The following is a 56,146-nucleotide window of genomic DNA, read 5'->3' as shown; positions in this document are numbered from 1 at the left end:
TGGGGACTCATTCGGTGTGCTCATGCTTAGAACCCTAGTCGCGGCGCGAACGCTTGTATAGGCGAGCCAAGCGCAGCAAAATGCCGGTCCGCAAGAAGCTGCGAACCGGCATTGGGCCTGCAACAACGGCCGACCAGCCCTAATCGAGAGGTGGGCTATGCCGCTCGAGAGGTGGGCTATGCCGCCTTCACGAAGGCGACGTCGAGAGTGATGGTCACCTTGTCGGAGACCAGCACGCCGCCGGCTTCCAATGCGGCGTTCCACGTCAGCCCAAAGTCCTTGCGGCTGATGACGGTGGAGGCTTCAAATCCGGCACGGGTGGCCCCGAACGGGTCAACAGCGACGCCGTTGAACTCGCCCTTGAAGGTTACGCTCTTGGAGATGCCGCGGATGGTCAGCTCGCCCGTCATTTCAAAGCTCTCCGCGTCGCCGGCAATGGTGGAGGAGACGAAGCCCAGCGTCGGGAAGGTTTCAACGTCGAAGAAGTCGGCGCCGCGGACGTGGCCGTCGCGGTTGACATCGCCGGAATTGAAGCTGTCCGCTTGGATGGTGGCGGTGACGGAGGAATCGGCAACGGTTTCGCCCAGTGCCAGTGTTGCCTCGAGGTCGGTGAACTTTCCGCGGACCTTGGAGATGCCTGCGTGGCGGACCATGAAGCCCACTTCCGAATGGGTGGCGTCGAAGTTCCACGTCCCTTGGGCAAGTCCGGCGGATTCGGTGGTGGTTGCTGACATGTGGTGCTCCTTGCAAGCTCTGTGTTGGTGATTGTGTGGTGTTGGTGGATGCTCGGGCCAGCCCCTGTGGTTGACCTTCACCACCTATAAACATACGTTTGCATGTAATATTCCCGCATAACCAAAATTGCTTGCCGGGTACGGATTAACCCCTTGCTGGCCAACTTTGAGAAACTGGGAGCATGTCCCAAGTAACAGTGCATCTTCTACGCCACGGCGAGGTATTCAACCCCGATGGCGTGCTTTATGGCCGACTCCCCGAGTTTCATCTCTCCGAGCGCGGCCGTGCCATGGCCGTGCTGGTGGCCGAGCACTTCGCAACCCTTGCCACGCGGGGTGCGGCCCCGGTCTACCTGGTCGCCTCGCCGCTGACCCGCGCCCAGGAGACGGCGCAGCCCACCGCGGAGGCGCTGGGTCTGGACATTGTGACCGATCCGCGCATCATTGAGGCCGAAAACCATTTTGAAGGTCTCGTCATGAGCCCCGCCGAACTGCGCAAGCCCAAGCACTGGCCCTACTTCGTGAACCCGTTCAAGCCCTCCTGGGGCGAAGCCTACTCGGCCCAGGCCGAACGCATGCTGGCAGCGGCACGCGACGCACGCCGTCGTGCCTTCGAGCTCGGCGGGGACGGGGCCCAGGCCATCATGGTCAGCCACCAGCTGCCCATCTGGTCCACGCGGCGAAGCGCCGAAGGGCAGCGCCTGTGGCACGACCCCCGCAATCGCGAATGCACGCTGGCTTCGCTCACGTCATTGACGTTCGACGGCGACGACGTCATCGATGTGGTGTACAGCGAACCGGCGGCCGAATTGCTGCCCGGCGCGGCCACCACCCCCGGGGCATAAGCACCACGGCATACAGCTGACAATCAGCTATTCGACGTAGCGTAGAACATAATGCCATTTCTGTGCGTGCACGATGGCTCCCACAAGATGAAAGGCAGCATCGTGACGTTCTCGATGAGCCGCAGGGCACTGCTGGCTGCAGGCGGTGCCGCACTGACGGTGGCCCTGGCAGCCTGCTCCGGCACCGACCAGCTCGCTGAGCAGGCAAACGCCGGGGACAACAAGAACTACATCGCCGGCGACGGTTCCGTGACCGAATACGGGGCCGCGGACCGGAAGCCTCCGGTGGAGTTCACGGCCACCACGTTCGACGGCAAAACGGTCGATGCCGCCGACTTCCCCGGCCGGGTCACAGTGCTGAATTTTTGGTACGCAGCCTGCGCCCCTTGCCGTGCCGAGGCCCCCGACCTGCAGACGCTCTCGAGCGACTTTGCCTCCCAGGGCGTTGATTTCATGGGTGTGAACGTGCGTGATGAGAAAGCCACGGCGGAAGCCTTTGAACGCAACTTCGGGCTGGAGTACCCCAGCATCGCGGACAAGGACGGCGGCGTTTTATTGGCCTTGACCAAGTTTGTGCCGCCGTCGGCCGTCCCCACCACCTTGGTGCTGGATAAAAAAGGCCGCGTGTCGGCACGCATCCTCGGCATTGCCGACAAGGGCACCCTGAAGGCCCTGATCACCGGCGCACTGGCAGAAAATTAGCGGCCGCCCACCTCCATGAACAATCCCTTCGCCGAGACAGTGCTGAGCGGCTCCATGCTGCTGGCCATGCCTGTTGCGCTCTTGGCCGGCCTGGTCTCCTTCCTTTCACCCTGCGTCCTGCCCCTTGTGCCCGGCTACCTGGGCTATGTGAGCGGACTGAGCGGGGCCGATCTGCAGGAGGAGCGCCGCGGACGCATGCTGGCCGGGATCGGGCTGTTCGTGTTGGGGTTTTCCGTGGTGTTTGTGCTCATCGGAGCCATTTTCGGCCAGCTGGGGGCGTGGCTCATGGGGCCCGACGCCGCCTGGGTCACCCAAGCGCTTGGCGTGGTCGTGATCCTGATGGGCGTGGTGTTCCTGGGCGGCATGGGCTGGTTCCAGGGGGAAGCGAAAATTCATGCGAAGCCGCCGGCCGGACTGTGGGGTGCACCGATTTTGGGCGTAACCTTTGGACTGGGCTGGGCACCGTGCATCGGACCAACTTTTGCTGCGGTGCAGACGCTGGCGTTTTCGGATGGATCCAGTGCCGTCAAGGGTGCCTTCTTGACATTTGTGTATTGCTTGGGACTTGGCTTGCCGTTCCTGTTGATCGCCTTGGGCGCCCGCCGCGGGCTGGGGGCCCTGTCGTTCTTCCGCACGCACCGCCGCGGACTGCAGTACTTTGGCGGCGGCATGCTGGTGGTGCTGGGCCTGCTCATGGTCACGGGTGTGTGGGGCAACTGGATCAATGAGCTGCAGTTTTGGTTTGCCAATGAAGTGAGATTGCCAATCTAATGAAAGAGACAGTGGTGGAAGATCCCGTGGGCCAGGAGCCGAAGGACAAAGCGTCCAAAGGCAAGGCGGCCAAAGGCACAGCGCCGAAGGGCGGTGGCAGTGATGCTGTCCTGCCCCAGCTCGGCGTTCTGGGCATGTTCCGCTGGGCCTGGCGGCAACTGACAAGCATGCGCACCGCCTTGTTCCTGCTGCTGATGCTGGCCGTGGCAGCAGTGCCCGGTTCCTTGTTCCCGCAGCGCCCCTCGGCACCGTCCGAGGTCACCCAGTATTTGAAGGACAACCCCGTCTCGGGACCCGTCATGGACTGGTTCAAGCTCTTCGACGTGTATTCCTCGCCGTGGTTTGCCGCCATTTACCTGCTGTTGTTCACCTCCTTGGTTGGCTGTGTCCTGCCGCGCGCCAAGATCCATGCCAAGGCCATGCGTTCGGCCCCGCCGCGGACGCCCAAGCGGCTTTCGCGCCTGGCCGAGTACGGCACCGTCACCATCCCGGCCGGCAGCGGCGTTGACGCCGAAACCGCGGTCAGGGATGCCGCCGTCGTCTTGAAGTCCCGCCGTTACCGCGTGGATATTCGCGACCTGGACACCGAGCGCCCGTCGGTGGGCGCCGAGATCGGCTTCCTGAAGGAAGTGGGCAACCTCATCTTCCACACCGCCATGATTGGCGTCCTGGCAGCCATCGCCTTCAGCGGGCTCTTTGGCTACAGCGGCCAGCGCGTGCTCGTGGAGGGCGAAACTTTTGTCAACACCTTGGCCAGCTATGACAAGTTCACCCCCGGTGCCAACTTCGCCGGCAACAACCTGGAGCCGTACTCGGTGCAGCTTGACCGGCTTGTGGTGAAGTACGACCGTTCCACGGAGGCCCACTACGGGCAGCCACTGGACTTCACTGCCACGTTGACCACCAAGGACGGACCCGAGGCTGAGGCAAAAGCCCAGACGCTGAAGGTCAACGACCCGGTGGGCATTGGCGGCACCAACGTCTACCTTGTGGGCAACGGCTATGCACCTGTCATCACCGTCAAGGACGGTGCAGGAAAAGTTGCGTTCCAGGGGCCTGTGGTCACCATCCCGACCGATGGCGCCTACACCTCGCTGGTGGTGATCAAGGTTCCCGACGCGAAACCGGAACAGTTGGGATTTGTGGGCTTCTTCCTCCCCACGGCCCTCGTTGACGAGAAGGGCGTGGCTTTTGGCTCCGACCCCGACCCGTTCAACCCGCAGCTCAACCTGAACGCCTTCACGGGCGACCTTGGCCTCGACGGCGGCATCCCGCGGAACGTGTACACACTGGATACCTCCAAGATGACCGAAATCAACTCCCGCAACCTGGACGCAGGCGGCATTGTGCTGGGGCCCGACCAGAGCTACACCCTGCCCGGGAACAACGGAAGCATCAGCTTCGACGGCATCAAGCGGTTTGCCGCACTGGATATCCGGCACGACCCCGGCCAGGTGTACGTTCTGGTGTTTGCGCTGTTGGCCCTCGCCGGGCTCATGGCGTCCCTGTTCATGAGCCGACGACGGGTGTGGGTCCGCACGGGCAACCACCCCGACGGACGCACCATGGTGGAGTTCGGCCTGCTGGCGCGCGGCGAAGACCACCGCCTGGCCGGCGAATACGTTGCCATCAACAAAGCTCTGCACGCCAAATGGCTGGTGCCCATGGACACTGCGGGGCAAAATGGTGAGCAGGGACAATCAACAACCAACGACTCCGCCCAAGGCGTCGCCGCGGCAAGTAAGGACCACTAATGCCAGAGATCAATGAGGGCTTTGCCCAGCTCAGCGAGCAGCTTATGCTGGTGGCCGGCTTGGCCTACGCTGTAGCTTTTTGCGCCTACGCTTGGGACCTTGTGACCTTCAACCAAGCGGTCAAGAAGGGGCTGGCGGATCAAACAGCCAGCCAAACGGCCGTTCAGCACAGCGAGTCGGCCGTGCTCGCCGGTGTAGGCGCCCGCGGCACCGCAGGGCAGGACCTCGGCTCCGGTCCGCAAGGCCGGGGTGTGCGTCCCAGCAGCAAGACCCACGGAGGGCCCGACGGAATCACCGCCGGGGACTCCATGCGCTATGGCAAGGAACGCCGCGTTGTGGCCCGGGTGGCCGTGGCACTGACTGTGGTGGCCGCCGTCGTCCAAGGCTTCGCCGTGCTGTTCCGCGGTTTAGCGGCAGGACGCGTGCCGTGGGGCAACATGTACGAATTCTGCACCACAGGCTCCTTTGTGGTGGCAGTGGTGTTCCTGATCGTTTTGACCCGCCGCGACCTGCGCTTCCTGGGCACCTTCGTCATTGGGCTGGTGCTGCTCATGGTGGTGGCCGCCTCGGTGTCGTTTTGGACGCCTGTGGGGCATCTGGTGCCTGCACTGCAAAGCTACTGGCTGATCATCCACGTCTCGATTGCCGTGATGTCTTCGGCCTTCTTCACCATCACGTTTGCCATGTCCGTGCTGCAACTGCTCCAAGCCCGCCGTGAAGTCTCCATCGCTTCGGGCAAGAAGGACAAGGCACTCGTGATGCGGCTGGTTCCGAACGCCTTGAGCCTTGAAAATCTGTCCTACCGAATCAACGGCATCGCTTTTGTCGGTTGGACACTGACGCTGATGTTTGGTGCCATCTGGGCGGAAAAGGCGTGGGGGCGCTTCTGGGGCTGGGACACGAAGGAAGTGTGGACCTTTGTCATCTGGGTGGTTTACGCCGGCTACCTGCACGCCCGCGCCACCAAGGGCTGGACCGGCACCCGCGCCGCGTGGCTGTCCATTGTGGGTTACCTGTGCGTGGTCTTCAACTTCACCATCGTGAACATGTACTTCTCAGGTCTGCACTCTTACGCCGGCGTAGGCAGCTAGTTCGCGCCGGAACCGGGTGGCCCTCAACGGCCTCGAGGAAACCGCCCAGGGATGATTTCCCAAGCGGGCGGTTTCCTGTGCGGAGCCGGGTTGCAGCATTCATAGGGTTGCAAGGGCTGGAAGATTGCTCGACGGCTATTTGTGGCTCTTGCGAAAACCCGGGATGGTGTAGCTTCGGGCCAGCAGTCCCAGTGCCACTGCGGCCACCAGCAAGCCAAAGTCACGCAATGCCACGTCGTAGAAACCCGAGTACGTCAACAAGTTGACGATGATGCCTGCCAACCACAGGGCCACCACCCAGGCGGCGTATCGGGGTCGCAGGATCATGGCGACAGCAGCAATGATCTCCACGACGCCAATGGCCATCATGGTCCCGTGGGCGCTGAAGGGGGAAATGTTCTCGATCCACGGGGCCAAGTAGTTTTCCCACGTGGTCAGCACGTTGAAGAACTTGTCCAGGCCCATGATGAGCGGGATGGCGATGAAACCAAGCCACAACAACACGAACGCGCCGTAAGCGGGTTCGGTCTTGGCGCGCGCCAGCGCATGGGAGCTCCAACCGGTGGACGGGGCGGGGATTGAATGGGTTGCCATGACTCCTCCATCTAAAAACATGATTGATGTTTTTAGAATGCGCCTGAAGTTGTCAGGTGTCAATACCCGGTTTCAAATGAACCAAGAAGCACAAAAATGTGGGCCGGGGCAACTGCCCCAGCCCACGCCGTCGAACGTGAAAAATGGCCTACTTGCTGTGGACCTGGTCCAGCCCTGTCAGCGCAGCCAAGGTGCCGGTGTCAACATCCTGCGAAGGGGCGTTAAGGCAGCGCTGCAGGGAGTCGTCCATGGCGTTGATCCAGCGCGTGTGGTGATGCGTGGCCATGGTTCCCGTGATTACTGAACGGTGGGCCATGTCGCGGTAGCCCAGGATGTTGGTTTCCTTGTGGTGCATCCAGTCCTTGAACAGCGCCGACACTGCGTCCAGGTCAAACGGCGGGTAATCGGTGGCGGCAATGAGCTCGCCCAGGGAGTCGGACTGGAAATCCGCCTCGGCATTGTGGTCGGGGTCGCCTTGGGTGCCGTCGCTGAAGTGCGCGGTGGTTCCTTCGAATCGGGTGACGAGAGGTCGCTCCACCGTGTTTTCAGGCCAGTCGAAGCCCATGGGTGCGCGGCGGTAGCTGAAGGTGAGGGACGCCGCGCCCATTTGGTGCGCCTGCATGCCGATGTCCTCGGCGGAGTAGCTGCTGCCGATCATGAGCATGTTCTTGCCGGAAAAACGCTCGGCTCCACGGAAGTCGTGTGCGTGCAGAACCTCGCCGGGGAAGGTGTTGACGCCCCCGAATTCCGGAACTGCCGGAGTGGAGAAGTGCCCGTTGAAAACCACCAGTTTGTCAAAGACGTGGTCGGCGGTGGTGCCTGTGGTCAGGTCCTCGACGGTGAGCGTGAACTCTTCCGTGGCCGGGTTGTAGCTGGTGTGGCGGGCCACGGTGTTGAACTGGACGTATTTGCGGACATCGGATTTCTCGACGCGACCCTTGATGTAGTCAAAGAGCACCTCGCGCGGAGGGAAGGAAGAAATGGCGCGGCCGAAGTGTTCGGCAAAGGAGTAGTCCGAGAATTCCAGGCATTCCTTGGGGCCGTTGGACCACAGGTGTCGGTACATGCCGGAGTGGACGGGCTCGCCGTGTCCGTCCAGACCAGTGTGCCAGCTGCTGTTCCACTGTCCGCCCCAGTCTGCCTGCTTTTCAAAGCACATGATTTCGGGAATTTGTGCACCGTTTTTGCGCGCTGACTCAAATGCGCGCAATTGTGCCATGCCACTGGGGCCTGCACCAATGATTCCGACTCGTAATGACATGCTGCTCCCCTCATCACTTGGATTTCCTGTGTCGACAAATTTGCGACGCTTCGAATCCATGCCCGCCGAGAGGAGCGGACCAAAAAGGCGCAGCCGTGGCGGAGCGTCGGGGCGCGGTGTGCGCGGCGGCAGACGTGGCTGCGGCAAAAAATTCGGTGGATGGCCACCGGTCTTTCCAGGGCACTTTCGCCGATATCGGCGGGCCGGAACCGTTCGTGGTGCAAGCGTGCACCAGGAGTCGACTAGCGGCTTGCCGCAGATCCAAGAAGCAGCAAACCTGTTACCTATGGCAACATTTTAGTTTTCTTAATTCAAAATTGATAGATTGATAATTTTTTCTAATGGGTTTCCCTCGAGCGCGTGCTGGGCCGGCGGGTCGCGAAGCGATCGGAACCGGGTGTGCTGACGGCGGCTAAAGCTCGCTCAGCTGCCCGGCAGCGACGGACCAGTACGTGTCAAGGCGAACATTTTCCAACAACCGCCGGTCATGGGTGACGAGGAGCAGCGTTCCTTCGTAGCTGTCAAGGGCCTCCTCCAGCTGTTCGATGGCAATGAGATCAAGGTGGTTGGTGGGTTCGTCCAATACGAGCACGTTGACGCCGCGTGCCTGCAGCAGTGCCAGCGACGCACGGGTGCGTTCGCCGGGGGAGAGCGCACCCACGGTGCTGGTGACCTGGTCCGCCTTGAGGCCAAACTTGGCCAGCAGCGTGCGCACCTGCCCTTGGTTCAGCTCGGGGACCAATTCTTCAAAGGCCGCGCCCAGCGGAACCTGCTGCGGGAATTGGCTGCGGGCCTGGTCAATTTCGCCGATGGCCACATTGGCTCCCAGGGAGGCGGTGCCGGCGTCGGGCAAGGTGCGGCCCAGCAAAAGCCGCAACAACGTTGACTTGCCGGCGCCGTTGGGGCCGGTGATGCCAATCCGTTCCCCGGCGTTGACCTGTACGGAGACAGGCCCTAGGCTGAAATCGCCTTGCTGCAGCACGGCGGCGTTCAACGTGGAAACCACCGTGCTGGAACGCGGCGCGGCACCGATGCTGAACTGCAGCGCCCACTCCTTGCGTGGCTCATCGACTTCATCCAGCCGTGCGATCCGGGACTCCATCTGCCGAACCTTTTGGGCCTGCTTTTCGCTGGACTCGGCGCTGGCGCGGCGGCGGATCTTGTCATTGTCGGGATTCTTCTTTAGCGCGTTGCGCACACCTTGAGAGCTCCATTCGCGTTGCGTCCGGGCGCGTCCCACCAAATCCGCCTTCTTATCCGCGAACTCGTCGTACGCTTCGCGGGCGTGGCGTTTGGCGATGGCGCGCTCCTCCAGGAAGGAATCGTAGCCGCCGTCGTAAACAGCCACCTTGTTTTGGGCCAGGTCGAGCTCCACCACGGACGTAATGCAGCGGGCCAGGAACTCCCTGTCGTGGGAGACGAGCACCACTCCGCCGCGCAGGCCCGTGACGAATGCCTCCAGCCGCGCCAGCCCGGCCAAGTCGAGATCGTTGGTGGGCTCGTCCAGCAGCACAATGTCGAAGCGGCTCAGCAGCAGTGCCGCCAGTGCAACCCTTGCTGCTTGGCCGCCGGACAAGCCGGTCATGGCCGCTTCGGGACTCACCTCCAGCCCTAGTTCGGCCAGTGTGGCGGGGATGCGCTCGTCAAGGTCGGCTGCGCCGCACGCCAGCCAGTGGTCGAGGGCGTCGGCGTACCTGTCGTCGTCTGCGGAGTTGCCTGAACCCAAGGCATCGGCGGCCGATTCCATGGTCGCGGTGGCCAGTGTGCATCCGGTGCGCCGGCCAATGTAAGCGGCCACGGTTTCACCCTCAAGGCGCTCGTGCTCCTGCGGGAGCCAGCCCACAAAGGCATCCTGCGGCGTTGTGCCGACGGACCCGGCCTGCGGCGTGCCCGCACCGGCGAGCAGTCCAAGCAGGGTCGACTTCCCGGCGCCGTTGGCACCCACAACTCCAATCACGTCTCCCGGTGCCACCGTGAAGGACAGCTTGCTGAACAAGGTGCGGTGCGCGTGGCCCCCGGAAAGGTCCTTCACGACAAGTGTTGCGTTCATGTCTCCAGCTTAAGTTGCTTCCGGGGATGGGCCTGACTGCAACGAGGTGTGCCCGGTCACCCCTTCCCCTGAATCTATGCTGCACTTGTTGGACGGAATAGGCCCATTTTCGTCGTTTTTCGTCCAACAAGTGCAGCATAGATTCCGCGGGGCGGGTGACGCCGTCGTGCGTGGAAGAACTGTTGCTCCGTGTGACGGAGAGGTTGAAGCGGGGAGCCCGGGTTGGCAGACTGATGGACAGAATCAAGAGTTTCGACCACGGGCCCTGGCCGGTCGAACGGCAACCCTCGCCACCATAGTGGGGTGCCCCAGGTGAGGATTCGACGCTCTCGGCACCAGCCGCCGGCGTAAGTATGGCGCACCATGCGCCTTCCCGAACGAAGGAACACCATGACTGAAACAATCGCCCGCACCGACATTCCCAGCGGCACAGGCAGCACCAGTGACGCCGCGGCGCAGCGCTCGGCCCGCCTGGGCGAAGCAGGGACCGCGTGGGCGAAGCGAATCGGCGCCAAGGCCGACAACGCGAAGCTGAGCTACAACGTGACAGGAGTCGGGGTCGGTTCGGTGGCCACCCGCATCAGCGCCGGCAAGCATCAGTTCATTGTGGATGAGCCGGCCGCACTGGCAGGCGACGACGACGCTGCGAGCCCCGTTGAGTATGCACTGGGTGCCGTCATCGCGTGCCAGGTGGTGGTGTACCGCCTCTACGCGGAGCAATTGGGCATCCAGATAGATGACATCACCATCAACGCCGTGGGCGACTTGGATGTGCGCGGCTTGTTCGGGCTGGACGAGGGCGTCCGCCCGGGGTTCAGTGACATCCGGTTGGCAGTGAGCATTTCAGGCCCGGAATCCCAGGAACGCTACGAGGAACTGGGCCGGACAGTTGAGGCCCGCTGCCCCGTGCAAGACCTCTTTAGCAACATCACGCCCGTCAGCGCCGTGGTCGCGAAGGTCTAGTCCTGTAAAAAAGTTCAGCCCGGCTTGCTGTCCGCAGCAGGGGGCTTGCCGAGCCGGAATCTACTCTTGCCTCGCCGCAGCTTCTTGGGTGGCGCCCAACGAGAGCCAATTTATCCGGGTGGTCAAGGAGGCGCCGTCTGCATCCCCTGCGGCGGCCAGCGCGATGATTTTGGCATGGGCCGTTACGGAGTGGCGTGCGGCGTGCGAGCTGAATCGTTGGCGCTCCACACGCCGCACCACGGGTAGCGCGGAATCCAGCACCGTGGGAATCATGTCGTTGCCGCTGGCGTCAATGAAGACGGCGTGAAACTCGTCGTCGGCAGCCAAGGCGGCGTCGACGTCGTCGTTCTTCAGGGCCGCGGCAAACTTGGAATTGGCCTCCGCCATGGCTTCCAACCCGGCGTTCGTCAGCGTCGGCACGGCCAAGCGTGCGGCGAGCTCATGCATGGCGGCCACCACCTGCTGGGCGCCGAGTGTTGACTCCGGGTTGCAGGGCGCCACCGTGGTTGCCCGGCCTGGCTGGGCAATGATCAATCCGGCCCGTTCGAGTCGCAGCAGTGCCTCGCGGATGGGTGTCCGGCTGACGCCGAGCCATGCCTCAAGTTCGGGGTCCCGCAACCTCTCGCCAGGGGCAAAGGTGCCGTCGACAATGGCGTCGCGAATGGATTCGTACACGTCGTTGCGCAACAGGGAGCGTTTGTGGATCCCTTGGGGCTGGGGAGTGGGCATGCAATATAGGATATCGCTGCCTGCAATAAAACAGTCCCTGACTGACGATCCTCGGCAGCCCGGGCTCGTTCATTCTGCAGCTCCTGCGGGTCAGCGTCCCTGTCGCCCGTTCATTCTGCAGCACCTGTGGGTCGCCGACCCCGGTACCCGCAGGAGCTGCAGAATGAACCCGGGTCCCTGCCGGCCACTCGCAGGAGCTGCAGAATGAACCCGGGTCCCTGCCGGCCACTCGCAGGTGCTGCAGAATGAACCCGGGCCCCTGCCTGCCACCCGCAGGTGCTGCGGAATGAACCCGGGTCCCTGCCGGCCAGCCATTGACAGGGCAGGCATTTGCGTATGCAATATATTGCAACGCAGGGTACGGATTCGCTGTGGGCCGTGCAGCTCACAGGCCGCGAGGATTCCCTGCGCTTGTTCCAGCTCTGCGCAGTTCAAAGCCGGCCCGACCCGCAAAGGATTTCCCATGGCAATCACTGATTTTGAGCGTTACCCGTTGACTTTCGGTCCCAGCCCCATCCATGACCTGCCGCGGCTGAGCGAGCACCTTGGCGGGGCGAAGGTCTGGGCCAAGCGCGAGGACGTGAACTCCGGCCTGGCGTTCGGCGGGAACAAGACCCGCAAACTCGAATACATCATCCCGGACGCCATCGCCCAAGGCGCGGACACGCTGGTCTCCATCGGCGGATACCAGTCCAACCACACACGCCAAGTCGCGGCCGTGGCAGCAAAGATCGGCATGAAGGCCCGCCTCGTGCAGGAAAACTGGGTGGACTGGCCGGACCCGCTCTCGGATCGCGTCGGCAACATCATGCTCTCGCGCATCATGGGCGCCGACGTGCAGCTGGACGCTGCCGGCTTCGACATCGGCATCCGCAGCAGCTGGGAACAAGCCATCAAGGACGTCGAAGACGCCGGCGGCAAGCCCTACCCCATCCCCGCCGGAGCCTCCGAACACCACCTGGGCGGACTCGGCTTCGCAAACTGGGCCGATGAAGTCCAGGCACAGGAGCAAGAACTCGGCGTCTTCTTCGACACCATCGTGGTCTGCACCGTCACCGGCTCCACCCATGCCGGAATGATTGCCGGATTCGCCGGCCAGGACCGCCCACGCAGGGTCATCGGCATCGACGCCTCCGCCACCATCGAAAAAACCCGCGCCCAAGTCGAACGCATCGCCCGCCACACAGCACAACTCATTGGACTGGAACGGGAACTGCGCGAGGACGAGATCACCGTCCTGGAAGGCTGGGCCGGGGACTACTACGGCATCCCCGTCGAATCCACCCTCGAAGCCATCCGCCTCTCCGGCTCCCTGGAAGGAATGATCATCGACCCCGTCTACGAAGGCAAATCCATGGCCGGACTCATCGACCTCGTCCGCAGCCACGACATCCCCGCCACCAGCAATGTCCTCTACGCCCACCTCGGAGGCCAACTTGCCCTCAACGCCTACAGCGGACTCTTCCGCTAGGCGGCATCAGGCGACGTTCTCCGATTGGGGGCCGACCCGCCCGAAATTGCCCGCTCACCTCTCGACTTTTCCGGCCCCGGAAAGTTCCCCTGTTGGGCTTGCAGGAATGGGCGTAACGTTTATGTGAGGGGCAGTTTGGACCGCACGGCCTGAACCGGTTTTACTGCTGAAGGAGCGTTGGAGAACATGCCTGACAAACAGCCGCACCACCACGAACACAAGAAGCTGGACAAGGGCCATGCCATCAAGGCCAAGCGTGCGGAGAAGAAGGCGCGCGGGGCAGTCGACGAGTCGGCCGATCCCGTGGCGCACATGACCAAAAAACACTAGTCGGGCGCTGGCGCCCGTGCCGTTTTGTGCATGAGTCCGCATCGCCCGGCACCCAAGCCGATCCGCATCGCCCGGCACCCAAGCCGACCTGGCCGCCGTCGTTCATTGACAAACGACGGCGGCACCTTGGTTTTGTCTGTCCAAGGGAGGTCCGCGGGACTTGAAACAGCCCGCCGTGGCAGCTCTTTGCCGCGCGTCCGGGGCAAGCGGGAATTGGTTGTGCCGTTGGGTGGTAAAATCGGCTGAAGCTGTCCCAAAACTTTTCGTGATGCCGTGCCGGCACTTGGCCGAAGGCGTCACGCCAGAAAGCGGCGAGTCATCGCCGGTCCATTACCGTCCACGCCACAGAGTCTGGAATCCATGAGAAGAACACCACGCCGGACCCCGCCCGCCCTCGAGGATGGCGCAATGCGCGTCGTCGCCCTTGGCGGACTGGGGGAGATCGGCCGCAACATGACCGTCTTCGAATTTGCAGGAAAACTGCTGATTGTTGACTGCGGAGTACTGTTTCCCGAAGAGCACCACCCAGGCGTCGACCTGATCCTGCCCGACTTTTCCTATTTGAAGGACAGGTGGCAGGACGTTGTTGGCCTAGTCCTGACCCACGGTCACGAAGACCACATTGGCGGCGTGCCGTACCTGCTCAAGGAACGCGGGGACATCCCCGTGATCTCCGCCAAGCTGACCTTGGCCTTCGTCAAGACCAAGCTTGACGAACACCGGATCAAAGCCAAAATGATCCAGGTCAAGGAAGGGGACCGCCGCAAGTTTGGTCCCTTTGACGTCGAATTCCTGGCAGTGAACCACTCCATCCCGGACGGCTTGGCCGTTGCCATCCGTACGCCGGCCGGCCTGGTGCTAGAAACTGGCGACTTCAAGATGGACCAGTTCCCGCTGGACAAGCGCATTACCGACCTCGCCGGCTTTGCGCGTCTGGGCGAGGAGGGCGTGGACTTGTTCCTGCCCGACTCCACCAATGCCGAGGTTCCGGGCTTCCTGGCGGCTGAAGCCGATTTGATCCCGGCCATCGATGGCGTCATGCGCACCGCGCCGCGTCGCGTGGTGGTCTCCAGCTTCGCCAGCCACGTCCACCGCATCCAGCAGATCATCGACTCTGCCCATAAGTACAACCGCAAGATCGCCTTTGTGGGCCGATCCATGGTGCGCAACATGACCACTGCGCGCGAACTGGGCTACCTGAAGATTCCGCGCGGCATGCTCGTTGAAGCCAAGGAACTGGAGAAGATGGCCCCCAACAAGGCCGTCCTCATCTGCACCGGTTCCCAAGGTGAGCCCATGGCGGCGCTGGCGCGCATGGCCAATGGCGACCACCAGATCAACTTGACCGAGGGCGACACCGTCCTGCTGGCCAGCTCGCTTGTTCCCGGCAACGAGTCTTCGATTTACCGACTGATCAACGACCTCACCAAGCAGGGCGCCAATGTGATCCACAAGGGCAATGCGAAGGTCCATGTCTCCGGGCACGCCAGCGCCGGCGAGCTGGTGTACTGCTACAACCTGGTGCGCCCGCGCAACGTCATGCCGGTGCACGGTGAATACCGCCACCTCAAGGCCAACGCCGCGCTGGCAGTCCGCACCGGCGTGGATCCGAAGAACGCTTTCATTGTCGAGGACGGCACCACGATCGATCTCAAGGACGGCGTGGCGAAGGTAAGCGGCAGCGTTCCCGCCGCTTACGTGTATGTGGAGAACATGGTTGCCGGTGCGGCAACGGAGGAATCCTTGCAGGACCGCCTCCGGTTGGGCGCAGACGGCGCAGTGACACTGTTGCTGATCGTCAATCCTGACACCGGCAAGATGGAAGAAGACCCGGAATTCTTCCCGGTGGGCTTCAACTTGACGCCGAAGGACTTGGAGAAGGCCACGGGCATCGTGGAAAAGACCATCTCCGGCCTTCGGGGCGAGAAGACGGGGCCCGTCGCGGAAAAGGCCATTGCCGATGCCCTGCTGCGCTGGTCCGACAGGGCGCTGCGCCGCAAGCCGGTCTACACGGTCATCATCGTGGACGCGTAGTCCGCACCACTCGTTGAGGGCCCGGTCGGTGCCCATGTCCGTTGCGGATATGGGCACCGACCGGGCCCTTTTTCGCATCCGGCATGCCTTCGGCTTGCCACGAGTGTGCGCTAGCCGCCGCTGTCGATTTGCACCAGGACGGCATCAGCTTCCACCGGGTCAACCAGGCCGCTGTCCCGAAGCCACTGAATGGCCCGAATTTTCATGAGCGCGTCATGGAATTCATGCCATTGGGTTTGCTCTTCGGGGAATTCGTGGAGGGCATCCTTGAAGTGACGGAACGGCTTGTTGTGATCGATCGCCTGGGTGAGCCGGGCCCGGCAATCGGTGTCCGCAAGGGTGGAAATGAACTTCTCCATGTCCCTGAACCCCTCGTGGGATTCGATGGCGTCGATGCGCACGCCGTCGCGGCTGTCCACATCCCAGCCTTCGGACTCGGCTTCGTCGGCGACTCCTTCGGACCACAATTCAATGGTGCCGTTGGCAGGATCCACCCAGAAGAACGTTTCATAGTCCATGAAGTGGTTTTCCAGTGCCATGGCCAACTGCTCAAGATCGACGTCTTCCACATGCAACACGGCAGGACTCCTTACCGGTGGTGCTCGAAATGATGACATGCCTAGGACACCATGGTTCCCCGCGGCACGGAAAAAGACAAGGGGGTGGTGCGGCTCCGAGGCGCCGAAACTGGAACGCCGCACCGTCCTTTCCCTAGTGGAACGCGCGGATGCCGGTGATGTGGCTACCCAGTATGAGGGTATGGACTTCATCGGTGCCCTCATAGGTGCGCACCGACTCAAGGTTGTTGGCGTGGCGCAGCGGGGAATGCTCCAAGGTGATGCCATTGCCGCCCAGAATGGCGCGGGCATCGCGGCAGATCCGGATCGCCTCCCGGCAGTTGTTCAGCTTGCCCAGCGAGATCGCCGCGGCCTCGAGGGTCCCGGCATCCTTCATCCGCCCCGTGTGGATGGCCAGCAGCGTGCCCTTCTGGATCTCCACCAGCATGTTGACAAGTTTTTGCTGGGTGATTTGGTGGGAGGCCAGCGGTTTGTCGAACTGCATGCGCTGCAGGGAGTATGCCAAGGCAGCTTCATAGCTGTCGCGGGCGGCACCCATGGCACCCCAGATGATCCCGTACCGCGCCTCGTCCAGGCAGGAGAAAGGACCCCGCAAGCCCTTGGCGCCCGGCAGTAGGGCTTCATACGGTAAGTGCACGTCGATGAGCTCGACGTCGCACTGGATGGAGGCACGCATGGACAGCTTGCCTTCGATCGGCACCGCTGAAAAGCCGGGGGTGTCCGTGGGCACCAGGAAGCCACGCACGCCGTCGTCAGTTTGCGCCCAAATGACGGCAAGGTGGGCAATCGAGGCCATCCCGATCCACCGTTTGGCACCGTTGAGCACCCAACCCCCGCCGCTGTCGTCGCGCCGGGCAAACGTCGCCATGGACGAAGGATCGGAGCCGGCCGTGGGTTCGGTCAGTCCGAAGCACCCGATGATGGTGCCCTGCGCCATGCCGGGCAGGTAGCGGCTCTTTTGCTCATCCGTTCCCCATTTGTGGATGGCGCTCATGGCAAGGGAACCCTGCACGCTGACAAAGGTCCGCAGCCCCGAGTCACCGGCCTCCAGTTCCATGGCGGCAATGCCGTACTCGACGGCGGAGCGGCCCGGACAGCCATACCCGGAAAGGTGCATGCCGAGCAATCCTAGGGCCCCCAGCTCCGCGATGATTTCCACGGGGAAGGCGGCGTCATCGTACCAGGAAGCAATGTTGGGCCTAATCCGGCCGTCAACGAAGGCCCGCACCTTGCCCCGGAGGGCCAGTTCATCGGCGGTGAGCAGGGCATCAAGGTTGAGCACGTCGGAGCGGTTGGAAAGCGGTGCAGGAATCCGTGCGTTCATTGTTTGTCTCCGGTGTGGTTGGCGTTTCTCGAAACTGGAGCGGGGCCGTCAAGCGGCTCCGCCTCGGACCCTTCTGCCGGCAATGCCCACGGCGACGGTCCGGGTGTTCGGAGCCAACCACCGGCCCTCAATACTCAACAGGAGGGCAAGGTTGACGGCATCAGCCACTGGGCTGTCCGTTGTCTTTTCCCCGGCCATGACCACAGTCTAGCGGCGGCCTCGCATGGGGAGCGGGCGTGTCCAGCAGTGTGGGTGTGGCGGGAAACCGTACGCTTGACGGATGGACTTTGAACTTCCCGAGGTAATCGAAGGACAGAGCTCGATCAACGAACTGCTCATTGCCAAGGGCGAGCCTCCCGTGGAGAATATTCTCCTGCACAACGCCCCGGACGATGCCTCCGAACTTCTCGACGCCGCACCCATGCTGCCGGGATTCTAGGCAGGAACGCGGACACTGGCGGCCACCACAGCCGGCAGCGCAATCGAGGCAAGAGCCACTGCGGCCATCAAGGCCGGCTTCGTGCCGAGCCGGCCACAAAGGCCAGGACCCTTGCATGCCGGGTGGTGCCATAGGAAACAATGTTCTCCCGGCCCGTGATCCGCCGGACCACACTGTCCATGGTGTGGGCGTCGTCGTCGAACGCGGTGTGTGTGGTGGCGGTGCTGCGCGAATCCAACGGCCCGGACGTGGCCACGGACCAAACAGCATCCGCGATGCCGGCGGCCGGTGCAGTCTTGAACAGCGAGGCAAGCGCAGGGTCCTCGAACACCGACTCCTGCAGGCCCAAAATGGGTGTGCCGGGGGTGGGGTTCAGGGCCGCTTGGATCAGGTAAAGCAGCGACTTGCGGTACAACCCGAAGACGTTGTCTGCCAATGCCAGTTCCTCCTGCATGCCGAACAAAGTCAAGGACTTGATGCCCGTGCCCAGCAGCGGTGCCAGCCCTTCCTTGAAGGATTCCGTGCAGAGGGACGGCACCAGCAGGCTGCACGTGTTGAACGCTGCACCGCCGCCGTGCACAACTTCCGGTATGAAGTAGCGCTGGAAAACGGTCCCGGCGCTGAAACCGGCGGCATGGATGGTGGCCGGCTCGACCTCCAGATACGCCCGGAGCGCCTCGGCCACATAGCTGGCCCCGCCGCCAGCCTCCGATGCCCGGTGTGCGTTGTCCTTCATGGCTGCCCAGACTTCCGGCCCTCCGACGGACCTCAGCAGGTCTTCGATGAGCCCGTCGGTGAAATCCGTCGCAGCGGAAAGCGGGGCGACCGTCTCTGCCAGAGCGGCAGTGTCGGAGGCGGGCCCGGCCAATTCCCCGAGGTGGTCTGCCAGCAGATCCCCGAGGGTTGCCCAAAGGCCGGAATGCCACACAAAGTGGATCGGGTAGATGCCGTTTGCAAGCCACCATGGAATGTTGTGCTGGGCGTAAGCCAGCGCGGATCTTTCGCCGACCAGTCCACCATGGGCCCAAAACACCACCGGCACCGGTCCCGGGCCGCGGCTGCGGGCGAACTCCGGAAGGTGCGTGGAGAAGATGGCGTCCACGTCCGCTTCCGTGGTGTTCAGCTCCGCTGTGGTGGCAAATTTTCCGTTCTGCAGTTCCACCACATAAGGCCGCAGTGCCTCCAGCTCCTCCGCGCTCAGCTCTTGTGCGTCCAGGCGCGCGTTGCGGGCCTCCCCTTTGTCCTGTCCCATGGCGGCCTCCTTGCGGCACGGTGCTGTGTTGTTGCCATGGTTGTCGTGCTGCGGTGCGCTGTCAAGGGGACGGTGCGCGATAGCGGCACCGCCCAGCTTGCGCGAGGACGTGGCTGACAGTTGAGGAGCTGTGCGGTCAGGGGTCTCCGCGGAGCTTGTCCATGTCGCGACGGTCCTTTTTGGTGGGTCGGCCGGTGCCGCGGTCGCGCTGGGGGAGGCCAAGTGCCGGCAGCACAGGGCGCGGGGGAGTGTGGTCGGTGAAGCAGTGCGAGGCGGCCTCGGCGCCCACGCGCTTGTTGATCAGTCGGCGGACTTCCAAAATCCGGTCGTAGCCGGGCTGGCGGACACGGATCGTATCGCCCGGAACCACGGTGTGGGAGGCTTTGGCGTTGACATCGTTGAGTTTTACGTGGCCGGCGCGGCAGGCCGCAGTGGCCATTGACCGTGTCTTGTAGGCGCGGATCGACCACAACCACGCATCAATGCGGACCGAGGCCGGTGCACTTTTCGGGATGCTCATAGTGGAATCCACTCTAGCGCGGCTGCCACTGGCAAAAATGCCGCCCTTTGACGGAATCGCCAGGGTTTGTTCCATGGCAATTTCGTCAAAGGGCGGCATTTTTCACAAACGACGGCGACAAGTGGCATCCGACGTCGCTAGTCCTGGTTGCTGAAGGCGGCGTCGAAGGACAGCCCGGATGGTGCGAAATTGAACTTCTGCAACGCGGCGAGGGCTTCCGGTGCGCCCTGCAGCCTGTCCATGCCGGCGTCCTCCCACTCGATCGAGAGGGGACCGTCGTAGCCGATCGCCGTCAGGGCCCGGAACGCCGATTCCCACGGCACGTCGCCGCGGCCGGCAGAAACAAAATCCCAGCCCCGGCGCGGGTCGCCCCACGGCAGGTGGGAGCCCATGACGGTGTTGCGCCCGGTCATGCGCAGCTTCGTGTCCTTGCAGTCCACGTGGTAGATCCGGTCCTTGAAGTCCCAGATGAAAGACACCGGGTCGATGCCCTGCCACATGAAGTGCGACGGGTCCCAGTTCAGCCCAAACGCTTTTCGGTGGCCAATGACTTCCAGGGCTCGCACGGTGGTCCAGTAGTCGTAGGCGATCTCGGAAGGGTGCACCTCGTGGGCGAAGCGGACGCCGCATTCGTCAAAGACGTCCAGGATTGGGTTCCAGCGGTCGGCAAAGTCCTGGTACCCGGCGTCGATCACGGATTCCGGCACCGGCGGGAACATGGCCACATACTGCCAAATCGATGAGCCGGTGAAGCCCACCACCGTTTTCACGCCGAGGGCTTGGGCCAGCCGCGCGGTGTGCTTCATCTCCTCGGCGGCGCGTTGGCGGACACCCTCCGGGTCACCGTCGCCCCACACCCTTGACCCGACTATCGCCTCGTGGCGGAAGTCGATCGGGTCGTCGCACACGGCCTGGCCTTTGAGATGGTTGGAGATTGCCCAGACCTTCAAGTTGTATTTTGCCAGCACGGCCAGCTTGCCCTCGACATAGCCGGGCTCGTCCCAGCGCCAAGCGTCCAGGTGGTCGCCGGAACAGGCGATTTCCAGCCCGTCGTAGCCCCACCCGGAAGCGAGGCGGGCCACTTCCTCGAAGGGAAGATCGGCCCATTGGCCGGTGAACAGGGTGTAGGGGCGGGGCATGGCGTCAGTCCTTTGACGTGGGGTGGGGTGATGCGGGTTCGGCAGGTTGAACCGTTGGAACTGGCTGAGCCACGGGGACGGTGGCTCCGCCAAGTGCGTGGGACGCTTCGATGCCCGCCAGTACGTGTTGGACACCAAGACCTTCCTCGAACGACGGCGACGGATCGGTCCCGCCGTCAATGTTCAGCAGGAAGTCGCGGATCTGGTGGGTGAAGCTGTGCTCCCAGCCAAGCACATGGCCCTGCGGCCACCACCCGGAGATGTAGGGGTGCTCCGGTTCGGTGACAAGGATGCGCCGAAAGCCCTGGACTTCGATGGGCTCTGTGCCGTCGAGGAAGTGGAGCTCGTTGGGGCTCTCCAGATTGAAAGTGAGCGACCCTCCAGTGCCATAAACCTCCACGCGGAGGGCATTCTTCTGGCCCAGTGCCACGCGGGACACATCCACGCTCGCCACCGCACCGCCGGCCATGGACAGGGTGGCCCAAGCGGCGTCGTCGACAGTGACAGATTCCGGACCATCGGGGCCGGGACGCTCGGTGACAAAGGTGTGCAGCTTGCCTGACACCTCAGTGACCGTGTCGCCGAGTAGGTGCTGAACCTGATCGACGGCGTGCGAGGCGATGTCCCCCAGCGCACCGGAACCGGCGGTTTCCTTGCGCAGACGCCAGGACATGGGCGCCTCGCTGTCAGCGAGCCAGTCCTGCAGGTACGACGCGCGGACCTGGCGGATGCGGCCCAGCCGCCCGTCCGCGATGAGCTTGCGAGCCAAAGCCAGCGCCGGGATACGCCGGTAGTTGAAGCCCACCATGGAACGAACGCCGAGAAGCCGGGTGGCCTGCGCTGCGGCGACCATCGCTTCGGACTCGGCCAAGGTGTTGGCCAGTGGCTTCTCCACCAGCACGTGCTTGCCCGCGGCGAGTGCCGCCGTCGCAATTTCAGCGTGCAGCCAGCCGGGAACGCAGATGTCCACAATGTCGATGTCATCGCGGGCAATGACCTCCCGCCAATCCGTGGCCGATTCACTCCAGCCGTACTTTCGTGCAGCCGCCGCCACGGCCTCGGGGTTTCTGCCCACCAGCACTTTCTGTTCAAAGTCAGGCACGTCAAAGTGGCTGGCCACTGTGCGCCAGGCATGGGAGTGCGCCTGGACCATGAAGGCGTAGCCAGTGGCGGCCACACCCAGCGGTCTGGCCGCGAAGGGTAGCGGAGAGCTCATGACAGGGGTTCCTGGAGGGTTGCTTCGGTGGGGTTCCAGTCCACGGGCACCGGTGTTGAGGCCGGGGCTGTGCTGGCGACGTGGACAAATTCGCCGCTTTCAACAGACTCGGTGATGGACACCATGGCATCGAGGACGTGGTAGGCGAGTTCGCCCGTGGCGCGGTGCGGGACTCCAGCCCGGATGGCGCGGGCCATGTCCAGAACACCCAGTCCACGGCCGTCGGCAGGGCCTTCGCAGGGAATGCTGGTCCAGTCTTCCTCGCCGCGCTTGCACAGCAGGATGTCGCCGTCGAAGTTGTTGGGGTCCGGCAGCGAGATGGTGCCTTCGATGCCGGTGATCTCCACAAAGCCCATGCGGGCCCTGGGGGACTCGAAGCTGAACACGCTGTGCGACGAGGCGCCCGAGGAAAACGTGGCAATGGCGCTCACATGGGTGGGAACCTCGACGTCGAACACCTCGCCTTCCTTGGGACCGGAACCGATGGTGCGCGTGGGGAAGGCGGTGTTGCCGACGGCGGCCACCTTGGCGATGGGACCGAACGTCTGAACCAGCGTGGTCAGGTAATACGGGGCCATGTCAAAGAGCGGTCCGGCACCTGCTTGGAACAAGAACGCCGGGTTCGGGTGCCAGGACTCGGGGCCGGGGGACTGGAACATGGTCAGTGCCGTCTGCGGGGTTCCAATCGCACCGTCATCGATCAGCCGCCGGGCCGTCTGCAGGCCTGCGCCCAAAAATGTGTCCGGAGCGCAGCCGAGTCGAACGCCGGCAGCCTGTGCCTGTTTCAACAGTCCCAAGCCACTTTCGCGATCCAAGGAGAACGGCTTTTCCGTCCATACATGCTTGCCGGCCCGCACCGCTGTCGCGGCAACTTCAACGTGCGCGGCCGGGATGGTCAGATTAACTATGATTTCCACGTCGTGATGATCGAGTGCCGCAGCAACGCCGCCGGAAGTCTCGATGCCGTATTCGGCGGCCCGGGCGGCTGCCGCCTCTTCGAAGAGATCGGCAATGACAAGCACTTTCACGTCCGGGAAGGTGGTCAGGTGGTCCAGATACTGCTTGCTGATGTTTCCTGCGCCGATGACGGCGACGCCGACGGGTCCGTTCTTTGCCACGGGCATCAAGCCTTCCCTTGTTTCAGGTAGGCAAGGCTCTCGGCTATGCCCGCAAAGATGTCGCCGGCATAGTCGTCAAATTCCACGACGCCCACTTCCATGGACGCGGCCGCATCGATGACGTCCCGGATGGGCATTGCGCCTTGGCCGGCGGGAAGCTGGTCCACGTCGTTCGTGGTCAGTGGGCCGTCCTTGATGTGGATGAACTTGACGCGGTCGCCGAGGCGTCCGAGCAAGGCGACAGGGTCCTGCCCGCCCACGGAAACCCAGTACGTGTCCACCTCGAGCACCAGTTCAGGGTCGAGCAGCGAGTTGAGATACTCCAGGGCCGTGCTGCCGTTGATCTGCGACTCCAGCTCCCACGCGTGGTTGTGATAGCCAACGCGAACGCCGTATTCGGCGCCTTTCTTGGCGGCGGCATTCAGGACCGAGGCCGTCTTTTCAATGTCCGCGGCGCTCTGCCACTGCTCGGCGGGGATGTACGGGTCAATGACGGTTTCGATGCCCAACTTGTTGGCTGCCCTGAAGATCTCGTCTTGGTCGGCGCTCAGCAGCGGTGCGTGGCCGGACGGGGCACTGATGCCGTTGGCGGCAAAAGCCTGGGCCAGGGTTTCGGCGGTTGCCACAAAGTTGTAGGGCTCCACCTGGGTGAAACCGATTTCCGCGATGCGAGCAATGGTTCCGGGAAGATCCTTCTCGAGGTGCTTGCGAACGCTGTAAAGCTGCAGGGAATACGTCATCGGAACTCCTTCAAGGCATGAATGGTTTCATGTTCAACCTAGGGGAACTTTTGACGGCGGACAAACAACGGGCCGGCCGGATTGAACCGGCCGGTCCGTACTGGTGCACTGCATCGGCAAAGCCGCTGCGAAAACTGCTTAGATGGCACAGCCGTCGGGACCGCATGCCTCGGAGCCGTTGGCAGCAACCATGGTCAACGGGTTGGCTTCCTGCCACGCTTCCGCAAGGGCCTGGCTGAACAACTCAGCAGACTGGGCGCCGGAGATGCCGTACTTCCTGTCGATGACGAAGAACGGAACGCCGGTAACACCGAGAGCGCGGGCCTCGGCAAAGTCCTCCCGGACACCTTCCGCGTACTTGTCGGTGTCCAGCGCTTCATTGATGTCGACGGCGGACAGGCCTGCTTCGGTGCCGATGCGGACCAGAGCCTCGCGGCTTCCGATGTCCAGTCCCTGCTCAAAGCGGCCCGAGAGCAGGGCTTCCTTGACGGTGTCGGCTTGTCCGTGTGCCGCGGCCAGATGGAGCAGTTCGTGGGCCTTGAAGCTGTTGGCGACCACTACGCCGTCGAACTTGTAATGCAGCCCCTCGCCCTCGGCCGCGTCCTTGACCTGGCCCAGCATGCCCATGAGTTGGGCGCGGTCCATGCCCTTGCGCGCAACGAGGTAGTCGAGCTCGGTGCCGTCGTAGTGCTCGGGGAGGGTGGGGTCCAGCTGGTAGCTGCGCCACTGCACCTCCACCGATTCCTTGTGCGGGAAGGCGTTCAGTGCGGTTTCAAAGCGGCGCTTGCCAATGAAGCACCAGGGGCAGGCCACGTCGGACCAGATCTCAATCTTCATACTGGCGGCAACAGGCGCGGTGCCGCCGATATTCCGCAACTCATTCCAGGGCGCAAAAATCGAGACGGGAGCAGTCTGCAATGTATGCGAAGAACATTGCAGACTGCTCCCGTCTCGACGTCCGCGTGGGGACGGGGTGGGTCGGTAGGGGCGGTGAGGGTGCCGCTGTGGATGAGAGTAGTGGCTGGCTGCCGGGGCCCGACTCTCGGGCCGGCAGTGGCGGCGTGTCCGGCAAGCCAGCCAAAATTGTGGAAATTATGCCGCTGCCAGGGCCAGCTCCTTGACCGGTGCTCGCTCCGGAGTCGGATGCAGGTAGTCGGCGTAGGCCGAGAGGGTCAGGAACGTGGGGAACTCTTCGCCCAGGGCGACGTCGCTGAAGATGTCCAGGGCGTCGTCAAACCTGTCGCCGTCAAAACGGGGCAGCCTGGCGAACTCCTCTCCGAGCATCTCCACCACCCAGTCGTAGCTGATGAGCTCGCCCGTGTCGGTGATGGCCTGGCTGCGGATCCACTGCCAGATCTGTGAGCGGGAGATTTCCGCGGTGGCGGCGTCCTCCATGAGGTTGTTCAGTGCGACGGCGCCGTGGCCGCGCAGCCAGGACTCGATGTACTGGATGCCCACCCAGAGGTTGTCCCGGATGCCCTGCTCGGTGATGGTGCCCTTGGTGCCGGCAACATCCAACAGGGCCCTGCCGTCCAGCTCCACGTCCTCGCGGAGGCGGCTCATCTGGTTCGGATTCCAGCCGAGGGCTTCGTCAAAGACATCCATGGCCACGGGCACCAGATCGGGGTGGGCCACCCAAGAACCGTCGAAGCCGTCGTCGGCCTCGCGGGTCTTGTCGGCCCGGACAGCCTCCAACGCGATGGCGTTGGCTTCCGGATCGCGTCGGTTGGGCACAAAGTTGGACATGCCCCCGATGGCCATGGCCCCGCGGCGGTGGCAGGCCCGGACCAGCTGCTCCGTGTAGGCCCGCATGAACGGTGCCGTCATGGTGATCTGGTTCCGGTCCGGGAGGATGAAGCGCGGGCCGCGGGTGCGGAAATTCTTGATGACGGAGAACAGGTAGTCCCAGCGCCCGGCGTTCAGGCCGGCACCGTGGTCGCGTAGTTCGTAGAGGATCTCCTCCATCTCAAATGCCGCCGTGATGGTTTCAATCAGCACCGTGGCCCGGATGGTGCCCTGCGGGATGCCCAGCAGGTCCTGGGCCTGGATGAAGATGTCATTCCACAGGCGTGCCTCCAAGTGGTTTTCAATCTTCGGCAGGTAAAAGTACGGCCCCTTGCCCTGGGCGATCAGCCGGCGGGCATTGTGGAAGAAGAACAAACCGAAATCCACGATGCCGCCGGCCATGGGCTTGCCATTGATGAGCAGGTGCTTTTCCGGCAGATGCCAACCGCGCGGGCGGACCACAATGGTGGGCATGTCCTCCGGGTCCGCCAGGCGGTATTCCTTCCCTTCCGGTGAGGTGAAGTCGATGCGGCGTTCCAGCGCATCGATGAGATTCAACTGGCCGCGGATCACATTGCCCCACGTCGGTGTGGAGGAGTCCTCCATGTCCGCCAGCCACACCTTCGCTCCGGAATTCAAGGCGTTGATGGTCATCTTCCGATCCACCGGACCGGTGATTTCCACCCGACGGTCCTCCATCCCGGGTGCCGGGGGAGCGACGCGCCAGTGCGGGTCGTCCCGGATGTGGGCGGTTTCGCGCAGGTAGCTGGGGTCGAGGCCGCTGGAGATCCGGCTGCGGCTGGTCCGGCGGGCTGCCAGCAGGTCCTGGCGGCGCGCCGTCGTCGTGCGGTTCAGTGCGGCGATGAAATCCAAGGCCTCGGGGGTCAGGATTTCGGATTGGCGGTGGATGGGCGGAGCTGTCAGGGTGATGCCGTTGAACGTGATCCCGTTCAGGCTGTTCGTCGAGTTCATGGGTCTACTCCAAGTCTTGTTCATCTGTGCTGCAGACGTTGGACGAAAATCCGCCTTTTCCGGGCAAATCGGTCCAACATCTGCAGCACAGATTGGGAACGTGTTAGTGGAACTGCTCGGCTTCGGTGGAGCCTGCCAATGCGAGGGTGCCGCTGTTGGGGTTCAGCGCTGTCGCCACCGCGTCGAAGTAGCCTGTGCCCACTTCGCGCTGGTGCTTGGTTGCGGTGTATCCGCGGTCTTCGGAGCCAAATTCGCGCTCCTGCAGTTCGACGTAGGAGCTCATGCCGTTGCGGGCGTAGCCATGGGCAAGATCAAACATCGAGTGGTTCAGTGAGTGGAAACCTGCCAGCGTGATGAACTGGAAGGTGTATCCCATGGCGCCAAGTTCGCGTTGGAATTTAGCGATGGTGGAGTCGTCCAGGTGCTTTTTCCAGTTGAACGACGGCGAGCAGTTGTAGGCGAGCATCTGGTCGGGGAATTCGGCCTTGACTGCTTCGGCAAACTTCGCAGCGTGCGCCAGGTCCGGAGTACCTGTCTCCATCCAGATCAGGTCCGAACACGGTGCGTAGGCAAGTGCCCGCGCGATGGAGGGCTCAATACCGTTGCGGACCTTGTAGAAACCGTCCTCGGTGCGCTCCGGTTCCGATCCTGAGCGGATGAGGAACTGCTGGTCGCGTTCGTCGACGTCGGAGGTGATCAAGGTGGCCGCCTCGGCGTCCGTGCGGGCAATGATGACGGAAGGGACGCCGGCGACGTCGGCCGCGAGCCTTGCAGCGTTCAGCGTACGGACATGCGACTTGGTGGGGATCAGGACTTTCCCGCCCAAGTGGCCGCACTTCTTTTCGCTGGCCAGCTGGTCCTCCCAGTGGACCCCGGATGCGCCGGAGATGATCATGGACTTCATCAGCTCGTAGGCGTTCAGCGGTCCGCCAAAGCCGGCCTCGGCATCCGCCACGATCGGCACCAGCCAATCCTCAACGCTCTGGATCCCTTCGGAGGATTCGATCTGGTCCGCCCGCAGGAGTGCATTGTTGATGCGGCGGACCACCTTGGGCACCGAGTCCACGGGGTACAGGGACTGGTCCGGGTAGGTGTTGCCGTTGGAGTTGGCATCTGCGGCGACCTGCCAACCGGAGAGGTAGACGGCCTTCAAACCGGCCTTGACCTGCTGGACGGCCTGATTGCCGGTCAGTGCACCCAGTGCGTTGGTGTAGCCGCCTGGCTCGGCATTGCGGAGCTGGTCCCAGAGCTTTTCCGCACCGCGGCGGGCCAAGGTGTGTTCCTCTTGGACCCTGCCGCGGAGCTTAACGACATCCTCGCCCGTGTAGCTGCGCTCGATGCCGTTCCAGCGCGGGTCCGCAGCCCATTCGAGTTCGAGAGCGGCGGCAGCCTGTGCGTTGTTCTGCTCCGGCGTCGTTGCGGGGTCGAATGCTGCTGTCATGGTCTCGCTCCTTGTTGTGGGCGATCTCCCCTGCTTCCTCAATGACGCTTCGTCGCTGAAGCCGCAAAAGTTGAGAGTGGAGATCTGGATTCCTTCTTTGTGATTTCTACTATTCAGGGGTTATCAAGAAGCATCTAGGGGTAAACAGTGGAAATATTTGCACTTCTTCGCGTATTGTCAAGAAATGACTAATACGGGCTGGAATGTGGGCGAAGCGGCTGCTCCGGGCGGCAAAGTGGCAGGGGCACCTGGGGAACTGGACATCATTTCGCTGGGCCGGCGTGTGCGGCACCTGCGCAAAGGCTTGGGCATGACCCTTGACGATCTCGGCCGGAAGGTGGGGGCCGCCCCGTCCCAGCTGTCGCTAATTGAAAATGGCAAACGTGAGCCCAAGCTGACGCTCCTGCAGCAGCTGGCGGGGGCACTCGGCGTCGGGCTTGAACAACTGCTGGGAGCCGAGCCGCCCAGCAGACGGGCTGCGCTGGAAATCGAGCTCGAAAGGGCACAGCGCGGTCCGCTCTACCAATCATTGGGATTGCCCACAGTCCGCGTCGGCTCGAGGCTCTCCACGGAGGTATTGGAGTCACTGGTGGGGCTCCAGCACGAGCTGGAGCGCCGGATGGACGAGCAGTCGGCCACACCGGAGGAGGCGCGTCGGGCCAACAACGAACTGCGCCAGGAAATGCGCGAGCGCAACAACTATTACCCGGAGATCGAGCGCCAGGCCCAGGACCTGCTCAAGGCGGTGGGGCATGACCGCGGACCGCTGTCCCACCATGTGGCTGCCGACGTGGCCGAACACCTGGGTTTTGACCTGCACTATGTGGGGGATTTACCGCATTCAACCCGATCGGTGACGGATTTGAAGAACCGCCGAATTTATCTCACCCAAGGTCAGCGTTCGGACCACGACCCCCGTTCGGTGCTGTTGCAGGCACTGGGGCACTATGTTTTGGGGCATGAGACCCCGCACAACTACGCTGAATTTTTGCGCCAGCGCGTATACACCAACTACTTTGCGGCCTCGCTGTTGATGCCCGAGCGGGCCACCGTGGATTTCCTCAAGGAGGCAAAGGCGGCCAAGGAGCTGGCCATCGAAGACATCCGCGACGCCTTTTCCGTCTCCTATGAAACCGCGGCACACCGCTTCACCAATCTGGCCACCGAGCACTTGGGCATCACCACGCACTTCCAAAAGGTGCACGAGTCCGGAATCTTCCACAAGGCCTACGAGAACGACGGCGTGAACTTCCCCGCCGATCACACCGGAGCCATCGAGGGGCAGTCGGCATGCCGCTACTGGACCTCCCGTGCAGTTTTCGACGTCCCTGACAAGTTCCGGGCGTTCAACCAGTACACGGACACCGTGGTGGGAACTTTTTGGTGCACTGCGCGGACCGAGCGGCATTCCTCGGGCGACTATTCGCTGAGCATTGGCGTGCCCTACGCCCACGTGAAGTGGTTCCGCGGGCGTGAAACCACTGAGCGCTCGCAGTCCAACTGCCCGGATCCAAGCTGCTGCCGCAGGCCGCCGGCCGAGCTTTCGGCACAGTGGGCCGGAAACGCCTGGCCGTCCACGCGTGCCAACTCGCATTTGCTCGCAGCCATGCCACAGGGTGCTTTCCCCGGGGTGGACGAGACTGAGGTGTACAAGTTTCTCTCCGCCCACGCAGAACGGTAGCGGCAGTGCCAGCGCCCTCCGCCCGGCCATCACCGCCTGAACGAAAGTAGGACCACCCCATGAAGCACACCATCATGATGGACGTCGACACCGGCATTGACGATGCCATGGCGCTCATGTTTGCGATCAAGCACCCGGACATCGATGTCAGGGCCGTCAGCTGCGTCTCCGGCAACGTCGGCGTCGAGCGCGTCGTCGAGAACACGCTCAAAATCCTCGACGTTCTCGATGCACCCGACATCCCGGTGGCGGCAGGTGCTCTCCGCCCGCTGATCGAGGATCCGCGAAGCGCCGCCCACGTCCACGGCCAAGACGGCCTGGGCAACCTTGGGCTGCCCGCCAGCTCCCGCCGCCCCGTGCCGGTGCACGCCGTTGAAATGATGCGCCGGGTCCTCTCCGATTCCGCCGAACCGATCACGGTGGTGGCACTGGCCCCGCTGACGAACCTGGCGCTCCTGCTGCGCACCTATCCGGAATGCGCCGCGAAGATTGCACGAATCCTGTTCATGGGGGGCTCGGCATCGGTGGGGAACGCAACCGCCGTGGCCGAGTTCAACATTTGGCACGACCCTGAAGCCGCCCACGTGGTGATCAACAGCGGCGTGCCCCTGACCATGTACGGGCTGGATGTGTTCAACACGGTGGGCTTGGATGCTGCCCGCGTCCAGGAGATTGCTGCCGCGCCGGGCCGCGTTGCTCATGCATTGGGCGGGCTGCTGTCCTTCCGCTTCCCGGGCGAAGAGGGCGAGGAGGACCGGGGCTTGAGCCTCATTGGAGATGCCGGGGCCGTCTGCGCACTGGTGGCCGGAGACCTCATGCGCAGCCAGTCCCTGCCGGTGCAGGTGCAGCTAGCCGCAGGCGCCAGCCGCGGGCAAACCATGGTGGACAGGCGCACGCACGTGGGCGAGGACACGATTCACGGCACCGCCGGCCAATGGCCCGTTGTCGACGTGGTGCTGGGCGCCGACGTCGAGAAGGTCCTGGAACTGTTCCTGGGCACCTTGGGGGTTGAGGCCTGACGGGTCGGGCCTGAAGGCCGCCGCGCGACGCCGCACCGAACCCTTGACCGTTGCCGATTTCCGCAGCATGCTGGCGGTTGTTGCCGACGGGCAAGCGGGATCACAACGGAAGAAGCCCTCATGGTGCATGACAGAAGGTCCCCAACACCGGTGTCACTTTCCTGCTTCGTGGTGAGTTTGGGATGCTTCCCCCGGAGCCGTCCCTTGGCCTTGGCAACCTTCATTCCTTCGCGGGTGCGCATCCGAATAAGGTCGGCTTCGAACTCGGAGATCATTGCCAGCACGTTGAACAGCAGTTTGCCCATCGGATCGGTAGGGTCATGGGGAACCGCTGATGCTGAGTTTGATTTCGCGGCTCGTGAGGTTATCGGCGATTTCGTGGGCGTCCCGGACGGAACGGGCCGAGCGGTCAAGTCTGGTAACGACGAAGGTATCTCCGGCCCGGCAAGCGGCTAAGGCTTCGCGGAGGCCAGCACGATTCTTGTTGGTGCCGGTAAACCCATGACCAACATAGACGCGTTCCGACTCAACGCCAAGGGTTGCCAGGGCATCACGCTGTGCGGAGAGGTCTTGAGCCTCGGTGGACACGCGTGTGTTATGTAGACGCTTTGGCCGTGTCTCACGCGCGTGGCTGCTGTGGCCATGGAATTGATGTTGTCCGGGCAATGTCGGCGATCCTTCCCCGAATGGCGCGTGTGACGTCTGGCTGGAGCTCTTCGGTACTCGCCCTGACCGGCGAATCAGACGCAGACCATGACGGTGCCTGAAGAATCGATGCTCGTTGTGAGACAGAGACCCGGTTGGACGTGTCTCATGCCAACATATCTGGCGTAGCCGACCATGATCTTAGACATGTAGATCAGCGTGTCACATAGGGACCCATCACCGGACAGTTCACCGGACACCCTATACGGACTGTGGATTTGATCGCTCCGTGGCATTGTTCTGTGATCGCTCGGTGTCGCTAATTGCCGATGACCAGGATGCTTGCTGCAGCTTCAACGACGTCGTCGGTGATGGTGTCGAGCTGGTTGATCTTCAGTACCCGGTTGATCTGGGGGAAGAGCCGTTCGAGGAGTCGGAAGTTGCCGCGCGTGATTCTTTCGATGGCGGCGATGGCTTGGGCGTCGGTGAAGTCGTCTGGGTCGAGGGTTTTACCAAGGCGTTTCCAGTGGCGGTCTAGGACGAACAGGATCTCTTCTCGCCCGAGGGCGCGGTAACGGTGTGAGAACCCGAGTCGGCTGTAGAGCTGTGGGTAGTGGCGGAATCGTTCGTCGATGCCGGGCATGCCGATAAGGATCATTGCCAGATGAGTGCGGTCGTGCTGGTCTCGGAGGAGTTCGAGGGCGGTAGGAGTGAGGCGTTCGGCTTCATCGACGATGAGGAGCTCAACGAGCCGGGTGACGTCCTTGCGCCTGACCGTCTTCGCCTCGGGTATGAGGGAGCTAAGGTGTCCGTCGGTGCAGATCCCGACTTTGTACTGCCAATGCTCGATGTCGTGCATGAGTTCTTTGGGTCGGCAGAGGACTTCGGGTGTGTAGAAGACGGTGCGGGATCGGTTCGCGAGGGCGTAGTGCTTCGCGTCGTGATCTCCCCTCGGCCCCCACTCGTTGATGTAGGGCTCAAGGGCATCCCAGTTGGCGTAGCGGCGGGCGGAGTTCGTTTTCCCAACGCCAGCCGCGCCGTGGCAGATCCCGATGGTCTTTTCCTTCCGGACGGCATTCGCGAACTCGGTGAAGCGTCGGTGTTCCTTGGTGACGATGAATGCTTGATTCATCACTCGTCCTCTTCGTAGGTGCGAAGCTTTGGCCGCCGCTTTGTCGGTTCCGGGGTGCGAGCTTCATCGCGGGTGACGACCGTCGGAATCCGATCGTTGATGACTCGGCGCAGTTGCTTGCGTCGGGCACGGCGTGCCGTTTCGATGTCCCGGAGACTGAGGCGAAGGTTCGGGTGGGCCTCGTCGATAGCGGTGCAGACAAAGGCATCCCGGTCGTAGACGCGGATCTCGGAGATATCGCGAGGGTCGTACCGGATGGTGATGGTGTGCCCGACGAACGAAGCGAGGGTTGGAGAGAGGTAGCGCTGGCCTTGGAAGTGAATGCCGTCGCGTTGCACGACCCGGTTCTTGGGAACAGTCAGGAGCAGCCCGTCGAGTTCTTCAAGACTCTCCGGCATCCGGGGCAGCCAACCGTCAGCGACCCACGCGTCCCGCGGCGACATGCCTAACTCGCTGTGGGGCCGGTCGTTGTAGGTGGCGATAAAGTCGCGGACCGCTCGATCAAGGCCTGGCAGATCAAGCACAGGGGCGGGTGACCGGGCACCGGGTCCGAGGTGCCCGGGGAGGATGCCGAGTAGTTCGGTGTTTACTGTGCCGAAAAACCGCTCGACCTTCCCGCGGCCCTGGGGCCGGCCAACGGTGGAGTGGATGATCCTGATGTGCAGGGCGATTGCGGTGCGCTCGAGGTGGTGGCTGATGAAGTCGGAGCCGTGGTCCACGTGCAGGATGTCGGGGATCCCGCACATCGCCCAGGCAGGGTCGGTCTTTCGCCAGATCGCCTGTCGCAACGCGAGGGCCGTGTTCAGGGCTGACGGGGCGCCGGTGAAGACCATGTACCCGCAGATGGCACGGGAGTAGTCGTCCATGACGGTGGTCAGCCAGGGCCGGTCAGGTTTCCCGTTGGCACCGACGATGAGGATGTCGAGTTCGGTGTGGTCGGACTGCCACGTCTGGTTGGGTCGTTCGGCGCGGCGACGGAACACGAGCTCGTGTTTGTCCCGATACGACACCGGCCCTTCGAGAGCGAGAGTGACCAGGGCCGGATCGAGGGCGCGAACGATCTGCCGAATGGCCGCGTAGCTTGGCGCCGGCAGCTCGCGTTGCAGCGCGTCGGCGACGGCGAGGCGGTGCAACGTCGCAAGAGCAGGGCGCGGCCGGGTCAGTGCCAACCGCTCGATGAACGCCACCGTCCCGGGGGCTGTCCGGCGGACACCTTTGTCGGCGCGGGGACGAGGATCAAGGCCGACGTCGCCGCCCTTGCGGTAGAGCTGGTGCCACCGGTGCAACGTTCGGGCCGAAATACCGGTCTCCCTCGCCAAGACCGCGATCGGGATCTGGTCTTCGACATGCAGCCGAAGAACACGCCACCGCTCGAGCGCATCCACACGACACCTACACTGTCGTGCTCTCGCGCGCCGCGAGGGCCTGCTGGTGGCGATACAACGTCGCGCGACTCCACCCGACGAGCTTCGCCGCGTCCTCCGCGGTCCGACCCTTGGCCCTGGCTTCGGAGACAAGCTTAAGCTTGTCGGCGACGACGACGGGATCTGACAAGGGACGGCCGAACCGGGTGCCGCCTTTTCGGGCGGCCGTAATTCCAGCGTTCACTCTTTCAGTGATCAGCTCGCGTTCGTATTCGGCAAGCGTGGCGAGCATGTTCAGCATCAGACGGCCCGACGTCGTCGATGGGTCGATGCCGTCCGAGATGCTCTTCACCTGCACTTCCCGCTCCCGAAGCAGCTTCACCGTGTTCAACACGTCGATAAGGGACCGCCCGAGCCGATCGACCCTCCACACGACGACGGTATCGCCAGGCTTGGCATACTCAAGGAGCTTCTTCATCCCCGGGCGCGAAATCGCGGTCCGGCTGCCAGAAGTGACGTCGGCGAAAATGTCGCGCTCTTGGACGCCTGATTTGACGAGCGCATCGACCTGAAGCTGCGCGTCTTGGCTCTTGGTGCTGACCCGTGTGTACCCGAGATGTCTCACAAGCCTATTCTGCCTCAAAAACCGCTAGAAGAGACCTAGGAGAGACGAATTTCGGCAAGACATGTTTACGAGACAAAGCGAGTGCCTGAAAGTCGCCACTTTTGTTCGGCCGTTTTCGCGCCGTCCGGGCGCCTTGGAAAGCTGTAGTTTTTCGAGACGCGATGACTGAATGCAAGGGGTGCCATCAACGGCCACGATTCCTGCCCAGAGGGTCTATGGATGTGGGTGGGGGATGATCTGGCAGACGGATCCTGCCGTGCAGTCGACTGGGTCGAGGTCTCGACTCGTATCGATGAGATTTTGCAGCTCGGTTTCCAGGAGTGCTAGTTCTTGTTGCCGGGCACGGACGTCTTCGAGTTTCCTGATGAGCAGTGCAGTGACGTGCTCGCAGGGCACCTTTCCGTCCTGGCGGATGACCAGGATGCTTTTTATGTCTGCCAGTGTCATCCCGACCGCCTGGGCTCCCCGGATAAACCGTATGTGAGAGGCAGCGGCCTGGTCATAGTGACGGTATCCGTTCATTTCCCGTTCCGCGAGCGGAAGAAGGCCTCGGCGTTCATAGAATCTGAGGGTTTGTGTGTTCACTCCGGTGGCAAGGGCCAGTTCTCCAATTCGCATGCTCCTATCCAATCACTTGACCTTGCGGTACGGTGCAAGGTTTAGTGTTGGGCCCATGGAGATCACCTTGCAATACTTCAACGGATGCCCGAACTGGCTGATTGCCGCTGAACGGCTGGCCATCATCGCACAAGAGCGCACCGACATAACAGTGACGCATCTTCTGGTGGAGACGCCCGAAGATGCGGAGGCTACCGGCTTCCGCGGCTCACCAAGCATCCTGCTCGACGGCGCGGATCTTTTCCCGGATCGAATCTCTTCCGTGGGGCTCTCCTGCCGTCTTTACCAGACGCCCGACGGTATCGCCGGAGCGCCGACACTTGAACAACTCCGGGCAGCGATCCCCGCCACCTAAGCAGAACGACCCCGACCACGACTCACGAGACCGGCAGCGCCGGCAAGAAGGAAATATCCCATGGACGAGGAATACGATCTGTTTGTTATTGGCGCCGGGATGGCTGGCACGACGGCGGCGAACAAATGTGCGGCGCGGGGATGGCGGGTGGGAATCGTGGATGCCCTACCCTACGGGGGCACCTGTGCGCTGCGTGGTTGTGATCCCAAGAAGATCCTCCGTCGTGGCGCGGAAGTAATCGACGCCGCCAACTTGATGCGTGACAAGGGCATTACCGAGGACCGGCTGTCGATCGATTGGGCGGCACTGATGCGCCACAAGCGAGGCTTTACCGATGCTGTGCCGCAAGGCATGGAAGATGAACTCACTGGGAACGGGGTAGAAATCTTCCATGGCACTGCCCGATTCACCGGGCCGAACCTGCTCAGCATCAACGGGAAAGAGCACCAGGCGAAACGTTTCCTCATCGCAACCGGCGCACGCCCACGCGCACTCACTTTTCCCGGCCATGAGCATCTGATCGATAGCACCGACTTCTTGGACCTCGACTCGCTACCGCAGAGAATCGTGTTCATCGGTGGAGGGTTCATCTCCTTTGAGTTCGCGCATATCGCCGCCCGCGCCGGCGTTGAGTGCGTGATCATCGACCACGGTGAGCGTCCCTTGAAGGAATTCGATCCGGACCTCGTGGAAGACCTCATCCACAGGAGTGAGCAGGCCGGAATCCAAGTGCTATCAAACACCACGCTCACCCACGTGAGACGAACCGCCACCGGGCTGGAAGTGACCGCGGAAAAAGACGGGAAGACATTAACCCTCGGAGCCGACCTGGCGGTGCACGGCGCCGGCCGCACTGCCAACCTAGAGACTCTGAACCTCGAAGTCGCCAACATCGCATCCGGGCCCCGAGGAGTCACCGTGAGCGGACACCTGCAAAGCACCACAAACCCTTCCGTGTTTGCCGCCGGCGATGCCGCCGACACCCCTGGAAAACCCCTGACCCCCGTCGCAGTGTTCGAAGGGAAGATCGCCGCCTCCAACATGCTCAAAGGCATCACGACCGTCCCTGACTACACCGGCGTTCCCACCACTGTATTTACCATCCCGGAACTCAACCGAGTCGGCGTCCTTGAACAGGAAGCACGAGACAGGGGCATCGACATCGTGGTCGAGACCAACGACACCAGCGGCTGGTACTCCAACTACCGGGTGGGCGAGACAACCGCCAGCACGAAGATCATCATCGACAAAACCACGAATAAAATCCTCGGAGCGCACCTGCTCGGGCCCGGCTATGCCGAACTCATCAACATTTTCGCCCTCGCCATCAAACTGGGCCTTACCTCCAAACAACTGAAATCCATGACCGCCACCTACCCATCCATCGGCTCAGACCTCGGATCCATGCTCTAGAAAGAAACCGCAGCCATAACACCGTCGGATGCACGCCATTTACCGCCGCCAAAACCACGCCATCTACAAGTGCACTTCACCCGCGTTGTCGTTGCTCGCCAACGTCAACGCGATACCGTGTATCACTGGGGTTACTAAACTGAAAATGATACCGGGACGGGACTCGCGACATCTCCGTGGGTCCGAGCTGAGACGCTGGCCGGCTCGTCTTACAGATGCCGCGGTAGTTCTATTCTCGATGCCTCTGGGGTGCGAACAAGTCGCGGAACGATCCTGACGAGGACCACCATGCCGACCAGCTCGATCAGTGTTTGAGTCACCACCACGACCGGGACGAGCGCGAGGGATCCGGGTAGCGCCAGTGCCATCGGAAGCACGACCAGCGAATTGCGGGTAGCTCCGCTGAAGACAAGCGCGCGGGTTGCCGGGACGTCTAACCGAAATAGGCGGCCTGTGCCGAGCCCGACGACTGTCATAATGACGAGGAACGCGAGGTAGATCGGTACTAGGGTCAGGAGTTGCACGGCCGCCGCGCCAACCGCGCCAGCCTGAGAGGCGACGACGGTAAACAAAGTGGCAATCATCAGCGGCACCATCAGGTTCAACATGATGCTCTGGATCAGGTGCCCGGCGCGGTGACGTTGTGCCAGCCACTGTATGACTACGGCAGCGGTCAGAGGGATCACGATGAGCAGCACGAACGCCCTGGCGAACGGCGCGACCTCAACCACCGCGACCCCATCCGGGCCGATGAATACCAATAAATACACGGGCAGCAGCAGCATCTGCGCGAGCATCAGCAGCGGCGCAGCCGCGAGGAGACGCTCCGACGCGCCGCCAGCGAGGCCCGCGAACACGATCACATAATCGATGCACGGCGTCAGCAACACCAACAGCACCCCGAACAGTAGTGCAGGCTCATCCACGACAAACCGAGACAGGCCATAGGCCACCAGCGGAACGACAACAAAATTAAGTACGCCGACCGCCCCGAGGAACCGAACATCGCGCAGTGACCTGCCGATAGCGGCAAACGGGACACCGAGGAACGTCGCGAATAACAGCAACGCGAGCACGGGTTCGATCGCTGTCTCAAGATGGTGGGCATCGGCCACCATCATCCCAAAGACGCCACCAATAGCAATCGCAGCGAGATAAAAAAGGATCTGGTGGCGCTCCAGCCATAAAACCACGTGCGTCACGAACTGAAACCGAAGAGAGAGGTCATGGTGAACAACTGTAAACCTTCTAGTCACTTGAAGGTCAAGCGCGGAGACAACCGATAGGCTCACCTCATGCGCATCTCGGAAGTCACCAAACGCAGCGGCGTCACCACCACCGCGCTGCGCTACTACGAGAGCATTGGCCTCATCAGCCCCCGCCGCGCCACCAACGGCTACCGCGAATACGACAGCGACGTGCTGAACCGCCTCGACATCATCGAGGCCAGCAAAGAACTCGGCCTGTCTCTAGCGGACATAAGCAGCCACCTCCACTCACTTGAAGCTGATTCCTGCACCGAGGTGAGAGACCACCTTCGATCCCTCTTGGCCGAACGAGTGCGCCAGCTAGATAAGAAACGCGCACACTTGGATGCGCTACGCGCCCGCCTCAATCAGGCCGAAGACGGCCTAGCAAATTGCCCAGACCGCGACGAATACTGCTCCACAGAATGCGTCTTCCGCGCACGTAAGACCACCACCCCGCCACTTCCAGAGCAATCCGTGCCCGAAGCCCGCTAAACGTTCCACTAGCGGGTATATGGAGCGACACGCACTGCAGCCCTATACCTCGCAACCTCACTGCCTTGGAAGACTGCACCTGTAGCCGGCGACATCGAGCGATCACAGAACGCCGCCACGAAGCGTTGAAAACCACATATACGGACACTTCAAGGGCCACCATTTGCAAAGCAGCAGGTCAGCGGCTGATGTGCCCGGTGGTGGACCGGCTTACGGGACGGTTCTGAGACCCTATCCGGACAGACCCCTTACGGGATAAAGAGAGCCGCATTCATGGGGAACACCAGCGTGCCGGAGACTGCGACGGTAGCTCCGAGAAGACTGCGGCGGGTGAGTTTACCGCTTGTCATGAATTTGGCGTTCTCGTCGGTGTGCTTTCAAACGTTTGGTTGCCGCGACGATAAACGCGCAGATAAATGTGGCCGTTAGAACGGAGAAGATCACCAGAGCAGGATTGATCCAGACCGGGATCATGTCATAACCGGCGTTGCATTTGTTATGTAGAGGGAAGAGCCGCCCTGGTTCTTGCCAGTTCTGCGCCCGATAGGTATCGTCAAGCAGTTGGCCTGCCTTCGCGCATGTCTCGTCAGTGTCCTTACCGGAGGCGAATATCCCGATGAAAAACGTGACGCCGAGGACAAGGAAGGAGAGCAAGGTTAGTCCAAGCCATCCTCGTAGTGGCATTCGTTGCAATTCAGATCATTTCCTTGTGAGTCACGGCGAGTGCACCCATAACGACCGAGGTAGCATTCGGGCTGGGTTCCATCTGTCAATTCTTCCAGGATGTGAAAGTTGGATCGTCCAACCAAGGGATGATTTCATCAATCGTGATGACCGCAGAGCGTTCCAAATTGGGACACGGATGACCCACGTAGATTGGGTACTGGATTTTCTTGCAGGGGTTTCGGAAATTGAGTACGGTGGCCCTGGCAATCACTGACCATATGGGCTGGATGAGCCTAGTCACACACGGGTGCGTCGGCCGGTATTTCGATGATTTCAAGAACCTTATCCGTAGCAGTATCGATCATCACGGCGTGGTTCTTCGGCCAAGACGGATCCACATTGACCTTGTAATCGACGCTCTCTAGTGCAACTGCCTCCGCGGTCCCGTCTGATCCCCTGCGCATGGCATCAAAGATCCGGCCCGTCTCCGAAACTACCGTCACGGTCTCCTGGGGCAGTCCGGATACATCACCGTCAACTGGGGTCGAATTCCAGATGCTCTCGAATCCCCCTGAGCAATTTTCACCCGATCTAGAGGTGATGCCCCCTACAGCATCAGCCGATACATTTGCCTGTGCCGAGCAACCAGTCAGTGCCAACATGGCCACTACTGCAGTCATTACCAGAATATTATTTGAATTCATTTCCCCCACCTTTACGCCCAGATAGTTTCAAAAAACGAGCCTACCAAGACCTCAGCTCACCTAGTGGCAACCATGACTAATAGCAATTGTGTTCGGCGACGGTTCCCCTTGCGGACAGGGAGGGATGTGCTGACAACTTCTGAAATTTCGTGCAGAGCACTTCTGAAAAATCAGACCAGTGAAGATGACTCCTGACATTTGCGCACTCGACTTCTGAAAATGACAACCGGACCCGGCCCGGCGGTTCCGCGGCAAGACGGCCGTGGTCACCGGCGCCAGCCGAGGAATCGGGCTGGCCGTTGCACGGCGCTTGGGGGCCGAGGATGCCCGGGTACTGATCACCGCCAGGCATCAGGACCAGCTGGACGAGGCGCTTGCCTCGCTCGGCGACAGCGCCCTCGCCAGGGCGCTGTCCCTGGCGTGGACGAGACTGAGGTGTACAAGTTCCTGGCCGCCCACGAAGGACGGTGAGCTGAACCAGGGACGCGATTAGCCGGCATCCCCCAGGGCGGCAGTTGCACGGTCGCCCGGACGAGTCTGCGGCTCTTCACCGGATGTTCATCTTCGAAGGCCTGTCCCGGCCGTGGCCCGGACGTAGCGTGAAGGTGTCAGCAGCATCCAGGCTCCCCAGCGTGAGGAACTCCCATGACCGCACAACAATTTCCAGTAGTTTTGACCACCGAGGACGCGGCCGCCGGCAATGAGGATGTTGTGGCCGACAATGTGGCCGTGGTGAATGAGATGTACCTGGCGTTCCTGCATGCCGATGAGATCGCCCCGAATGCGCTGCGCAGCTATTTCGTTGACTTCTACCTGACACAGGCGCTCGACGGCGGATTCGCCCAGTACGTTTCCATGACCGGGGACAGGGACGAACTGGACGTCTTGATTCGCGAAGGGCTGGCGGCCATGGGGGCCTGCAAGCACCTGAACCTCTTCGACCGCACCGCCGCCCGGTATGACCTGCTGTCTGAACAGGACAAGGAGTCATGCCGCGCGGAGCGCACCGAGGTGATATCGGGTCGCTCCAAACATGTCGCCGCCATGGAGGCCTTGGACAATGAATTTGAGGAACTGTTTGAGGCCGAAGACGTCACAGGCCTCAACGCCAGGTGGCTGCGCGGCCAGGAGGGCTTGTTGATCCTTGACGCCCCGGGATTGGTGGCACACATCGCCTCCCGCGTGGCGCTCGTACCGGATCTCCAAGCACGCAGGGACGAGGCCGAGCTGGGGAACACCCCCGAGTTTGAACTCATCATCCACGAACTCTGTTCCGTTTCCGGCCACCAGTTGGAAACAATCATCATGGGCGACCCCAACCATGAACACGACGGCGAAACGGTCCTTGCCTGGCATTTCAGGACCAACAAGGGCGAATTCATCATGATCGACGACGCCAGCCGGGCCCTCATGCTCGATCCCCGGACGCAGGGGATCGTCGCCGCAATCGAATTTGAGCTGGAGGACGACTTTGCCGGCGCATAGCGAGCGTTCCAGGCCCGCAACGGGGTTCCGAACCCCGGCGCCTGCGCCGGGCGGAGCCGGGTCCAAAGCAGGCGCCCATGGGCAGTCCCAAGAACGGGAGAAAAGGATTGCCCCGGCCATGTCGTAAGGTCAACCCATGGAAGATCTCAAATGGACAGCCTCGGCCCCTGCCAAAGTCGCTTGGGCGGCGATGCCCTTTGCCCCGGGCCTCTACAAGTGTTATCTGACCGGGGACATGCCCAAGAACGTTAATTGGCCTGCAGAATTGACGCCACTCAAGCGCGGGGACCTGATTTACGTGGGAAAGGCCACGAACTTGAGGAGCCGGGCCAAACACCACGGCGTGCAAACATCAAAGTCCACTTTTCGCCGTTCCCTGGCGGCAATCCTGGGGCTGCAGGCGCAGTGGCATGGAAGATCCGCGCATCCACGGTTGACCGACACCGACGAAGAGGTGCTCAGCGCCTGGATGGTGAAGAACATTGGAATGTCGTTTTGCCTTGTGTCGGAATCGGAGCCCCTCGCGGACCTTGAGGATGCCATGCGCACCGAACTCTGCCCGCCCTTGAACCGCGACGGCCGCACTCCCGAGCAATTGCACGTCTCCGCAGCAGCTGCTACCGCACACAGCAACGCCCTGCGCGACAAAGGCTGAGCGCGGCAAAGGCTGAGCGCGACAAAGGCTGAGCGCGGCAAGGGCTGAGCGCGGCAAGGGCTCAGCGCTACAAAGGCTCAGCAAGATGCGCTGAGCGGGCGTCCGGGGGATGGCGCGCTTTGCCCGCCGACCCCTTGACCGTTGCCGATTTCCGCAGCATGCTGGCAGTTGTTGCCGACGGGCAAGCGGGATCACAACGGAAGAAGTCCCCATGGTGCATGACAGCAGGCCCCCAGCCCAGAAGCCGGCCCAGAATCCAGCGCAGGACCCGGCCCCGCGGTTCCGCGGCAAGACGGCCGTGGTCACCGGCGCCAGCCGGGGAATCGGGCTGGCCGTTGCGCAGCGACTGGCAGCCGAGGGAGCCCGGGTGCTGATCACCGCCAGGCATCAGGACCAGCTGGACGCGGCGCTCGCCTCCCTTGGCGAGAACGCGATCGCCATTGCCGGGCGGGCGGACGACCCGGACCACCGCGCGGAGGTGCTGGCCGCCGTCGACCATCATTTTGGCGGGCTGGACATACTGGTCAACAATGCCGGCATCAACCCCGTGTACGGGCCGCTGGAAACCGTGGAGCTGGCCGCGGCCCGCAAGATCTTCGAGGTCAACGTCCTCGGCACGCTCGCCTGGACGCAGGCCGTGCTGGCGCATCCCGGGCTGGGGTTCCGGGAGCGGCGCGGGAACGTGGTGAACGTGTCCTCCGTCAGCGGCGACATCCCCGCCCCGGGCCTGGGCCTGTACGGGATCAGCAAGGCCGCCGTCTCCCACCTCACCCGCACGCTGTCCGTTGAACTGGCGCCGGAAATCAGGGTGAACGCCGTGGCGCCGGCCGTGGTCAAGACCCGTTTTGCCGGTGCCCTGTACGAGGGCCGCGAGGCAGAAGTTGCCGCAGCCTATCCGCTGGGGCGGCTGGGGGAGCCCGACGACGTGGCCTCCGCAGTGGCGTACCTCGCCTCCTCCGACGCCTCCTGGGTGACGGGCCAGGTCCTGACACTCGACGGCGGGCTGCGCAACGCGGGCGGCCTGGGATGAGCGGGCCCGCGGAAATCCTGCACTTTCAGGCCCTTCAGTTTCAGGCAAGGAGCAGCACGTGAACCACACCCCACCTCCGGCAGGTGGCCCGGCGGGCACATCAGCGGGAACTTCTCCCGGCACACCGGCGGGCCTGTACCCGGACGCCGTTGAAGACCTGCGACAGCGCACCCGGGGCTTCATCCGCGGCACCGTGATCCCTGCCGAACCCCGCCCCGGCCAAGCACTGAACCTGGCCGTCCGGCGCGAGCTGTCGGCTGCGGCGCGGGAGGCCGGCGTGTTTGCCCCGCACGTGTCCGTGGAATTCGGCGGGCAGGGGCTGGCGGTTGAGCACTGGTCGCCGGTGTTCCAAGAGGCCGGATATTCGCCCATCGGCGCTGCGGTGCTCAATTGCATGGCGCCGGATGAAGGCAATATGCACATGCTGGACCTGATCGGCACCCCGGAACAAAAGCGGCGTTTTTTGGCACCGCTGGCTGCCGGGGACATCAGCTCGTGCTTTGCCATGTCAGAGCCGCACCCTGGGGCCGGTTCGGACCCGTCAGCGCTGACCACCAACGCCGTCCGCGAGGGCAGCGGCTGGCGGATCTCCGGAGACAAGCGGTTCACCAGCGGCGCCACCTTTGCCGGTTTTGCGATTGTCATGGCCCGCACCGAGCCGGCAGGGTCGGGCGGGCCGGAGGGGACCGCCGGGGCGTCGCAGAAGCCGCGGCCGCACGCAGCCACCATGTTTCTGGTGCCGATGGACACCCCGGGGGTCCGGATCGGCGCCCCCATCCACACGGTGGACAAGTACCTGCCCGGCGGACACCCGCACGTGCACTTCGACGACGTGCACGTCCCCGGATCCGCCGTTCTCGGCGAAGCGGGGCTCGGCTTCAAATACGCGCAGGTGCGCCTGGGCCCGGCCCGGCTGACCCATTGCATGCGCTGGTTGGGACTGGCCCGCCGTGCCATGGACATCATGCTGGACCGCACCAACACCCGGGAGATATTTGGCGCACACCTCTCCCAGCTCGGCATCGCCCAGGAAATGATCGCCCAGTCCGTCATCGATCTGGAAACCTCCGACGCCATCATCGCCAAGTGCGCTGCACTGCTCACGGTCGACCCAAAGGCGGGGTCCGCGCTGTCTTCGGTGGCCAAGGTGCACTGCTCCGAAGCCGTGTACCGGGTAATCGACAGGGCCGTGCAACTGTGCGGCGGCGACGGCGTCTCCGACGGTCTGCCGCTGATCCAGTACTTGAACGAGGTGCGCCCGTTTCGGATCTACGACGGCTCCACCGAAACCCACAAATGGGCCATCGCGCGCCGGGCTGCCTCGGGGCGCCGCCACGCCGTCGAATCCGGGGAGCCCTTCCAGGGCACGGCCCGCACCCACGAAGGGGAACCCTGATGGACAGCAGGCAACACGACGACAAGCAGCACGGCAGGCGGGACATTGTGCAGACCGCGGAGGAAGCCGCCCGGCAGTCTGCACCACCGCTGCTGATCTTGGAGCGGGTGGAGGAATTTCTGGACGCTTCGGGAATCGGATCCGGTCCCGTGCAGGCCCGCCGCATCGGCGAGGGGCAGTCCAACGTGACGTTCCACCTCACCAGGGGAGGGTCCGCCGTGGTGCTTCGACGCGGGCCGCGGCCGCCACTGCCGCCGTCCACGCACGACATGGTCCGGGAAGCGAACATCCAGTCGCTGCTGGCGCCGTTGGGCATTCCGGTGCCGAAAATCCTGGCCGTGTGCGCTGACGCCGACGTGCTGGGCGTGCCCTTCTACCTCATGGATTTTGTGGACGGCGATGTGGTGACGGACCAGGTGCCGGCGCACCTTGACGCCCCGGCGCAGCGCCGCGGCACCAGCGAGGCGGCCGTGGACATGCTGGTGCGGCTGCATTCGGTGGATATTGGCCACGGCGACATTGCCGGGATTGGGCGCCCCGACGGGTATTTGAAACGGCAGGTGTCGCGGTTCGCGGCGCTGTGGGACGCCGGAGCCGTCCGGGACCTGCCGCAGGTGGGGCAGCTGGGACTGTGGCTGGAGGCGAACCGGCCGGACACGCAGGCCAACGCGGTGATCCACGGCGACTACCGGCTGGGAAACCTGATGTTCGCCCGCCAAGGACCGGCCCGTGTGAAGAGCGTGCTGGACTGGGAAATGGCCACATTGGGCGACCCGCTGGCCGATCTGGGCTACCTGACCGCCACCTATGCCCAGGCAGGGACGCCCTCCACCCTGCTGGAACTCACGCCCGTGACGGCGCAGCCCGGTTACCTGGACCGCAGCGAACTGGCGGCCAGGTACAACGAGCACTTTGGCTTGGATCTTGCCGCGTTGCCCTGGTACCAAACGCTGGCGTTGTGGAAGGCGGCCATCTTCACCGAGGCCATCCACATGCGCTGGAAGCACGGCGAACGCACGGGGGGCGAGCAGTTCGGCGCCGCACTTGAGGCCGGAGTACCACGGCTGCTGGAGACCGCCGCCGCCCACGCAGCCCGCCTGCCTTAGCCTGCACACAGCGGCTGCTGTGCCTGAGTGTCCGCTGGCGGGCACTTTAATTTGCGCGCCGGGAAATGGAGAGGTTGCGTGATCTGCCGCACACAATTATGCTTAGTGTGCGCTATTAGAACGTCGTGTTCAAATAGCGAACACACAGAAAATGGTGGTGAATCAGCCGCCCCAGCCCAACGAGGAGAATCCTGTGCAGTTTCACCACCACGGATACGTTTCCGGCGACCCGCGCATTCACGAAGCAGCAGGGACCGGCATCGACCGTCCCGAGGAGCTGCCCGAGGAAGTTGATGTACTGATCGTCGGCTCGGGCCCTGCGGGCATGCTAACCGCAGCCCAGCTGGCCCAGTTCCCGTTCATCACCACTCGCGTCGTGGAGCGCCGGGGAGGTCGGCTCGAGATTGGCCAGGCGGACGGAATCCAGGCCCGCAGTGTTGAAACATTCCAGGCGTTCGGCTTCGCCGAGCGGATCATTGCGGAAGCATACCGCATCACCGAGATGGCGTTCTGGCGCCCGGACACGCAGAACCCCACGAACATCGTGCGCGGGGGCCGTGCCGTCGACGATGCGACCGGGATCAGCGAATTCCCCCACCTGATCGTGAACCAGGCCCGCGTACTCGACTACTTTGCCGAAGTCGCGGCGGATTCACCCACTCGACTCACCCCCGACTTTGGCTGGGACTTCCAAACGCTCGAGGTCGCTGATGAGGGGGAGTACCCCGTCAAGGTCACGCTCTTCCGCAGTGCGGGCCCGGACGAAGGCGCCATTCGGGTGGTGCACGCCAAATACGTCGTCGGCTGCGACGGGGCCCGCAGCAAGGTCCGCGCGTCGATCGGTGCCACCATGGCGGGGGACAAATCCAACCACGCATGGGGCGTCATGGACATCTTGGCCTCCACCGACTTCCCGGACATCCGGACCAAGTGCGCCATCCAGTCCCACACCGGTGGCAGCATTCTGTTGATCCCGCGCGAAGGCGGCCACCTGTTCCGCATGTACGTGGACCTTGGCGTGGTGCCGGAGGATGACAACGGTGCCGTGCGCAACACCAGCATGGACGAGATCATCGCCAAGGCCAACGAAATCCTCCACCCGTACACCCTGGACGTGCGCCATGTTGCCTGGAACAGCGTGTACGAGGTGGGGCACCGCCTGACGGATCGCTTTGACGATGTCCTCGCGGAGGACTTGGGGAGGCGCGCCCCGCGGGTGTTCATCACCGGCGACGGCTGCCACACGCACAGCGCCAAGGCAGGCCAAGGCATGAACGTCTCCATGCAGGACGGCTTCAACATTGGCTGGAAGCTGGCCCACGTCCTTGAGGGCCGCAGCCCGGAGACCCTGCTGTCCACCTATTCGGCCGAGCGCCAAGTGGTGGCAAAGAACCTCATCGACTTCGACAAGGAATGGTCGATGATGATGGCCAAGAAGCCCGAGGAGTTTGCGGACCCGGAGGAGCTGGAGAACTTTTACGTGCAGACCGCCGAATTCCCGGCAGGTTTCATGACCGAATACGCTCCGTCGCTGATTACCGGCCAGGCCACGTACCAGCAGCTGGCCACCGGATTCCCGCTCGGCAAGCGTTTCAAGTCGGCACTTGCCTCGCGCATCTGCGACACGAACCCCATCCACCTTGGCCACCACGCCACGGCGGACGGCCGGTGGCGGATCTACGTCTTTGCCGACCCTGCCCTGCCCGGAAGCGGTTCGCCAACCGATGCGCTGGCGGAATGGCTCTCCACCGCACCGGATTCGCCCCTCGCGGCCACACCGGAAGGGCTCGACGTCGATGCCTGGTTCGATGTGAAGGTCATCTACCAGCACAGGCACGAGGACCTCGACATCAACGCCGTTCCCGCTGCGTTCAAGCCGCTCGTGGGGCCCTTCAAGCTCACCGACTACGAGAAGGCCTACGGGATCATACCCGGCAATGACATTTTTGATGAGCGCGGGATCAACCGCACAGGTGCCATCGTTGTGGTCCGCCCCGATCAGTACGTGGCCAACATCCTGCCCCTGACGGCCACCGCGGAACTGGCGGATTTCTTCGCGCAGATCCACTCGGGCCAACGCGTCCAGCAAGACAGCGTTTAGGGAGGGCAAAAGACACGAAAAGGTGGCCCCGCAGTGTTTTCACTGCGGGGCCACCCTTTTCGGCAGGGATGTGCCGGGCTTAGCCCAGGTCCACAACCTCGAACTCCAGCAAGTCCATGCCGCTGGCCACGGGCGCTTGGGCGGCGTGGTCGTGGCCGGCCCGGTTGGCGCGCCAGTTTTCAAAGTCTTCCCGGGTGGCCCACTGCGTGTAGACGAAGTAGCGGTCCTCTCCGGTAACGGGGCGCAATAGCTTGAACCCTTCGAAGCCCGGGGATCCGTCCACCGAGTGCTTGCGTGCGGCGAAGCGCGCTTCCAGCTCGGATCCTGCCTCGACGGGAACCTTGAGGGCGTTAATGACAACGATGGACACTTTTGCTCCTTCCGGGCCCGGATCCACCGGGCCGCTTGTCCTTCAACGCTACCGCAAAGGCGGCCCGGCATTCATGCGGGGCCGCCTTTAGAAGACTTTTACATCACTGTTTTGAGCTGTATGTTGTTGGCTTACGCGTACGGGTCCGCGATGCCAATGTACTGGGTGGTGGTGTACTCGGCGATGCCCTCGGAGCCGCCCTCCCGGCCCAGACCGGACTGCTTGACACCGCCAAAGGGCGCAGCCGCGTTGGAGATCACGCCGGCGTTGAAGCCCACCATGCCGAATTCCAGCTGTTCGCTGACGCGCAGCAGGCGGGAGAAGTCCCTCGTGTACAGGTAGGACGCCAGTCCGTATTCGGTGGAGTTGGCGATCTTGATGGCGTCGTCCTCGTCGGTGAACGTGGTCACGGGTGCCACCGGGCCAAAGATTTCCTGCTGCAGGATCGCGGCGTCGTTGGAAACGTTGCCCAGGACCGTCGGCTGGTAAAAGTATCCTTCACCCTCGACGACGTCGCCACCGGCCAGGACGGTGGCACCTTCAGCGACGGCGGCGGTGACCAGTGCGTGGATGCCGGCGCGCGCCTTTTCCTCGACCATGGGGCCGACGTCGGTCCCGGCCTCGGTGCCGCGGCCCACCGTCAGTGCACCGATCCGGGCAGCGAGCTTGGCTGTGAAGTCGGCGGCCACGGATTCGTGCACCAGAAAACGGTTTGCGGCTGTGCATGCCTCGCCCATGTTGCGCATTTTCGCCGCCATGGCGCCCTCGACGGCGGCATCCAGATCGGCGTCGTCGAACACCAGGAACGGGGCGTTGCCGCCCAGCTCCATGGACGTGCGCAGCACATTCTCGGTGGCGGCGGCCATGAGCTGCTTGCCCACACCGGTGGACCCGGTGAAGGAGAGTTTGCGCAGGCGCGGGTCGGCCAGCAGCGGCCCGGAGATGGAGGAGGCGCTGGAGCCGGAGACCACGTTCAACACGCCGGCTGGCAGGCCTGCCTCTTGCATCACGGCGGCAAAAAGCTGGGACGTCAGCGGGGTCAGCTTGGCCGGCTTGAGCACCATGGTGCAGCCGGCCGCCACTGCCGGGCCCACCTTGCGGGTGGCCATGGCCAAGGGGAAGTTCCACGGCGTGATCAGCAGGCACGGACCCACGGGCTTCTTCGCCACCAGGATCTTGTTCTTGCCCTCGGGGGAGGTGAGGTAGCGGCCGTAATCGCGCACAGCCTCTTCCGAGTTCCAGCGCAGGAACTCGGCGCCGTAGGCTACTTCCCCGCGGGCCTCGGCCAGCGGCTTGCCCATTTCCAGCGTCATCAATAGCGCAAAGTCCTCGGCGCGCGCCGTGACAAGATCAAAGGCCTTGCGCAGGATCTCGGCTCGCATGCGCGGCGCTGTCCTGGCCCAGGCGGCTTGGGCTGCGCAGGCGGCATCGAGGGCGGCAATGGCGTCCTCGCCGTTGCCGTCCGCTATGGAAGCCAGGACCTTGCCGGTGGCGGGATCGTGGACGTCTAGCGTCTTGCCGGTGGAGGCATCGCGCCATTCGCCGTTGATGAGCAGCCCGGTGGGGACGGAGGCGAGCAGTTTCGCTTCGCGTTCGGGGGTGATGGTCATGTCGGTGCTCCTCAATAGCTGGTTGTCGGGCCGGCATCGGCGGCCGGTACGTACTTGACGGCCAGGGCTTCGCTTCCGCGAGCCAGCAGTGCAACGTCGGCGCCGGTGAGGATGAAATCCACCCCGGCGTCCAAATATCGGCGGGCAGTGGCTTCGGCGAAGGCATTCACGCCAACCGGCTTGCCGGCTGCCTTGGCCAGTGTGATGCAATGTTCGACGGCGGCCACCACGTCAGGGTGCTCCTGCTGCCCCAGCACCCCCATCGAAGCCGCGAGGTCGGACGGGCCGATGAAGACGGCGTCGATCCCGTCCACGGCCATGATTGACTCGATGTTCTCCACTGCCAGGGTGGACTCGATCTGGACGATGACGGTGATGGTGTCCGTTGCACGGGCCAGGTAGTCCGGGACGCGGTTCCACCGTGCTGAACGGGCCAGCGCCGAGCCCACACCGCGCACACCTTGCGGCGGGTAGCGGGTAGCGGCGACCGCAGCCCGGGCGTCGTCGGCCGTGTGGACCATGGGGAGCAACAAGGACTGTGCGCCCAGATCCAGGTACTGCTTGATGACCACGGTGTCGTTGACGGGCGGGCGCACCACGGCCGTGACCGGATAATTGCTGACTGCCTGCAGCTGGGCCAGGATACCCTCGAGCCCGTTGGGGCTGTGCTCGGCGTCCACCAGCAGCCAGTCAAGGCCGGCTCCGGCGCAAATTTCCGCCACGAGTGGGCTGCCGGAGCATACCCACATGCCCGCCAGCGGCCGGCCGGCTGATGCCAGGGCGTCCTTGAAGGACGGTGCAAGGCTCACTCGAAGCGGCATGTGATGGTCCCCAACTTTCCGTAGTCGGCAAAAACGGTGTCGCCGGGATTGACCCACATGGGGCGGGTGAAGGAACCGGCGAGGATAAGTTCCCCCGCTTTGAGTCCGTCCCCGTGCGGGGCGATCTTGTTGGCCAGCCACGACACACCCTGGGCGGGGTGGTTCAGCACGCCGGCCGCGACGCCTGTCTCTTCAACAGCCTGGTTTTTGTACAGGATGGCGGCCACCCAGCGCAGGTCGACGTCGTCGGGCCGCACCGGGATGCCACCCACCACCATGGCACCCATGGCGGCGTTGTCGCTGATGGTGTCCACGATGGTCCGGCCTTCCATCTCAATCCGGGAATCCAGGATCTCCAAGGCAGGCACCACATATTCGGTGGCGCGCAGCACGTCAAAGATGGTGGCATTGGGCCCCTCGACGTCCTCCTTGAGCAGGAATGCCAACTCCACCTCGATGCGCGGGTGGGAATACTGTTTCCACTCCACGGTGCAGCCGTTTTCCAGGATCATGTCCTTGAAGATGACCCCGTAGTCCGGTTCGGTGATGCCGGTGGCGTACTGCATGGCTTTGGAGGTCAGGCCGATCTTGTGCCCGCCCAGCACTCGCCCGGCAGCTTCGCCGCGTTCGCGCCACAACCGCTGGACACGGTAGGAATCCTCCACCGTCATCTCCGGGTGGCGCTGCGTCAGCCTCGGCACCGGGACCCGGCTTTTGCCGGCCTCCACAAGTTCGTCGGCAATGCCGGCAATAGTTGCGTCGTCGAGCATGGTGTATCTCCTCAATCGCTGGTCATCCGCCTTGGTGTTTGCTAGAGCTGGTTGCCCATCTTGAACCCGCGTTCCTCGCCCGGTTCACGGGTGTAGGAGAAGCCGTCGGCACCCACCGTGACGGCCATTTCGGAAGTCTCGGTGCGCTTGATCACCGGCTGCGGGTTGCCGTCGAGGTCCAGGACAAGGGAGGCCTCGGTGTACCAGGACGGGACCACCGGGTTGCCCCACCAGTCGCGCCGCTGGTTGTCGTGGACGTCCCACGTGATGGTGGGGTTGTCCGGGTCTCCGGTGTAGTAATCCTGGGTGTAGATCTCCACGCGGTGGTCGTCCGGGTCCAGGATGTACAGGTAGAACGCGTTGGAGACGCCGTGGCGTCCGGGCCCGCGCTCGATCCGGTCGGAGATGCGCAGGGCGCCCATCTTGTCGCAGATCTGGATGATGTTGTGCTTTTCATGCGTGGCGAAGGCAACGTGGTGCATGCGGGGTCCGTCGCCGCCGGTCAGGGCCGTGTCATGGACGGTCTGCTTGCGGTGCATCCAGGCGGCGTAGGTGACGCCGTCGGAGTCCTTGATGTCCTCGGAGACGCGGAAGCCCAGGTCCTCGAGGTACTTGCGCCCGCGCGGGACATCGGGGATGACCTGGTTGAAGTGGTCCAGGCGGACCAGCTCGCCGGCGGAGTAGAGGTCATAGCGTTGGGTGAGGCGCTCCACGTGTTCGGTCTCGTAGAAGAACTCGTAGGGGAAGCCCAGCGGGTCCTCGACGCGGACGGAGTCGCCGATGCCCTTGGTGAAGCCTTCCTTGCGGCGTTCGGTGCGGCAGCCCAGCTCCTTGTAGTAGGCCTCGGCGGCGTCAACCTCGGCAGGGGACTTCACCCGGTAGGCGAAAGCGGCGACGGCGGCGATGGGGCCCTTGCGCAACACCAGGTTGTGGTGGATGAACTCCTCCAAGGGGCGCAGGTAGATGGCGTTCTCGTCTTCTTCAGTCACATGCAGGCCCAGCACGTCCACGTAGAATTCGCGGGACTTGGCCAGGTCGGTGACCACGAGCTCCATGTAGGCGCAGCGGACAATATCCGGTGCCGGGGCGGTGGGGGTGGGGACAAAGTTGGTCATGGTGTACTCCTCTTTGAGCGGGGGATGCCTAGTTGGTGGTGGAGGCGCCGAATTTGGGTGTGTGGACGGCGCCAAGGGCGATGTGCACGGCCTGCTGGTCGGTGTAGAAGTCGATCGAGCGGAATCCGCCTTCATGGCCCAGGCCGGACGCCTTGACACCGCCGAACGGCGTGCGCAGGTCACGGACATTGTGGCTGTTCAGCCAGACCATGCCCGCCTCCACGTTCTGGGCGAAGTTGTGGGCGCGGGTCAAATTCTGCGTCCAGATGTAGGCAGCGAGCCCGTACTTGACGCCGTTGGCCAACTCCAGCGCCTCCTCGTCGTTGTCGAAGGGGGTGATGGCGACGACGGGGCCGAAGATTTCCTCCTGGAAGATCCGCGCGTCGGGCAACACATCGGCAAAGACGGTGGGGGCCACGTAGTTGCCGTGCTCCAACCCGTCGGGGCGCCCGCCGCCAGCCAGCAGGCGGCCCTCGGACTTGCCAATGTCAACGTAGGACATGACCTTGTTGTAGTGCTCGGGGTGGACCAGGGCGCCCACCTCGGTCTTGGGGTCGTGCGGATCCCCGACCACGATGTTCTTGGCGCGGGCTGCGTACTTCTCACAGAAATCGTCGTAGATGGAGCGCTCCACGAGGATGCGCGAGCCTGCCGTGCAGCGCTCGCCGTTGAGGGAGAAGACCCCGAACAGTGCGGAGTCGATCGCGGCGTCCAGATCGGCGTCGGCAAACACCACGCAGGGGCTCTTGCCGCCCAGTTCCATGGACAGGCCCTTCAGGTTCGTGGCGGCGTTGCGGAAGATGGTTTGGCCGGTGGTGGTTTCGCCGGTGAAGGAGATCAGCGGTACGTCGGGGTGCTTGACGAGTGCATCGCCTGCTTCCTCGCCGAGTCCGTTGACCAGGTTGAACACGCCCTGGGGCAGTCCGGCTTCCTCGAAGATTACGGCCCACAGCGAAGCGGAGAGCGGGGTGAACTCAGCCGGCTTGAGGACCACGGTGCAACCGGAGGCCAGCGAGGGGGCCAGCTTCCAGGATTCGAGCATGAACGGCGTGTTCCAGGGGGTGATGAGCCCTGCGACGCCGATGGGCTTGCGGTTCACGTAGTTGATTTGGGCGCCGGGGACCTTCATGGCGTCGTCGAACTGGGCCACGATCAAGTCGGCAAAAAAGCGGAAGTTCTCCGCTGCGCGCATCGCCTGGCCGCGTGCCTGGGTGATGGGCAGGCCGGAGTCAAAGCTCTCCAGCTCGGCCAAGCGGGCTTCCTGGGCTTCGACGGCGTCGGCGATCTTGTTCAGGATGCGTGAACGCTCGCGTGGCTTCATGCGCGGCCACGGTCCTTCGTTGAAGGCCCGGGTCGCAGCGGCCACTGCCAGGTCAATGTCTTCCTTCTGGCCGGCGGCGGCGGTGGCGTAGTTGGTGTTCGAGACAGGGTTCAGCACGTCAAAGGTTGCCCCGTTGACGGAATCGACGAACTTTCCGTCGATGTAGTGCTGAATGCGGGTGGGAAGGTTTTCGGGGACGTAGTGCTCGGCCATTGAGTTGGTCCTTTTCTTCAGTGCTGGGTGGGGTGGTTGGTGTGGGTCAGGTAGGCGTCAAGGGTGGCGGTGCGGTGGGCGCGTGCGGTGTGTTCGACGTCGTCGGGCCCGGCACCGCCTTCGATCAGCGCCAGCAGTGCTTCATGTTCGGCCACCGACTGCTGCGCTCGGCCGGGGACGTAGCTGAATGTGGAGGAGCGCAGCGCCTGCAGCCGGTTCCAGCCGCGGTGGACAAGATCCAGGATGTGCGGGTTGGGACAGTTCTCAAACAGGATGCTGTGGAATTCCAGATTCAACGCCGTGAACTGCACCGGGTCAAAGTGGCCCAGGCACTCGCGCATTCTTTCGTTGACGGCGCGGGCCCGGGCAACGTCCGCGGGCATGATGCGGGGCGCGGAAAGTGCTGTTGCGGCGCCTTCCACGATGCTCAGGGTCTGCATGGTGTACAGGTATTCGGTGGGGTCTATCCCGGCCACCGTGGCGCCGACATTGCGCTCAAAGGTGACATAGCTTTCCGCTTCCAACCGGCGGATGGCCTCGCGGACCGGGACCACGGAGAAACCCAGGTCGTCGGCGATCTTGGCCAGCACCAGCCGGTAGCCGGGGGTGTATTTCCCGGCCAGGATCTTTTCCTTGATGGCCGCGTAGGCCTGCTCGGACTTGCTGCCGGCAGGTGCGTCGACCGACTGGGTGATCACGGCTGCACTGCCGGGTTGGGGTGGGTTGGGGCCCACTCGGAGAACTTCGCTCGCCAGGACGTATTCATCGGGTACAGACCCTCGACGCTGTTGCCTTCGGCGACCATTTGCGCGATGAACGTTTCCTCGTGTTCCTGGGCGATGGCGTCGTCGGCCACTTCCTCCGCCAACGACGGCGGGATCACCAGCAGTCCGTCCGAGTCGCCGACAATGATGTCCCCGGGCTGGACAGTGGCGCCGCCGCAGGAGATGGTCAGGTCGGTGTCCCACGGAATGTGCTTGCGGCCCAAAACGGCGGGGTGTGCACCGGTGAAGAACGTGGGCATCTCCAACGCCGCCACGGCGTCAACGTCGCGGACGCCGCCGTCGGTGACAATCGCCGCGGCCCCGTTGATCTGTGCACGCAGTGCCAGGATGTCTCCGACGGTGCCGGTGCCGGGCTCGCCGCGGGCTTCCATGACGAGGACGTCGCCGTCGTTCAAGTTGTTGATGATGCGCTTCTGCGCGTTGTAGCCGCCGCCGTGGGTCTTGAACAGGTCCTCGCGGTTGGGTACGTAGCGCAGCGTGCGGGCGGCGCCGGCGATCCGCAGCTCGGGGCGGGTGGTCTTCAGCCCGTCGATGCTGACGTTGTTCAGCCCGCGCTTGCGCAGCTGGGCGCTGAGCGTGGCGGTGCCAACGCTGGTCAGCTTGCGCTTGAGCTCGGCGCTGAGGCCCGCCGGTGCCAGGCCGGCGGCTTCGGGGGAGCCCCAGGCATCTGCGCGGTCGGCATCGGTGGCCTTCGGAGTGTTGCCGAAGTCCGCCATCTCGGCGGTGCCCTGTGTGACGGTGGTGCTCAGCCGTCCGGTGGACAGCCCTGCGGCCGGGGCGTCAACCTCGACCTCAATGACGTCGCCGGGTCCGGCAACTGAGGATCCCGCCGGGGTGCCGGTGAGAATCACATCGCCGGGTTCCAAAGTCATGAGCTGGGACAGGTCCGCCACGATCTGGCTGAAGGAGAAGATCAGGCCCGCGGTGGTGTCGTCCTGGACGGTCTCGCCATTGACCCAGGTACGCACGCGCAGCCCGGCCGGGTCGACGGCGTCGGCAGGGATGAGTCCCGGGCCGAACGGGGTAAACCCGTCACCGGACTTGGAGCGGACGTTGGAGCCCTTGTCGGCGTACTTGAGGTCGTACACGCCCAGGTCGTTGCTGGCGGTGATGTGGCCGACGTGGGACCAGGCGTCTTGGGGGCTGACGCGGCGTGCCGCCGTGCCGATGATCAGGGCGATCTCGCCCTCGTAGGCGAGCAGCTCACAGCCTGCCGGGCGCTCAATTTCCGAACCGCTGAGGCTCAGTGACGAGGAAGCCTTCAGGAAGTAGGACGGTTTTGCCGGGGTGCGCCCACGCTGGTCGGCCCGCGACTGGTAGGCAAGGTGGACGGCGATGACCTTGCCGGCCTGCTTGAACGTGTCTGCGGTGACTTGTTCCACGGAACTCTCCTGGGATCGGTTGCGGGGGGCGATCTTTCCGGCCCCGGCTATCAAGTACGAAATCGTATACGATCATCCTAAGTGTGTTGCGCCGGTCACGTCAAGGGTTGGTTGGAAACTATTTTTCAGAGGTGTTGCTGGAGGTTCTTGCCAGCCATTGCATGCAAAA

The 56,146-nt window shown here is 63.3% G+C and carries 54 protein-coding genes, 1 pseudogene and 1 riboswitch; of the genes and pseudogenes, 22 read left to right on the top strand and 33 right to left on the bottom strand.

Annotation, left to right across the window (positions count from 1 at the left end):
- Positions 1–176 precede the first annotated feature (176 nt).
- Positions 177–734 carry a YceI family protein gene (locus QMG25_RS00800; RefSeq protein ID WP_283456350.1) on the bottom strand — a complete coding sequence of 186 codons (558 nt, stop codon included), beginning with the start codon at positions 732–734 and terminating at the stop codon, positions 177–179.
- Between the two features lie 182 nt (positions 735–916).
- Between QMG25_RS00800 and QMG25_RS00795 the strand changes: the two genes are divergently transcribed.
- From QMG25_RS00795 to ccsB, 5 genes are all read left to right on the top strand, one after another.
- On the top strand, positions 917–1,579 hold the full coding sequence (locus QMG25_RS00795; RefSeq protein WP_283456347.1) for a histidine phosphatase family protein: 663 nt from the start codon (positions 917–919) through the stop codon (positions 1,577–1,579).
- Positions 1,580–1,666: 87 nt separating this feature from the next.
- Positions 1,667–2,281: a TlpA family protein disulfide reductase gene (locus tag QMG25_RS00790; RefSeq protein ID WP_283456345.1), complete on the top strand. Its 615-nt coding sequence runs from the start codon at positions 1,667–1,669 to the stop codon at positions 2,279–2,281.
- A 15-nt stretch (positions 2,282–2,296) separates the two neighbouring features.
- Positions 2,297–3,052, top strand: coding sequence for a cytochrome c biogenesis CcdA family protein (locus tag QMG25_RS00785; protein WP_283456342.1), 756 nt, complete (start codon positions 2,297–2,299; stop codon positions 3,050–3,052).
- Positions 3,052–4,806, top strand: a complete 1,755-nt coding sequence (gene resB, locus QMG25_RS00780; protein ID WP_502866317.1) for a cytochrome c biogenesis protein ResB — start codon at positions 3,052–3,054, stop codon at positions 4,804–4,806. The genes QMG25_RS00785 and resB overlap by 1 nt, the downstream gene beginning before the upstream one ends.
- The gene (gene ccsB, locus QMG25_RS00775) at positions 4,806–5,897 is read left to right on the top strand and encodes a c-type cytochrome biogenesis protein CcsB (protein WP_283456340.1); all 1,092 of its coding nucleotides are present in this window, start codon (positions 4,806–4,808) and stop codon (positions 5,895–5,897) included. Before resB ends, ccsB begins: the two co-directional genes overlap by 1 nt.
- Positions 5,898–6,032: 135 nt before the next feature.
- Here the strand turns inward: ccsB and QMG25_RS00770 are convergent, their stop codons facing one another.
- The 3 genes from QMG25_RS00770 to QMG25_RS00760 form a co-directional block, all read right to left on the bottom strand.
- Positions 6,033–6,491, bottom strand: a complete 459-nt coding sequence (locus QMG25_RS00770) for a hypothetical protein (RefSeq protein WP_283456338.1) — start codon at positions 6,489–6,491, stop codon at positions 6,033–6,035.
- Between the two features lie 148 nt (positions 6,492–6,639).
- Positions 6,640–7,752 (bottom strand): SidA/IucD/PvdA family monooxygenase, encoded by a 1,113-nt coding sequence (locus tag QMG25_RS00765; protein WP_283456336.1) that lies wholly within the window; start codon positions 7,750–7,752, stop codon positions 6,640–6,642.
- A 412-nt stretch (positions 7,753–8,164) separates the two neighbouring features.
- Positions 8,165–9,802, bottom strand: a complete 1,638-nt coding sequence (locus QMG25_RS00760) for an ABC-F family ATP-binding cassette domain-containing protein (RefSeq protein WP_283456334.1) — start codon at positions 9,800–9,802, stop codon at positions 8,165–8,167.
- 241 nt (positions 9,803–10,043) lie between these two features.
- Positions 10,044–10,162, top strand: a riboswitch (SAM riboswitch).
- A 30-nt stretch (positions 10,163–10,192) separates the two neighbouring features.
- Between QMG25_RS00760 and QMG25_RS00755 the strand changes: the two genes are divergently transcribed.
- Positions 10,193–10,765: an OsmC family protein gene (locus tag QMG25_RS00755; RefSeq protein WP_283456331.1), complete on the top strand. Its 573-nt coding sequence runs from the start codon at positions 10,193–10,195 to the stop codon at positions 10,763–10,765.
- A gap of 60 nt (positions 10,766–10,825) precedes the next feature.
- Here the strand turns inward: QMG25_RS00755 and QMG25_RS00750 are convergent, their stop codons facing one another.
- A complete protein-coding gene (locus QMG25_RS00750) occupies positions 10,826–11,494 on the bottom strand; it encodes a GntR family transcriptional regulator (RefSeq protein WP_283456330.1) in 669 nt (222 codons plus the stop codon).
- A 463-nt stretch (positions 11,495–11,957) separates the two neighbouring features.
- On the opposite strand from QMG25_RS00750, the gene QMG25_RS00745 reads away from it, so the two are divergent.
- The 3 genes from QMG25_RS00745 (at position 11,958) to QMG25_RS00735 (ending at position 15,329) form a co-directional block, all read left to right on the top strand.
- Entirely contained in the window at positions 11,958–12,965 is a 1,008-nt protein-coding gene (locus QMG25_RS00745) for a 1-aminocyclopropane-1-carboxylate deaminase (RefSeq protein ID WP_283456328.1), read from the top strand.
- A 186-nt stretch (positions 12,966–13,151) separates the two neighbouring features.
- The gene (locus tag QMG25_RS00740) at positions 13,152–13,295 is read left to right on the top strand and encodes a hypothetical protein (protein WP_283456326.1); all 144 of its coding nucleotides are present in this window, start codon (positions 13,152–13,154) and stop codon (positions 13,293–13,295) included.
- Positions 13,296–13,655: 360 nt separating this feature from the next.
- Positions 13,656–15,329: a ribonuclease J gene (locus QMG25_RS00735; protein WP_283456323.1), complete on the top strand. Its 1,674-nt coding sequence runs from the start codon at positions 13,656–13,658 to the stop codon at positions 15,327–15,329.
- Between the two features lie 110 nt (positions 15,330–15,439).
- Here QMG25_RS00735 and QMG25_RS00730 read toward each other — a convergent pair whose 3' ends face one another.
- From QMG25_RS00730 to QMG25_RS00720, 3 genes are all read right to left on the bottom strand, one after another.
- On the bottom strand, positions 15,440–15,907 hold the full coding sequence (locus tag QMG25_RS00730) for a UPF0158 family protein (RefSeq protein WP_283456321.1): 468 nt from the start codon (positions 15,905–15,907) through the stop codon (positions 15,440–15,442).
- A gap of 133 nt (positions 15,908–16,040) precedes the next feature.
- Complete coding sequence (locus tag QMG25_RS00725) at positions 16,041–17,231, bottom strand: acyl-CoA dehydrogenase family protein (protein WP_283456318.1); 1,191 nt, start codon at positions 17,229–17,231, stop codon at positions 16,041–16,043.
- 48 nt (positions 17,232–17,279) lie between these two features.
- The gene (locus tag QMG25_RS00720; protein ID WP_283456317.1) at positions 17,280–17,429 is read right to left on the bottom strand and encodes a hypothetical protein; all 150 of its coding nucleotides are present in this window, start codon (positions 17,427–17,429) and stop codon (positions 17,280–17,282) included.
- A gap of 82 nt (positions 17,430–17,511) precedes the next feature.
- Here QMG25_RS00720 and QMG25_RS00715 point away from each other — a divergent pair, with 82 nt between their 5' ends.
- Positions 17,512–17,670, top strand: coding sequence for a hypothetical protein (locus tag QMG25_RS00715; protein ID WP_283456316.1), 159 nt, complete (start codon positions 17,512–17,514; stop codon positions 17,668–17,670).
- A 67-nt stretch (positions 17,671–17,737) separates the two neighbouring features.
- Here the strand turns inward: QMG25_RS00715 and QMG25_RS00710 are convergent, their stop codons facing one another.
- The 9 genes from QMG25_RS00710 to aceA form a co-directional block, all read right to left on the bottom strand.
- Positions 17,738–18,922, bottom strand: a complete 1,185-nt coding sequence (locus QMG25_RS00710) for a hypothetical protein (RefSeq protein ID WP_283456314.1) — start codon at positions 18,920–18,922, stop codon at positions 17,738–17,740.
- A gap of 136 nt (positions 18,923–19,058) precedes the next feature.
- Positions 19,059–19,442, bottom strand: coding sequence for an RNA-binding S4 domain-containing protein (locus QMG25_RS00705; RefSeq protein WP_283456312.1), 384 nt, complete (start codon positions 19,440–19,442; stop codon positions 19,059–19,061).
- 137 nt (positions 19,443–19,579) lie between these two features.
- Positions 19,580–20,581, bottom strand: coding sequence for a sugar phosphate isomerase/epimerase family protein (locus QMG25_RS00700; protein WP_283456310.1), 1,002 nt, complete (start codon positions 20,579–20,581; stop codon positions 19,580–19,582).
- Positions 20,582–20,585: 4 nt separating this feature from the next.
- Positions 20,586–21,797 carry a Gfo/Idh/MocA family protein gene (locus tag QMG25_RS00695; RefSeq protein WP_283456308.1) on the bottom strand — a complete coding sequence of 404 codons (1,212 nt, stop codon included), beginning with the start codon at positions 21,795–21,797 and terminating at the stop codon, positions 20,586–20,588.
- A complete protein-coding gene (locus QMG25_RS00690) occupies positions 21,794–22,921 on the bottom strand; it encodes a Gfo/Idh/MocA family protein (RefSeq protein WP_283456306.1) in 1,128 nt (375 codons plus the stop codon). Before QMG25_RS00690 ends, QMG25_RS00695 begins: the two co-directional genes overlap by 4 nt.
- Positions 22,921–23,655, bottom strand: a complete 735-nt coding sequence (locus tag QMG25_RS00685) for a sugar phosphate isomerase/epimerase family protein (protein ID WP_283456304.1) — start codon at positions 23,653–23,655, stop codon at positions 22,921–22,923. The genes QMG25_RS00690 and QMG25_RS00685 overlap by 1 nt, the downstream gene beginning before the upstream one ends.
- Positions 23,656–23,793: 138 nt before the next feature.
- A complete protein-coding gene (locus tag QMG25_RS00680) occupies positions 23,794–24,492 on the bottom strand; it encodes a DsbA family oxidoreductase (protein WP_283456302.1) in 699 nt (232 codons plus the stop codon).
- 255 nt (positions 24,493–24,747) lie between these two features.
- Complete coding sequence (aceB, locus tag QMG25_RS00675) at positions 24,748–26,412, bottom strand: malate synthase A (protein WP_283456300.1); 1,665 nt, start codon at positions 26,410–26,412, stop codon at positions 24,748–24,750.
- Between the two features lie 103 nt (positions 26,413–26,515).
- Positions 26,516–27,853: an isocitrate lyase gene (gene aceA, locus QMG25_RS00670; RefSeq protein ID WP_283456298.1), complete on the bottom strand. Its 1,338-nt coding sequence runs from the start codon at positions 27,851–27,853 to the stop codon at positions 26,516–26,518.
- Positions 27,854–28,010: 157 nt separating this feature from the next.
- On the opposite strand from aceA, the gene QMG25_RS00665 reads away from it, so the two are divergent.
- Positions 28,011–29,534: a helix-turn-helix transcriptional regulator gene (locus QMG25_RS00665; RefSeq protein ID WP_283456296.1), complete on the top strand. Its 1,524-nt coding sequence runs from the start codon at positions 28,011–28,013 to the stop codon at positions 29,532–29,534.
- Between the two features lie 59 nt (positions 29,535–29,593).
- Positions 29,594–30,553, top strand: a complete 960-nt coding sequence (locus QMG25_RS00660; RefSeq protein WP_283456294.1) for a nucleoside hydrolase — start codon at positions 29,594–29,596, stop codon at positions 30,551–30,553.
- Here QMG25_RS00660 and QMG25_RS20470 read toward each other — a convergent pair.
- From QMG25_RS20470 to QMG25_RS00635, 5 genes and pseudogenes are all read right to left on the bottom strand, one after another.
- Positions 30,451–31,141, bottom strand: a pseudogene (locus QMG25_RS20470) (recombinase family protein). The gene QMG25_RS00660 and the pseudogene QMG25_RS20470 overlap by 103 nt on opposite strands.
- Before the next feature lie 376 nt (positions 31,142–31,517).
- Positions 31,518–32,330 carry an AAA family ATPase gene (locus QMG25_RS00650; protein ID WP_283456292.1) on the bottom strand — a complete coding sequence of 271 codons (813 nt, stop codon included), beginning with the start codon at positions 32,328–32,330 and terminating at the stop codon, positions 31,518–31,520.
- On the bottom strand, positions 32,330–33,715 hold the full coding sequence (locus QMG25_RS00645; RefSeq protein ID WP_283456289.1) for a TnsB C-terminal domain-containing protein: 1,386 nt from the start codon (positions 33,713–33,715) through the stop codon (positions 32,330–32,332). Before QMG25_RS00645 ends, QMG25_RS00650 begins: the two co-directional genes overlap by 1 nt.
- Before the next feature lie 7 nt (positions 33,716–33,722).
- Positions 33,723–34,319, bottom strand: coding sequence for a recombinase family protein (locus tag QMG25_RS00640; RefSeq protein ID WP_283456287.1), 597 nt, complete (start codon positions 34,317–34,319; stop codon positions 33,723–33,725).
- A gap of 213 nt (positions 34,320–34,532) precedes the next feature.
- Complete coding sequence (locus tag QMG25_RS00635) at positions 34,533–34,937, bottom strand: heavy metal-responsive transcriptional regulator (protein ID WP_283456285.1); 405 nt, start codon at positions 34,935–34,937, stop codon at positions 34,533–34,535.
- A 55-nt stretch (positions 34,938–34,992) separates the two neighbouring features.
- On the opposite strand from QMG25_RS00635, the gene QMG25_RS00630 reads away from it, so the two are divergent.
- Both QMG25_RS00630 and QMG25_RS00625 read left to right on the top strand, forming a co-directional pair.
- A complete protein-coding gene (locus QMG25_RS00630; RefSeq protein WP_283456283.1) occupies positions 34,993–35,292 on the top strand; it encodes a thioredoxin family protein in 300 nt (99 codons plus the stop codon).
- 60 nt (positions 35,293–35,352) lie between these two features.
- The gene (locus tag QMG25_RS00625; RefSeq protein WP_283456282.1) at positions 35,353–36,705 is read left to right on the top strand and encodes a dihydrolipoyl dehydrogenase family protein; all 1,353 of its coding nucleotides are present in this window, start codon (positions 35,353–35,355) and stop codon (positions 36,703–36,705) included.
- A 209-nt stretch (positions 36,706–36,914) separates the two neighbouring features.
- Here the strand turns inward: QMG25_RS00625 and QMG25_RS00620 are convergent, their stop codons facing one another.
- A complete protein-coding gene (locus QMG25_RS00620; RefSeq protein WP_283456280.1) occupies positions 36,915–37,907 on the bottom strand; it encodes an arsenic resistance protein in 993 nt (330 codons plus the stop codon).
- Positions 37,908–38,000: 93 nt separating this feature from the next.
- On the opposite strand from QMG25_RS00620, the gene QMG25_RS00615 reads away from it, so the two are divergent.
- Positions 38,001–38,447 (top strand): MerR family transcriptional regulator, encoded by a 447-nt coding sequence (locus tag QMG25_RS00615; protein WP_283456278.1) that lies wholly within the window; start codon positions 38,001–38,003, stop codon positions 38,445–38,447.
- A gap of 336 nt (positions 38,448–38,783) precedes the next feature.
- Here QMG25_RS00615 and QMG25_RS00610 read toward each other — a convergent pair whose 3' ends face one another.
- Entirely contained in the window at positions 38,784–39,101 is a 318-nt protein-coding gene (locus tag QMG25_RS00610) for a hypothetical protein (RefSeq protein WP_283456276.1), read from the bottom strand.
- Positions 39,102–39,406: 305 nt separating this feature from the next.
- Positions 39,407–39,817, bottom strand: a complete 411-nt coding sequence (locus QMG25_RS00605; protein ID WP_283456274.1) for a hypothetical protein — start codon at positions 39,815–39,817, stop codon at positions 39,407–39,409.
- 262 nt (positions 39,818–40,079) lie between these two features.
- Between QMG25_RS00605 and QMG25_RS20420 the strand changes: the two genes are divergently transcribed.
- From QMG25_RS20420 to QMG25_RS00570, 7 genes are all read left to right on the top strand, one after another.
- Complete coding sequence (locus QMG25_RS20420) at positions 40,080–40,310, top strand: SDR family NAD(P)-dependent oxidoreductase (protein WP_349307095.1); 231 nt, start codon at positions 40,080–40,082, stop codon at positions 40,308–40,310.
- A gap of 152 nt (positions 40,311–40,462) precedes the next feature.
- Positions 40,463–41,302, top strand: a complete 840-nt coding sequence (locus QMG25_RS00595; RefSeq protein WP_283456273.1) for a DMP19 family protein — start codon at positions 40,463–40,465, stop codon at positions 41,300–41,302.
- 136 nt (positions 41,303–41,438) lie between these two features.
- Positions 41,439–41,957 (top strand): GIY-YIG nuclease family protein, encoded by a 519-nt coding sequence (locus QMG25_RS00590; protein ID WP_283456271.1) that lies wholly within the window; start codon positions 41,439–41,441, stop codon positions 41,955–41,957.
- 211 nt (positions 41,958–42,168) lie between these two features.
- On the top strand, positions 42,169–42,987 hold the full coding sequence (locus QMG25_RS00585) for an SDR family oxidoreductase (RefSeq protein WP_283456268.1): 819 nt from the start codon (positions 42,169–42,171) through the stop codon (positions 42,985–42,987).
- A gap of 58 nt (positions 42,988–43,045) precedes the next feature.
- The gene (locus tag QMG25_RS00580; protein WP_283456266.1) at positions 43,046–44,383 is read left to right on the top strand and encodes an acyl-CoA dehydrogenase family protein; all 1,338 of its coding nucleotides are present in this window, start codon (positions 43,046–43,048) and stop codon (positions 44,381–44,383) included.
- A complete protein-coding gene (locus QMG25_RS00575) occupies positions 44,383–45,489 on the top strand; it encodes a phosphotransferase family protein (RefSeq protein ID WP_283456264.1) in 1,107 nt (368 codons plus the stop codon). Before QMG25_RS00580 ends, QMG25_RS00575 begins: the two co-directional genes overlap by 1 nt.
- A 193-nt stretch (positions 45,490–45,682) precedes the next feature.
- Positions 45,683–47,590 carry an FAD-binding monooxygenase gene (locus QMG25_RS00570; RefSeq protein WP_283457337.1) on the top strand — a complete coding sequence of 636 codons (1,908 nt, stop codon included), beginning with the start codon at positions 45,683–45,685 and terminating at the stop codon, positions 47,588–47,590.
- Between the two features lie 79 nt (positions 47,591–47,669).
- Here QMG25_RS00570 and QMG25_RS00565 read toward each other — a convergent pair whose 3' ends face one another.
- The 8 genes from QMG25_RS00565 to QMG25_RS00530 form a co-directional block, all read right to left on the bottom strand.
- On the bottom strand, positions 47,670–47,960 hold the full coding sequence (locus tag QMG25_RS00565; RefSeq protein WP_283456262.1) for an antibiotic biosynthesis monooxygenase family protein: 291 nt from the start codon (positions 47,958–47,960) through the stop codon (positions 47,670–47,672).
- Positions 47,961–48,091: 131 nt separating this feature from the next.
- Positions 48,092–49,570, bottom strand: a complete 1,479-nt coding sequence (locus QMG25_RS00560) for an NAD-dependent succinate-semialdehyde dehydrogenase (RefSeq protein WP_283456260.1) — start codon at positions 49,568–49,570, stop codon at positions 48,092–48,094.
- A gap of 11 nt (positions 49,571–49,581) precedes the next feature.
- Positions 49,582–50,391, bottom strand: a complete 810-nt coding sequence (locus tag QMG25_RS00555; RefSeq protein WP_283456258.1) for an HpcH/HpaI aldolase family protein — start codon at positions 50,389–50,391, stop codon at positions 49,582–49,584.
- Positions 50,376–51,161 carry a 2-oxo-hept-4-ene-1,7-dioate hydratase gene (gene hpaH / locus QMG25_RS00550; RefSeq protein ID WP_283456256.1) on the bottom strand — a complete coding sequence of 262 codons (786 nt, stop codon included), beginning with the start codon at positions 51,159–51,161 and terminating at the stop codon, positions 50,376–50,378. The genes QMG25_RS00555 and hpaH overlap by 16 nt, the downstream gene beginning before the upstream one ends.
- A gap of 41 nt (positions 51,162–51,202) precedes the next feature.
- On the bottom strand, positions 51,203–52,276 hold the full coding sequence (gene hpaD / locus QMG25_RS00545) for a 3,4-dihydroxyphenylacetate 2,3-dioxygenase (RefSeq protein ID WP_283456255.1): 1,074 nt from the start codon (positions 52,274–52,276) through the stop codon (positions 51,203–51,205).
- A gap of 28 nt (positions 52,277–52,304) precedes the next feature.
- Positions 52,305–53,810, bottom strand: coding sequence for a 5-carboxymethyl-2-hydroxymuconate semialdehyde dehydrogenase (gene hpaE, locus QMG25_RS00540; protein WP_283456253.1), 1,506 nt, complete (start codon positions 53,808–53,810; stop codon positions 52,305–52,307).
- A 17-nt stretch (positions 53,811–53,827) separates the two neighbouring features.
- Positions 53,828–54,508, bottom strand: a complete 681-nt coding sequence (locus tag QMG25_RS00535) for a GntR family transcriptional regulator (protein ID WP_502866316.1) — start codon at positions 54,506–54,508, stop codon at positions 53,828–53,830.
- Positions 54,505–55,977 (bottom strand): fumarylacetoacetate hydrolase family protein, encoded by a 1,473-nt coding sequence (locus tag QMG25_RS00530; RefSeq protein WP_502866315.1) that lies wholly within the window; start codon positions 55,975–55,977, stop codon positions 54,505–54,507. The genes QMG25_RS00535 and QMG25_RS00530 overlap by 4 nt, the downstream gene beginning before the upstream one ends.
- Between the last annotated feature and the right edge of the window lie 169 nt (positions 55,978–56,146).

Origin of the sequence: Arthrobacter sp. H35-D1 (assembly GCF_030063185.1) — a bacterium.
Classification (GTDB): Bacteria; Actinomycetota; Actinomycetes; order Actinomycetales; family Micrococcaceae; genus Specibacter.
The sequence above is the reverse complement of the archived record's forward strand: the minus strand, read 5'-3'. Positions and strand labels throughout refer to the sequence as shown.

Bases quoted from the DNA above. Each gene is read 5' to 3' on its own strand.
- resB (WP_502866317.1), top strand. From the start codon at position 3,052: ATGAAAGAGACAGTGGTGGAAGATCCCGTGGGCCAGGAGCCGAAGGAC.
- QMG25_RS00795 (WP_283456347.1), top strand. From the start codon at position 917: ATGTCCCAAGTAACAGTGCATCTTCTACGCCACGGCGAGGTATTCAAC.
- QMG25_RS00720 (WP_283456317.1), bottom strand. From the start codon at position 17,429: ATGGCCGGGGAAAAGACAACGGACAGCCCAGTGGCTGATGCCGTCAAC.
- QMG25_RS00710 (WP_283456314.1), bottom strand. From the start codon at position 18,922: ATGGGACAGGACAAAGGGGAGGCCCGCAACGCGCGCCTGGACGCACAA.
- ccsB (WP_283456340.1), top strand. From the start codon at position 4,806: ATGCCAGAGATCAATGAGGGCTTTGCCCAGCTCAGCGAGCAGCTTATG.
- QMG25_RS00590 (WP_283456271.1), top strand. From the start codon at position 41,439: ATGGAAGATCTCAAATGGACAGCCTCGGCCCCTGCCAAAGTCGCTTGG.
- QMG25_RS00625 (WP_283456282.1), top strand. From the start codon at position 35,353: ATGGACGAGGAATACGATCTGTTTGTTATTGGCGCCGGGATGGCTGGC.
- QMG25_RS00660 (WP_283456294.1), top strand. From the start codon at position 29,594: ATGAAGCACACCATCATGATGGACGTCGACACCGGCATTGACGATGCC.
- hpaE (WP_283456253.1), bottom strand. From the start codon at position 53,810: ATGGCCGAGCACTACGTCCCCGAAAACCTTCCCACCCGCATTCAGCAC.
- QMG25_RS00615 (WP_283456278.1), top strand. From the start codon at position 38,001: ATGCGCATCTCGGAAGTCACCAAACGCAGCGGCGTCACCACCACCGCG.
- QMG25_RS00745 (WP_283456328.1), top strand. From the start codon at position 11,958: ATGGCAATCACTGATTTTGAGCGTTACCCGTTGACTTTCGGTCCCAGC.
- QMG25_RS00685 (WP_283456304.1), bottom strand. From the start codon at position 23,655: ATGACGTATTCCCTGCAGCTTTACAGCGTTCGCAAGCACCTCGAGAAG.
- QMG25_RS00790 (WP_283456345.1), top strand. From the start codon at position 1,667: ATGAAAGGCAGCATCGTGACGTTCTCGATGAGCCGCAGGGCACTGCTG.
- QMG25_RS00575 (WP_283456264.1), top strand. From the start codon at position 44,383: ATGGACAGCAGGCAACACGACGACAAGCAGCACGGCAGGCGGGACATT.
- QMG25_RS00700 (WP_283456310.1), bottom strand. From the start codon at position 20,581: ATGCCCCGCCCCTACACCCTGTTCACCGGCCAATGGGCCGATCTTCCC.
- QMG25_RS00555 (WP_283456258.1), bottom strand. From the start codon at position 50,391: ATGCCGCTTCGAGTGAGCCTTGCACCGTCCTTCAAGGACGCCCTGGCA.
- hpaH (WP_283456256.1), bottom strand. From the start codon at position 51,161: ATGCTCGACGACGCAACTATTGCCGGCATTGCCGACGAACTTGTGGAG.
- QMG25_RS00605 (WP_283456274.1), bottom strand. From the start codon at position 39,817: ATGAATTCAAATAATATTCTGGTAATGACTGCAGTAGTGGCCATGTTG.
- QMG25_RS00695 (WP_283456308.1), bottom strand. From the start codon at position 21,797: ATGAGCTCTCCGCTACCCTTCGCGGCCAGACCGCTGGGTGTGGCCGCC.
- hpaD (WP_283456255.1), bottom strand. From the start codon at position 52,276: ATGACCAACTTTGTCCCCACCCCCACCGCCCCGGCACCGGATATTGTC.
- QMG25_RS00705 (WP_283456312.1), bottom strand. From the start codon at position 19,442: ATGAGCATCCCGAAAAGTGCACCGGCCTCGGTCCGCATTGATGCGTGG.
- QMG25_RS00635 (WP_283456285.1), bottom strand. From the start codon at position 34,937: ATGCGAATTGGAGAACTGGCCCTTGCCACCGGAGTGAACACACAAACC.
- QMG25_RS00725 (WP_283456318.1), bottom strand. From the start codon at position 17,231: ATGAACGCACGGATTCCTGCACCGCTTTCCAACCGCTCCGACGTGCTC.
- QMG25_RS00560 (WP_283456260.1), bottom strand. From the start codon at position 49,570: ATGACCATCACCCCCGAACGCGAAGCGAAACTGCTCGCCTCCGTCCCC.
- QMG25_RS00650 (WP_283456292.1), bottom strand. From the start codon at position 32,330: ATGAATCAAGCATTCATCGTCACCAAGGAACACCGACGCTTCACCGAG.
- QMG25_RS00715 (WP_283456316.1), top strand. From the start codon at position 17,512: ATGGACTTTGAACTTCCCGAGGTAATCGAAGGACAGAGCTCGATCAAC.
- aceA (WP_283456298.1), bottom strand. From the start codon at position 27,853: ATGACAGCAGCATTCGACCCCGCAACGACGCCGGAGCAGAACAACGCA.
- aceB (WP_283456300.1), bottom strand. From the start codon at position 26,412: ATGAACTCGACGAACAGCCTGAACGGGATCACGTTCAACGGCATCACC.
- QMG25_RS00765 (WP_283456336.1), bottom strand. From the start codon at position 7,752: ATGTCATTACGAGTCGGAATCATTGGTGCAGGCCCCAGTGGCATGGCA.
- QMG25_RS00630 (WP_283456283.1), top strand. From the start codon at position 34,993: ATGGAGATCACCTTGCAATACTTCAACGGATGCCCGAACTGGCTGATT.
- QMG25_RS00800 (WP_283456350.1), bottom strand. From the start codon at position 734: ATGTCAGCAACCACCACCGAATCCGCCGGACTTGCCCAAGGGACGTGG.
- QMG25_RS00690 (WP_283456306.1), bottom strand. From the start codon at position 22,921: ATGCCCGTGGCAAAGAACGGACCCGTCGGCGTCGCCGTCATCGGCGCA.
- QMG25_RS00595 (WP_283456273.1), top strand. From the start codon at position 40,463: ATGACCGCACAACAATTTCCAGTAGTTTTGACCACCGAGGACGCGGCC.
- QMG25_RS00785 (WP_283456342.1), top strand. From the start codon at position 2,297: ATGAACAATCCCTTCGCCGAGACAGTGCTGAGCGGCTCCATGCTGCTG.
- QMG25_RS00750 (WP_283456330.1), bottom strand. From the start codon at position 11,494: ATGCCCACTCCCCAGCCCCAAGGGATCCACAAACGCTCCCTGTTGCGC.
- QMG25_RS00760 (WP_283456334.1), bottom strand. From the start codon at position 9,802: ATGAACGCAACACTTGTCGTGAAGGACCTTTCCGGGGGCCACGCGCAC.
- QMG25_RS00585 (WP_283456268.1), top strand. From the start codon at position 42,169: ATGGTGCATGACAGCAGGCCCCCAGCCCAGAAGCCGGCCCAGAATCCA.
- QMG25_RS00755 (WP_283456331.1), top strand. From the start codon at position 10,193: ATGACTGAAACAATCGCCCGCACCGACATTCCCAGCGGCACAGGCAGC.
- QMG25_RS00770 (WP_283456338.1), bottom strand. From the start codon at position 6,491: ATGGCAACCCATTCAATCCCCGCCCCGTCCACCGGTTGGAGCTCCCAT.
- QMG25_RS00735 (WP_283456323.1), top strand. From the start codon at position 13,656: ATGAGAAGAACACCACGCCGGACCCCGCCCGCCCTCGAGGATGGCGCA.
- QMG25_RS00680 (WP_283456302.1), bottom strand. From the start codon at position 24,492: ATGAAGATTGAGATCTGGTCCGACGTGGCCTGCCCCTGGTGCTTCATT.
- QMG25_RS00740 (WP_283456326.1), top strand. From the start codon at position 13,152: ATGCCTGACAAACAGCCGCACCACCACGAACACAAGAAGCTGGACAAG.